Consider the following 57,671-nt stretch of genomic DNA (forward strand, 5'->3'; position numbering starts at 1 on the left):
CAATCAGCTTCGCTTCGCTGTCCCAGAACGGGTTTGCCAGCGCGTACAGCGGGGTGTGCTCCAGCGCGGCCCACTTCACCGTCTGGTTATCTAGCAGTTCCTCAACGGGAACGATGACCCCAACCTGATGACCATCAACAATTGAGGCCACCAGCGGGGGGATAATCCGCATCGGTTCGAGCAGAATGGCATTACGCGCGCTGAGCCCTTTAACGGGTGCCGTGCTCATCAGCAAAATAACGTCATAGTCCTGATTGTCGAGCACTTCGATCACGCCCTGTAGCGCGCGTTCGATTTTCTGGCGCGACACATGCGCCAGTTTACCGTCACTGAGTAACGTTGCCAGGGGATCTTCCCCCTCTCCGACCGCGTAGTCTTCCATGACCTCTTCCCGACTCAGCTTCCCTAACAGACTAAGATGCGTAATTTGTTGTTCAGAGACATGCTCGGTTAAGAGCGGTAATACTTCGCTTACAGGCACCACACCAATCGTGAGGATCGCCAACGTCGCCTTCATTTTGATCGCCTTCCGTTACTACCACAACTGCCACACAGGTACAGGCTCACTACGCTGCACTGTTCATTTTTTCAACAAAACAGCACCAAGGGTAGCAGGGGATCTCTACACCGTAATGTAAAGATCGACTGGCCTTTCCGAATCCACCTGTAATAACTAAATATTAACTGCTGCTTAACATCAGCGATATGTTAAAAGTGTGATTCAGGCACGGTTGTAACGAATTCGGATTCCTGTCAGGACTTCTCAGGATCCTCATAGCGCCGTTTCGCATCCAGCGCTTCCTGTTCGGTTTCATGTTCGCTGATCAGCGAATCAGGTTTAGGGTGATCGGCACGCAGCTGGTACCAGGTTACGGTCTGATCGCCGTTACCTTTTTCAACGGTAACGATGCGGGCTTCACGTGGATAGGGAGGTCTGGTTGGCATGGCTCATCCTTTTTTTATGTCTGAGCTATGAGTATAGACGGCTGTTAGCTGGCGCAAGCCAAACGCAGGGCGGTAATAATCTGAATCGCAACTTTCTCGGGTGACGCCGACGCATCCACAACGTGGTGTGCCGCCTCACGGTACAGTGCATCGCGTTCGGCGAGGACGTCGCTGACCTCTTCACTCAGCGGTTTCGCGGTCAGCGCCGGGCGCTGTCCCTCTTCCGGAAACGCCTCCAGCCGCCCCACCAGCGTAGAGACCGGGGCACAGAGGTAGATCACGACACCCTTTTCGCGCATAAACTGGCGGTTATACGGTGCCAGAATAATGCCCCCACCGGTCGCGATCACGGTTGACGGCGCGGTCACCGCTTCCAGCGTGGCCGTTTCACGCGCACGAAAGCTCTCCCAACCCTCATCTTCAACGATATCGGCGATGGTCTTACCGGCATTCTCCTGGAGCCAGTGGTCAGTATCGACAAACTGACTCTGGCACAGACGCGCCAGCTCCAGACCAACGGTGGTTTTCCCACAGCCGCGAGGGCCAACTAAAAAGATGGGTGGGTTCATAACCAGGTGTTCCCCTTGCTGCCGGATAACTGAAGGCTGTAAAGAAATGATTGCAGTAGATGTTGCGCTAACTTTACTGCAAAGCGGTACGGAATGACAAGCCTGTGGAAGCCACACTGTACCACAAAACCGCCCGGAGGTGGGCTACGCCGGGCGGCGCTTCACTTCCAGCAGCCATTTATCCAGCTCGGCGGCAAACTGCTGGCGATCGCGCTGCGACAGGGTGTCCGGCCCACCGGTTTGCACGCCGCTGGAACGAAGCGTATCCATAAAATCACGCATGGTGAGCTTCTCGCGGATCGTTGCCGGCGAATAGCGTTCTCCGCGCGGGTTCAGCGCCGCCGCCCCTTTCGCCAGTACATCGGCAGCCAGCGGGATATCCGCGGTGATCACCAGATCTCCTGCGTCACACAGGCGTACTATCTCGTTATCCGCCACGTCAAACCCGGCCGGAACGCGCAGAGAACGGATGTATCTGGAGGGCGGCACGCGGATATTCTGGTTCGCCACCAGCGTCAGCGGCATCTGCACGCGCTCGGCAGCGCGAAATAAAATCTCTTTGATGACATTCGGACACGCGTCCGCATCAACCCAAATCGCCATAGTCTCTCCCCATTATGATTCTGGTGACTATTGTCGCCTGCATTTCGTTGTTAAGCTATCAATGAGAGATAACAACGCATAATAACGGAGAGACGTGATGGATAAGAAAATCGGGTTTATCGGCTGCGGAAATATGGGCAAAGCTATCCTCGGCGGACTGATTGCCAGCGGGCAGGTGCTGCCGGGGCAGATTTGGGTCTATACCCCATCCCCGGATAAAGTCGCGGCGCTGCGTGATGAGTATGGTGTCAACGCTGCCGAAAGCGCACAGGACGTGGCTCAGGTGGCGGATATTGTCTTTGGCGCCGTTAAGCCGAATATCATGATTAAAGTCCTGAGCGAGATCACCTCCAGCCTTAACAAAGAGACCCTGGTGGTATCGATTGCCGCAGGCGTGACCCTCGATCAGCTCGCCCGCGCGCTGGGCCACGACCGTAAGATTGTTCGCGCCATGCCAAACACCCCGTCGCTGGTGAATGCCGGTATGACATCCGTTACCCCGAACGCGCTGGTCACATCTGAAGACGTGGCGGATGTACTGAATATTTTCCGCTGCTTCGGCGAAGCGGAAGTGATTGCCGAACCGATGATCCACCCGGTAGTCGGCGTGAGCGGCTCTGCCCCGGCGTATGTCTTTATGTTTATCGAAGCCATGGCCGATGCCGCCGTACTGGGTGGAATGCCGCGCGCGCAGGCCTACAAATTTGCAGCGCAGGCGGTGATGGGTTCGGCCAAAATGGTGCTGGAAACGGGTAAACATCCGGGCGAACTGAAAGATATGGTGTGCTCACCGGGGGGCACAACCATTGAAGCCGTGCGCGTGCTGGAAGATCGCGGGTTCCGCTCCGCCGTGATCGAGGCGATGGAAAAATGCATGGAAAAATCAGAGAAGCTCAGTAAGTCCTGATGCGCTACGCCGGGCGTCAGGCGGCCACTTCGGTGCGGCCCCGTCCGGCATTTTTGGCTTTATAGAGGGCCACGTCCGCCGCCTTTAGCCATTCACGATAGTGGGTGAACTGCGCCCCCCCAGGGAGCAACCCCAACGCTGATACACAACCTCGCCATAGGTGCTCTGTGCAGCGGCATGTTGACCAGCCGTTCGTGGACGCGCGACATCGCTGCAATCGCGCTGTCGGCAGGCGTGCCGGACATGATCACCGCGAACTCATCCCCGCCAAAACGGCCAATATAATCGCCTGAGCGCAGGGTCAGCTGAAGCTGGCGCGTGATGGCGACAATCGCTTCATCCCCCACGTCATGCCCCCAGGTGTCGTTGATCGTCTTGAAGTGATCGATATCGATGAGCAGTATCGTCGCCTGTCGATGGCTTCGACGGCAGGCCTCAAATTCGTTACGCAGCAGCGTTTCCCAGTGACGGCGATTGAATACGCCGGTCATTCCGTCGCGGGTACTCATCAGCTCAAGCCGACGCTTATGCTCTGCCAGACGGATCGCCGTGCGGTGGCTGAGCCAGGCAAACAGTATGGGGTAGACCACCAGCACGGGGAGCGTCAGCCACAACGCCAGCGGTTCAGAGGTCAATACCACAGGAGTACCCGTGGATTGCACGGTCAACAGGGCAGACAGGGCAAGTAGCGCGAGTCCTGTCAGAAATAACCGGCATCCCCCCGATCCCATCATATTCATGCCGATCATCACGATCAGCGCCGCCGTTGGTAGCGCATTGAACCCTGTTAGCCCCATCCAGACACCGGCAATAATGGCATCGATTTTCAGATTAACAATTTCACTGCTGTGGGGTTCAGCCGAACGAAAAGCCAGCTGCCAGGCCAGATGGGGCCAGACAAAGACCCAGCCCACCAGCAATAACCACCAGACGCCGGAAAGAAACTGGCTCACCAGAACGCTGGCAAGCGGAACAAATAGCGCCGCCAGACCAACGATGCGTGCCAGCCGTATTCGCCGGGCAAATCGCAGACCGGAACGGTATGAATCATCCTGAGAAAGCTGCTGGTGCCACGCTTCCCGAATGTTCTCGTGATTGTCATAAAACTCATCATTCATCATTTTTGGGAATATTCTGAAACATTTTCCCAAATTATAGAGAGGGGGATAGCGGGGAAAGTATGAAATTTTGGGTGAGCCACAGCCGTGACTCACCCGTTAGCACTACGCCTGTTTTTTCAGGCACGCGCTCATAAACTTGCTGCGATCGTCGCCTTTCAGCATCTGCTGTGTCGCCTGGGCGTTGCACTCACGCATTTTTTGCTGCTGTGGGGTCAGGCTTTTTTCACCGGGTTTAGCCGCACCATTTTTAAGGCAGTCGCTCATGTACGTTTTACGGGCATCCCCTTTCAGGCTTTGCGATGTCGCCTGTTGGTTACAGGTCGTCATGCGCTGCTGCTGGGGCGTTAACGTTTTCTCTTCCGCGTGTGCTGAGGCGATCAGACACAGGCCAGAGAGCAGGGTAACCAGTATTGTTGTTTTCATTGCACCATCCTTTATGTGAAGTTCCACGTTAAGTCTGGCTCGTTACGGGAAAAAAACCACCCTGCGACTCTGATTTTCGCCGGGCTCTGCGGTTATTTCAGCCCTGTATCGGCACAATATTCATTAACCGGTTTCGCCGGGGGGGAGGCGGTAATTAATAACAGAAATTATGCGGTGAAAGGTGTGCTCTGTCTCAATTTAATTTTCCCTGCATAAATGTGTAAAAATAAAAACAGAGCGACGCCAGGCATCCTGCATGACAATTCTGTGACAGGTCATTTCACCTCAGACAGGTTAGCTGCGAGGATGCCTTAAAAGCTTCTTTACGTATTGCTGAAGCAGCTCCGCATCTTCCGCAGGCACCTGGGAATCAGGACGCGCTTTTTCCAGCGCGCCTTCAACGTTGTCGATCAACGCCTCCTGCTCCGGTTTTGCCATCTGTCGCAGCAGCGCCGTCACAACGATTTCCAGCGCCTCGACCTGGGCAACCAGCTCTTTCGACTCTTCTTCCTTTTGGGCAAGCTTAACCAACAACTCAGCAATGAGATTTTTCATGGTGCTATTTCCTTATGTGATTTCCCCTGAAATTAACACCCTCTCTGAATAATGAAAAGCATGGATTAGCTTTATCTTATGCAAAAGTGACATCGCTGCCAAAAAAGATATTTCAGCGCGAAAGCGAAACGTTTTCCTGAAAGAAAGGCGCCGCATTTCTTTATATAAAAATGCGGCGTTCATAAGAATAAATAATATATTATCGTGTTTACCGGGCCGACTTTGCCTCAGCGATTCGCCTGCGGCGTCGCAAGGCAAAGGCCAGTTGAATAATATTCAGCAGGACCACCACCGCCGTCGCGGCAAATACCCAGCGGAAACCCGCCATCGCCGAGACCGAGGCGCCGATAAGCGGGCCCGCTACGTTGCCTAAATACATGAACGACTGGTTGTAGCCAAAAATGCGGCCGGTTACCTGGTCACTGGAATATTTCACCAGCAGCGTCTGAACAGCGGGCAGCATGGCGCCATCTGCGAAGCCAAGCAGGAAGCGCAGGATGCCGAGCTGAAGAGGTGTGGTGACGAATGACATGGCAAAGAAAAGGATCACCGCAATGATGAGCGTTGCCATCAGAATACGTGCCGTACCGATCCTGTCGCCCAGTTTCCCCAGACGCGGAGCAGACATCAGCGCCGACACGCCCGGCACCGCGGCAATCATCCCGCTCAGAAAAGCAATGTTGCTGCTGTCCGGCGCCATCGACTTGATAAACAGCGCCAGAATCGGCCCTACCGAACCGTTACAGAGCTGGATCACCATCGTCGTCACAAAGAGGCTAATCATCAGGCCAGGATAAGGCAGCGAGGCGAAAACCGCTTTTCCGCTCAGGCGTTCGGATTTACTGACAACAGGCCGCCCGCCCTCTTTAATCAGAAAAAGGGTGACCAGAAAGCTGATCGTTAGCAGGATCGCGGTAATGATAAAGACCGCACGCAGCCCGACATGGTCCGCCAGGAAGCCGCCGAGCAGCGGGCCGCCAATGACCCCGCTGATCTGGGCCGTGGAAAGCGTGCTGAGCGCCCAGCCGCTTCGCTCACGCGGTACCTGTGAGGCCACCAGCGCCATGGCATTCGGAATGTAACCGGAGGTCAGCCCCATTATCGCCCGCAGAATAAACAGCTGCCAGACGTTGGTGGCGAAGGCCTGGAGCAAAATGGCTATCGCCATCCCCAGCGAGGCGCGGAGCAGCATCAACTTGCGCCCCTTGCGATCCGCCAGGCTGCCCCACATCGGCGACACAATGGCGGAGACCAGAAACGTCACGCTGAACGTCAGGCCGGACCACATCGAGAGCGCTTCATGGGAAGTCACTCCCAGCTGCGACACATACAGCGGCAGGAAGGGCAATATTTGGCTGATAGCCAGTCCGGTGAAGAAGCAGCCGAACCAGACTGAAATGAGATTAACTTTCCAGGATTCCATAACAGAAATAGTCTTCATTTTTAGGCGAATTCGCCGACAGATTAGCAAGTTACGCGCAATGACATAGCGCCAGAGATGCGGCCTTGCAGACTTTGGTGTTTTATCTTCCCAGTCATCATATTTGTGAAATAAGTCACAATTTATCCAATTTTTGGCGGAAGATTATGCTTCATCGACATAATCCATAGCCGCGCATCCCCAGATGGAAATGGTTGGCATGGGCGGCATTATAGTCCGGCCCCAGACCGTTACCGTAATAGCCACAGCTTGCCGAGAGCAGGGCCTGTAGCCAGGGCTGCGTCTTTTCCGCTTTCCAGCCGTTCAGGACGGTAACGCGCTGTCCATTTGCCAGCCTGAAAGCGCTGATATCCAGCGCATCCGCCGTGGCATGTTCGCTGCGCCGCGCATCCGGGCGGCTGTAGATATTGCGGCAGGCGAAGCTGCCCAGATGTTCAATACGCGTAAGCTCGCTTCCGGTCCAAGTTTTGGTGAGCGGTCGGGCCTGCTGGCTGACAAACAGCGCAGAACTTAACGCCAGCGGACAACTGGCCAGAAAGCTGCTGTTCAGGCTCACCGGGCCAAAATCGCGCACGCGCACCACGTTACTCAGCGGACACTCACCGGCGCTGTCAGCGACAGACTGGGTACGGATAAGCTGGCGTTGATTCGCCTGCGCTAACAGGCTTTCGCATGCCTGCGGTGTTAAACGTCGAAGTTTAAACTGGGTTATTTTTCCGGGCGGATCGTCAAGCGTAAGCGGCACGAAAGGATTGTAATACGGCGGCAACCAGCGGTAGCCCACCGTGGCGATCCCGGCAATAACAATAAGAATAAGCAGACCTTTTCCTTTCACGCGCCCCCCTTCAGCATCCCCAAAACATTATGGCAGAAGGCCGCGAAACCCGCCGGGCATCGTGGTATGTTATGGGCTTTTCGTCAGACTGGAAGAGAGTGAGATGGCAAAGCAGCGCGTAGGTATTGTCTTTGGGGGAAAATCGGCAGAGCACGAGGTGTCATTGCAATCGGCTAAAAATATCGTTGATGCGATTGATAAAAGCCGTTTTGACGTGGTGCTGCTGGGCATTGATAAACAGGGCCAGTGGCATGTTAACGATGCCAGCCAGTATCTGTTACACGCTGACGATCCGGCGCACATTGCCCTTAATCCTTCTGATGTCAGCGTCGCAACGGTTCCAGGCGTGGAACAGGGACAGCTTATCGATGCCGGGAACGCGCAGGCGCTGGCACAGATTGACGTAGTGTTCCCTATCGTTCACGGCACGCTGGGCGAAGACGGCTCTCTGCAAGGCATGTTGCGGATGGCGAACCTGCCGTTTGTCGGTTCCGATGTGCTGGGCTCTGCCGCCTGCATGGATAAAGACGTCACAAAACGTCTCCTGCGCGACGCCGGTCTGAATATTGCGCCGTTCGTGACGCTCACTCGCGCCAACCGCGATAAACACAGCTTCGCGCAGATCCAGGCGCAACTCGGCCTGCCGCTGTTTGTGAAACCGGCGAATCAGGGCTCGTCCGTCGGCGTCAGCAAAGTCACCAGCGAAGCGCAGTTTAACGATGCCGTTCGTCTGGCCTTTGAATTTGACCATAAGGTGGTGGTTGAGCAGGGAATTAACGGTCGTGAAATTGAGTGCGCCGTACTGGGCAACGACTTCCCGCAGGCGAGTACCTGTGGTGAAGTGGTATTGAACAGTGACTTCTATTCCTACGACACCAAATATATTGACGACAAAGGTGCCCAGGTTGTGGTTCCCGCCGCGCTCGATCCTGACGTTAACGACAAGATCCGGGCGATCGCCGTTGAAGCTTATCAGGCGCTGGGTTGCTGTGGGATGGCGCGCGTCGACGTGTTTCTGACGCCGGATAACGAGGTGGTGATAAACGAAATCAACACTCTGCCGGGCTTTACCAATATCAGCATGTACCCGAAGCTGTGGCAGGCCAGCGGGATAAGCTATCCGGAACTGATCACCCGCCTGATTGAACTGGCACTGGAGCGCCACGCCGCTGACAGCGCCCTGAAAAGTTCCGTTAACTAACGGTTAGTCAGCTTTCTCTGCCGTCGTCGTCTCATCGGGACGACGGCGGATAATAAATCCCGCCAGCCAGAAACTGATTACCCAGGTTACCAGCCCAACCGCATAGGTTTGCCAGCCTTTCGCTTCAAATCCCAGCAGCCCGACAACACCGTTGAGAATAAAGATCAGCCCGATCGCAAAGGCGTAGTAATGCCAGTCACGGCGTAATTTGGAAGTGAGCTTCATGACAACTCCGGCAGAAAAAAAACTATCCTCTCACAGTTTGATAAAGGCGTCTGTGGCGGATACGTAAATTCTGAAATGCAGCGCAGTTTCACTTATGTTATCAATTTGTGACGTGATGCAGAAATCGACAATCCAGGAGAAATCCTGAGCCGAATTTCCCACGATTCTGATATTGACAAATGCTATGACCTGTCACACTCACCCTGTACGACGCGTATTAAAACAGAGTGATATTATCGGGAGGTCTTATGGCAGACTTTACATTGTCGAAACCGATTTTTGGCGGAAAACAACCAAAAACCTCCACGGCGGGGAATATTGCCTATGCCCTGTTTGTTCTGTTTTGTTTCTGGGCAGGAACCCAACTGCTGAATATGCTGGTGCATGCCCCTGGCGTGTATGAGCATCTGATGCAGGTGCAGGATACAGGCCGCCCGCGCGTTGAAATCGGTTTAGGCGTGAGCACCGTATTTGGACTCATTCCCTTCCTCGCGGGCAGCATGGTTCTGGGCGTGATTGCCCTTGTCCTGCGCTGGCGCAACCGCCACTGATTACAGTCCCATACAGCGTGCCCGACGATCGTCAACGCGTTTCGCGAACCAGGCGGTCGTCAGGTTACGCGTGATCTTCGGGCTTTCCAGCTGAATGCCTGGCAGAATGGCTCTGGGTAAAGCCTTTCCACTTTTCTTCTCGGCCAGCGCAAAGACCTGCTTATACAGATCCGTTTTCTCAAACGCCAGGCTGTCGCCCTTCTCCAGCTGTCGGCGAATGTCGCTGTTGCTCATCTCCAGCTTCGTCGAGAGTTTTCGCACCGCACGTTCGGTGGTCCCGGCCTCACTGCTGCCGTAAGCAATGAGATCGCCGTCCAAAGCGAGCTTCACACCGCTGGCGCGGCTTACCGCATTCTGGAAGGCTGCATTTCGGCTGGCATACCAGCCCGCGTTAAAGTCGGCAAAGCGATACAGCGGTTTATCGTAGTTGGCCGGATAATTCAGCAGGTGATACGTCCCAAACCACAGCCCACCGCGCAGGGAGAAGACCTCCTGACGTACCGTACCGTCGATATCCCACGGATAGCCGTCGGTATGCTTTTCCGCAAATGCGATACTGACCTGCATCGGACCGCCGGTATGCACCGGATTTAGCGAGCCAAACAGCTTCTGCCCCATCGGCACCATATTGATGAAATCATCGAAAATGGCGCTAAGCTGTTTCTCGGTTTTCACCGTATCCAGCCGTTCATTGTAGCTTTTACCGTTTGGCGAGGTGATTTTAAGGGCGGTATGCACCAGGAAAACCGGGATATGCATCGATTCGGCCCGGCGGTCGATCTCCTTCCAGGCGATTTTGTTCAGGCCAGGCACTACAGGATCTGACTGATACATCGATTCCTGCTGCGCCACCGCGAGCACCGAGCAGATATTCTCCTCGGTAGGCGCGATCTTCTGGCTTTTGAAGGTCGCTGCCAGCGCATCAGCCCACTCACTGCGATCCTTCACGCTGGCGGGCATCTTTTGCCGCACCACGCTCGCCACATCAACGGGCTTCTCCCCTTCTTTGAGCGGGGCAGCCCCTTTTTCGGCACAGCCCGCCAGCACAAAAGCGGCGAGTAACGTCAGCGGTAATGCACGTGGTACGGCAAATGGCATAGCAATTCCTTTTTAACCTAATGTATGGGTGACTTCCTGCACGTCCTTATCGTCCAGCTCACGCTCGAAACTGCGTAAACGTTTGTAGATGGACATCAGCTCCACCAGCGTAGTCCAGGAGCTGATCAGATACTGGAACGAACCGCGAACCTGACCAAAGACGTTGGTGATTTGGGTCATCAGACCGAGCGTAATCGTACCCGCAACGATGGACGGGAACAGCAGGAACAACCCGAAAACGTTATCAACCTGAAGATAAAGAATGCGCGCGATATTGAAATACATGTAATGGAAATAGAGGCGGAAATAGTTACGACGTACGGCGCCAAACAGCTCACGCACGGTAGGCGGTGACGCACGGTTGGCATCGTCTTCGCCATACACCAGTTCTTTACGGTAGGCCGCTTCCACGCGCTGGTTTTTAAACTCCAGCCCCGGCAGCTTGATCCCCACCACCGCCAGCAGCCCCGTTCCCATCAGCGACCAGACAATCGCAGCAATCACCAGGCCGTATGGCAGATGGCCGACAATCGGCAGCTCCGGAACGTGCGACGAGAGCGTCACCAGCACCGGCAGGAAGGCGATCAGCGTCATGATGGCGTTGATAAAGCTCACGCCCATATCTTCCAGAGTAGAGGCAAAACGCATGGTGTCTTCCTGCACACGCTGTGCGGCACCTTCGATATGCCGCAGGTGCTGCCAGTGCGCCATATAGTGTTCGTTCATCGCGGTACGCCAGCGGAACACATAGTGGCTGACGAAAAAGTTATTCATCACGCCAATCACCACGGCGATAAGGGCGATGCCGAGGAAGATCCCCACCTCATGGTAGAACTGGTTAATGGTCACTTTATGCGGCGAACTCAGCGCCGTCTGGATCAGATCGTAAAACGGCGCATACCAGGCGTTGACCGCTACGCCCACTTCCACCAGGAACCAGGTGACAAAGATGATTAACGACGTGCCGAGAATCGACCAGTATTGCCAGCGGTGAGGAGAATAGACGAACCAGAACATGGCGAAAAGCCCTACGCAGAGCGCGTAGTAAGCGTAGAAAAGCAGGTAGCTCATGGACCAGAAGCGCGCTGCGCTAATGGGAATATCGCCCGTTGCCCCCGTAAGACGGGTCAGCCACGCGCCGCCACCGGCCTGCCAGAAAATGACAGCCAGCAGTGCCCAAATAAATGCCGACAGGAAAAAGGGCCCCGGCTTTGGGAAAAAAGACTTAAACATTGTGCTTCCTTCTTGTTGTTATGGCTGTTGCTGTGTTCAACATATCGCCACACGAAACCTTGCCTGTGCCAGCCTCCCGGCTCAGGCAAAAAAGTGAGACCTGCGGGTGAATTATTAGTTCGCTTCCCAGTTTTCAGGAATTGTTTCGGTGCGTTTCATTCGCAACAGCGATCGTAGCGTCTATCATACGGTCGATGTCACAAAATGGGAGCCACGCCGCAAGTAAATTGTTCAAATTTACCCACGGTTACGTTTTTCTCGCTATCGTTATGCAAATCGGGCCATTGCCCGACGCCGATTAGTAGTATAACTACCCGTAACTTTCCTTATTCACTTGATGGATGCTTTTCGTTGAAACGTTGTCTGCTCTCTATCGCCGCGCTGTGTGCGGTGAGCCTGTCCACCGCCCAGGCAGCACAGCCTCTGACGGCCCCGGTTCTGGCCTCTGACATTGCCGATCGCTACGCGAACCTTATTTATTACGGCAGCGGTGCGACGGGAATGGCGCTGGTCGTGATCGACGGTAACCAGCGGGTGTTTCGCAGTTTCGGTGAAACACGACCGGGAAATAACGTTCGTCCGCAGCTGGATTCCGTTATCCGTATCGCGTCGATAACCAAGCTGATGACCAGCGAAATGCTGGTCAAACTGCTCGATCAGGGCGTGGTGAAACTCGACGATCCGCTCAGCAAATATGCACCGCCCGGCGCTCGCGTTCCGACATATCAGGGAACGCCGATCAGACTGGTGAATCTGGCGACCCATACCAGCGCCCTGCCGCGAGAACAGCCCGGTGGCGCTGCGCATCGCCCTGTCTTTGTCTGGCCAACCCGCGAGCAACGCTGGAACTACCTGAGCACAGCAACCCTGAAATCGGCCCCGGGCTCGCAGGCCGGCTATTCTAACCTGGCGTTTGATCTGCTGGCCGACGCTTTAGCGACGGCGTCGGGTAAGCCTTACCCTCAACTGTTTGAAGAGCAGATCACGCGTCCGCTCGGGATGAAAGATACCACTTACACCCCTTCCCCGGACCAGTGCAAGCGTCTGATGGTGGCGGAAAAAGGGGCCAGCCCGTGCAATAACACGCTGGCCGCCATTGGCAGTGGTGGCGTTTACTCTACGCCTGGCGACATGATGCGCTGGATGCAACAGTTCCTCTCATCGGATTTTTACGCGCGCAGCAATCAGGCCGACCGAATGCAGACGCTCATCTACCAGCGTGCTCAGCTACGTCGCGTCATTGGCATGGATGTTCCAGGTAAAGCCGATGCCCTCGGCATGGGCTGGGTGTATATGGCGCCAAAAGATGGCCGACCGGGGATTATTCAAAAAACCGGTGGAGGTGGCGGATTCATCACCTACATGGCGATGATTCCGCAATCAAACGTAGGCGCTTTTGTGGTGGTCACCCGGTCGCCAAATACACGCTTCGTGAATATGAGTGATGGCGTAAATAATCTGGTGGCCGAGCTGAGCGCCAATAAAGCACAGGTGCTTACGGCCTCTAACTGATCTCAATAGTCCGTGGGCAAACGGTTGATACTGATCAGTTTGCCCCGGCTCATATTGATGTAGTTCCCCTGCCGCAGCGCCGCCAGAACCTCAGCAACGACCGAACGAGAAATACGAGTGCTACGCTGAATATGATTCATAACACCAATTTTTGAACGTAGCGTGTCATCCCACTCGGCCATATTGATCAGCATCGCCCGAATTTGGCTATAGGAATTATTTCCGACCAACTGCATGTCACGTTTTCCCAATAAATGGTTAAGCCATGACAGCCAGCAGAAAGCCTCTTGCCAAAGTTGCGCGTCCTGAATAAGCTGGTACGCGTCAGATGCCGGTAAATAAAACCCGGTACAAGGCGTCTGTGCCATCAGAGAATATTCAAGATAGTTTTCATTTATCCATGCGCTTAAACCGTGGATATACGGTGCCCGCGCAATACCCATAAGTAATTCGTCTGATTTACGGTGGACGGCCGTCAGGCCGGATTGTATGACAACGGTCAATGGTTCATCATCATTATTGCCGGTAGTTATTAATTGTTGTGGTTCGATCTTAAATGGGGTACCGGCGACTTCCAGACACTTTATGAGCCGGCTTAATTCAGAAAGTGGCTTCGCATTAACGTTCATGCATACCTCAAGTCATCTGTATATGTCGGTTCTTTATAATTTTTAAAACACATAAAAAAGCGGGGGAAAAATCCCCCGCGCTTTCTATATTACCAGGTGTATTTCACACCCAGGTTTGCTCCCCAGTTCTGGTCAACGTCGCCGCCGCCCAGATAAGTCGCATCAGTGTAAGCACTGAAGTTTTTCGTGAAGCTGAACTGAGTGCCCAGTCCCACGCGAACCGCAGAGCCTTCCACGCCGTTATCAATGCTGTCATTGTTGATATCAGCATTGTTGTCGGCATCGTCATACACGTAAGCCAGTTTGAAGTAAGGCGTTAATGCCTGCTCGCCGCCGTAGTTGAAGGTATAACCTGCATCCACGCCGAGTTCATAACGCATACTGTCGTAAGACTGACCATCGATACGCATGTCGTTGCTTAGCTGGTAGTCATCACCGGACTGGAACAGGCCAGAGATCGCCGCATAAGGCGTGACGTAGCCAGACAGGTTTGGTTTCCAGTCATAGCCCAGTTTCATCCCGAAACCAACGGCGTCAGTCGTGGTATTACCGTCAACATACTGACCGTTGCTCATGGTAGCAGAGAGGTCGTTGTTGAAGCGGGTGTAGCTCAGGGAGCTGTCGAGGAAGATGTCGTTCATGAACTTCGCCGACGCGTAGATCATCGCAGTCTGGCTGTCCTGATCGACCTGACCAGTACGATCGCTGATATCACCCTTCGCGAAACCAGCCGCACCACCGACAATCCACTTCGCGTTATTACCGTCGATCTGAGTATCCAGACCTACCATAATGCCGCTTACGTCCTGATCGTAGCTAACGGTGCCATTATCCGCGTCAAAGTTGCCGCCGAAATAGCTCACCCATGCGCCGCCGTTATCTGCCAGGCCATGACGGCTGTTGGTCAGACGGGTACCCACGGTATCCTGTTGCAGATTCCAGATGTTGGTATTAGCAGAAGGAATGCTCAGCGCCATGTTGGCGTAGTCAGTCAACTCTTCCTGCTGGAGAACAACGGTGTCGCCCTTCTGCTGCGCCTGATAGGTGTATGCACCTAAATCAGCTTTGTTTGCCGCAGTAAAGCTGGCAGCGGTATCCGCGTTATTGTCATAGACGCGAACGATCTCTTTGTTTTCGTAGTCAGCTACGGAGCCTGCGCCGGTCGCATCGTCGATGCGCACTTTATAGTTACCGGCAACGTCACCGTTCACCGCCAGATGACCGTCAGAGTTCAGCGCGACAACACCATAGTCGTAGTCCGCTTTAGAGCGATCGTTGGTGATATAGCGTGCGTTGTTCAGGTCGCTGTTCAGCACATAATCACGGCTGGCAACGTTAAGCACACCGCCATCGGTCAGCACCATATTGTGCGTATCAACCTGACCCAGACCCAGCGCCAGCTCTGCACCGTTGTCCACGGTAATGGTGTTGGCATACAGCTCAGCTGTCTCTTCAGTGAGTGCAGCACGGCTGTAGCTATCCAGATACAGGCTGTCGGTAGCCACACCACCGCTGTCGCCAATATTCAGGCTAGACGCATTGGTCAGGGTGATGGAATCTGCCAGCAGGCCGGAGTTTTCAACATTGACCTGAGACTGGTTGTTCACCGTCAGCGCGTCGATGTTGGAGATCTTACGGGTATCCCACTCGGAACCGTTATCCAGCGCCACGTTGAACAGGCCGCTCTGATAAACTTCTTCACCTGCAACATGACCGTTGCTGTCAAAGGTAGAATCAGGCCAGATGCTGTTTGGAGAAAGCGTGTGCCAGTCTACATCGCTGTAGCCTTCACCATACATCTGCGCCGTGCCGATGGCTTCAACGCTGGACTGCGCGGCACCCACCCATTTACTGCCGTTGGTCAGCGTGACATCCAGCTTGTCGGTATCATCCCAGCCGTTGGTAGTTGGGTTATAGACGCCGTCATCGGTGGTATCCGTTGCCGGATCGCCATTCTCGTAGAAGTTGTTATCAAAGGTGCTGGCGAAAAGGATGTCGCCGGTAATGGTAGAGTGATCGAAGGTAGCGGTGGTCTGCATAGCGTTATCAGACGCGCCAGCAACAACGATCAGCGCCGCATCATCGGCAGCCGTGGCGTTGGTTTCACCGTAGTCGCTCGGCTTCGCCGTTTGACCGTAGAAGCCACTGGTACCCAGATCGCTGTACGCACCAGAGGTCAGCACAGAATCTTTCACCACCAGCGTATCGGTAAAGATATTGCTGCTGTTAGCAACGCCTTCAACACCGTCGTATGGCGTGTTATCCAGCTCCTGATAACCCTGCGTCAGCGTGATGCCCGCGATATGGGAGTTGTTCTGAATAACGATGTCAGATTCAACGTCCAGCGTGATCGCGTTACCCAGACCATAGGTGTCCAGATAATGCGTTTCAGTGGTTTCACCATTGACGACATCGTAGGCGTAATGCTCGTAGGTATCGTTGATGGTGGAGTTATCAACAGTCAGGCTAAAACGATCATACTGGGTATGAGTGGTACCGTCAGTATCCACGCCATCTGCACACGTCGTGGTCATACACTCTGACGTGATCATGCCGTTAATGGTGCTGTTAGAAATACTCAACGCGTTCGCACGGCCATTGACACCATCATCCAGATAGTATGTCGAAATAACTCCGTTTACGGTTGATTTATTGATGACTGGATAAATGTCACCATCATGTGTGGCATCTGAATAATCCCAGTCAGCATAACCATAATACCAGGGCGTGGACGCGGTATTGTCATAGCCAAAAGTATTATATGTTGTGCCGGATATATCTTTCGCATTGGCCTGAGAAGCGATAGCCAGTGTGCAGGCTAATGCAAGTTGTGATACAACCAGTTTCTTTTTCCATGTTTGCATTGGGTCATCCCTCCTCAGGGACGTAAGCAAGTTTGTCCATCAAATCATTTAGCAACATAAAATTGCGGAAGGAATTATGCAGTTTCAGTTCGAAAAGGTTCAATGAATGATTCCATTAAGTCCGTATTCAGACAAATAAGCTTGTAAACCCAGGGCAATATCAATCATTATGAATAAATATTATAAATTCAACTGATTGCAAACTACTTTAGTTGTTTCGGCACATATAATAAAAAGCAATAAATCATTTATATTTATAATCCCGAACCAATATAGAAACCTCACCAATATTAAACACCACGCTGAACACCAGAATAAGTTTTATAATACAGACAAAATACATGCAGCGTATATTAGTCGATTTCGAAAATCTAAAAGACAACTTTAGTAAAACACCGCTCCCTGCTTTCAGGTACACTATACCTCTTTGTTCCACAAACATCAGGCATACCATGACCGATTTAATTGCACGTCCCCGTCGCCTACGCAAGTCTCCCGCACTGCGCGCCATGTTTGAAGAGACAACACTGACCTTAAACGATCTGGTGTTGCCGATTTTTGTTGAAGAAGAGATCGATGACTACAAAGCCATCGACGCGATGCCGGGCGTGATGCGCATTCCTGAAAAGCATCTGGCCCGCGAGATCGAACGTATTGCGAATGCGGGCATCCGCTCGGTGATGACGTTCGGTATCTCCCACCACACTGACGCGACCGGCAGCGATGCCTGGAAAGAAGACGGCCTCGTCGCCCGCATGTCGCGCATCTGCAAAGAGAGTGTACCGGAGATGATCGTCATGTCCGATACCTGCTTCTGCGAATACACCTCTCATGGCCACTGCGGTGTGCTGTGCGATCACGGCGTGGACAACGATGCGACCCTGCTGAATCTGGGCAAGCAGGCGGTGGTTGCCGCTGCTGCGGGTGCGGATTTCATTGCGCCTTCTGCGGCAATGGATGGGCAGGTACAGGCGATCCGTCAGGCGCTGGACGCTGCGGGCTTCACCGACACCGCCATCATGTCCTATTCCACCAAATTTGCCTCCTCTTTCTACGGCCCGTTCCGTGAAGCAGCCGGCACGGCGCTGAAAGGCGATCGTAAAACCTATCAGATGAACCCGCTGAACCGCCGCGAAGCGATTCGTGAGTCTCTGCTGGATGAAGCCCAGGGCGCTGACTGCCTGATGGTGAAACCGGCTGGCGCATACCTGGATATCCTGCGCGACATTCGCGAACGCACCGAACTGCCGCTGGGCGCCTACCAGGTGAGCGGCGAGTACGCGATGATCAAATTCGCCGCACAGGCGGGTGCCATCGACGAAGAGAAAGTGATCCTCGAAAGCCTGGGGGCGATCAAACGCGCGGGCGCGGATCTGATCTTCAGCTATTTCGCGCTGGATCTGGCTGAGAAGAAAATTCTGCGTTAATCCGCTTTAGCGCCGGGTAACGACTTCGCCTTACCCGGCCTGCTCTCTGCGCTAATCTTCACCAAACTGCAATACAAACGACATCTCCTCCTTCTACTGTCTGGGCAAGACGGCAGGAGGAGTGATCAATGTTTAGTCTCGACAGCGTTCTTGATGACCTTTGGCCTCAGGCGAGGCCCGCACCCTGGCAAAAAAGTCTGTTAAAAAGACTGCTTCACGAAGACGAATTTCAGCAGTTTGCCGCCAGCCACCGTCACCTGAAAGGGCTGGATATGGTGGAGCAGGTTCTGGAACACCTTGATATTCACTGCTCCGTTTCCGCCCGCGACCTCGAACAAATCCCCGAACACGGCCCACTCATTGTGATAGCGAACCACCCGACCGGCACCCTGGATGGGCTGGCGCTGCTGTATGCCGTTTCCCGCGTGCGACGCGACGTGAGGGTTGTTACCAACAGGATGCTGTCCCACCTTGAGCCCCTCAGTTCATTATTTATTCCCGTGGATAATATGGGCGGCAGAACCGCAAAAGCCTCGCTGATACAGATGGAGCAGCACCTGCAAAACGCCGGCGTGCTGATCTTCTTTCCGGCGGGCGAAGTTTCCCGCCCAACGCGCAAAGGCATCCGCGATAAAAAATGGCATCCGGGCTTTATCAAGCTGGCCGGCAAACTACGGGTGCCGCTACTCCCGGTACATATCCAGGCGCACAACAGCCTGCTGTTTTATGCCAGCACGCTGGTCTCGCCAACGGTATCCATGCTGCTGCTGATGCAACAGATGTTTCGCCGCCGTCACAGTCAGCTGCCGATCAAAATCGGCCAGCAGATTGCCTGGAATGAGCGGTTTAGTTCTACCCTTTCATCGCGTGAGATGGCCGAGCAGTGTCGTCAGCACGTGATACGTCTTGGCAAGGGATTGCCTGGCGTCTTTAAAACCCAGTGCGCCATTGCCCGCCCGGAAGACAGGGCGACGCTCAAGCGCGAACTGGCGCAGGCCGAGTGTCTGGGCAAAACCAGCGATGGTAAGGCCATCTATCTTTGGCAGCGCAACGGGCAGGAAGAGGCGCCTCTGCTGCGCGAGCTGGGGCGGCTGCGCGAGATTGCCTTTCGTGCCGTGGAGGAAGGCAGCGGGAAGCGCCGGGATACCGACAGCTACGATGATGACTATCTGCACCTTATTCTGTGGGATGACGATGACCTGGAGATTGTCGGCGCGTACCGCTTTATGCCAACGGCCATGCAGGTGGAAAAGCGCGGCGTCGAGGGGTTGTACAGCTACAGCCTGTTCCACTACGACGAAAAAATGCAGGACATACTTGAGCACGGTATTGAGCTGGGGCGCAGCTTTATACAGCCGCGCTACTGGGGGCGTCGCGGTCTGGACTATCTGTGGTCAGGCATTGGCGCCTATCTGGCACGCTATCCCCATTACCGTTACCTGTTTGGTCCGGTGTCCATCTCCGGCGGCTTACCGCCAGCTGCACGGGATCTGCTGGTGGCGTTTTATCGTCTCTGGTTTCCGGCCAGCCATCCCTTAGCCGCCTCGCGTCAACCCTACCCGGCCTCACTTCCGGACGTGCTGGCACAGTTTGGCGGAGTGGATTACGTGGATGACCTGACAAAGCTGAAATCCCTGCTCGGCAACCTGGGTTGCGGCATCCCGCCGCTCTACAAACAGTATTCCGAGCTATGCGAACCCGGCGGCGTGCAGTTTATCGATTTCGGCAGCGATCCGGCGTTCAATAACTGTATCGACGGGCTGGTGCTGGTGGATCTGTGTTATCTGAAGGCAAACCGCTATCAGCGGTATATAGAAGCACACCTTTAGCTCCGTTGCCCGGTGGCGCTGCGCTTACCGGGCCTACAATTAAACGTAGGCCGGGTAAGGCAACGCCGCCACCCGGCAATCAAGGCGCACGGTAAAACGGCTTATCCCCCAGGATCGTCGCCCGCTGCATAATCCTTCGCTGCGGCAGGTAATCCGCATTAGCGTAATGCTGCGTGACGCGGTTATCCCAGATCGCCAGATCGTTCTCCTGCCAGCGCCAGCGCACCTGGAACTCCGGTTTGGTGATGTGCGCGAACAGGAAGCCGAGCAGCGCCTCACTCTCTTTTTCCGTCACATCCACGATGCGCGTGGTAAACCCTTCATTCACAAACAGCGCCTGCTTTCCGGTCACCGGATGGGTACGCACCACCGGGTGCAGCAGCGGGGGATGTTTCGCCACAGCTTCCTGCCAGCGCTGGTGCTCCTCTTCGCTTTTGCGGTACTTGTACTCCGGGAACGATTTTTTGAAGTCATGCTCCGCCCGCAGGCCGCTCAGCAGAGTCTGGAGCGGCGCGGAGAGCGCCTCAAACGCGGCAATCCCGCTGGCCCACAGCGTATCCCCACCCGTCTCCGGCAGCTGTTTTGCTGCCAGAATCGCCCCGGCTGGCGGTGTGCCGATAAAGGTAACGTCTGTGTGCCAGTTGTCATTATCGGGCGGGTTATCGTTATGGGTGTCCAGCACGATAATTTCCTCCACCCCTTCCGCATGCGGGTAGACCGGGTGGATATGCAGGTCGCCAAAACGCAGGGCCAGCGCGCGCTGCTGCTGTGGGGTAATGGCCTGTTCGCGCAGGAACACCACCTGATGACGCAGCACCGCGTGGTACAGCTGCTCAAACTGGTTATCGCTCAGCGGACGTGTTACGTCCAGGCCCGACACCTGCGCGCCAATATATGGCCCCAGCGGGGTAATGGTCAGTCGTTCACTCATTGTATTTCTCCATGCCAGGGCGTCAGGCGACGCTGTAGCGCGCGCAGTCCCAGTTCTAATCCAAAGGCAATCGCGGCGATCACCGCGATCCCTGCCAGTACCACGTCAGTCGCCAGGAACTCTCCCGCCGACTGCACCATAAACCCAAGGCCGCGCGTGGCGGCTATCAGCTCTGCCGCCACCAGCGTAGACCAGCCCACCCCAAGGCCGATGCGCAGCCCGGTCAGTATCTCCGGCAGCGCGCCTGGTAAAATGACGAACAGCAGTATCTGCGCGCGGCTGGCGCCGAGCGACTGCGCCGCACGTATGCGTACCTGCTGCGCACTTTTTACGCCAGCCAGGGCCGACATGGCTACCGGCGCAAATATCGCCAGGTATATCAGTAAGATCTTTGACGTCTCGCCGATGCCAAACCAGATCACCATCAGGGGCAGGTAAGCCAGCGGCGGGACGGGACGGTAAAGCTCTATCAGCGGGTCGAGAATGCCGCGTACCGTCGGGCTCAGTCCCATCGCGATCCCCACCGGAACGCCAATAATGACCGCCGCCAGCAGCGCCACCAGAATACGCATCAGACTGGCGCCTAAATGCTGCCAGAGCGTGGCATCCATAAAGCCCTGCGGCCCGGCGATGGTAATCAGTTTTTCCAGAACCTGGCCTGGCGGGGGCAGAAACAGCGGGCTGACCCACTGCTGCGCGGCAACCGCCCACCATACCGCCAGCAGCACCACCAGCGTGCTGAGGCTTAAGGTGAGCTGGCGAGAAAACGGCCAGCGTAAGGCAAGGCGCGTCCGCCGCGTTTTTTCACTGAAAACAATGCTCATGAGAACGCCTCCCGTTGCTCAAACACGCGGCTTAAGACGTATTCACGCTGTTCAATAAACAGCGGATCGGATTTGATGCTGCGTACCGGCTCTCCCGCCACATAGCGGCGGGCAAACTCAAGCGGCAGGCGCTCCAGCACGCGTCCCGGCCCCGGTGAGAGCAGCACCAGCTCCGTCGCCATAAACACGGCCTCTTCGATATCGTGGGTGATTAACAGCACCTGCTTGCCGGTTTCGTGCCACAGGCGCAGCAGCAGGGTTTGCATCTGCTCGCGGGTGAAGGCATCCAGCGCCCCGAAAGGTTCGTCCAGCAACAGCAGCTGTGGGTTAGCCGCCAGCGCACGGGCGATCCCGACGCGCTGACGCTGCCCGCCTGAAAGCTGCCAGATAAAGCGTTTTTCAGCTCCCTCCAGCCCGACCTTTTTCAGCATATCGCGCGCCGTATTCAGGCGCTGTTCACGCGCTACACCTGCCAGTTGCAGACCAAACGCAACGTTTTCCTGAACGTTTCGCCACGGGAGTAATCCTTCATTCTGAAAGACCACGCCGCGCTCTGCGCCCGGCCCCGTTACCCGTTTTCCTTCCAGCTGGATCGTGCCGTGCTGATACGGTACAAACCCGGCGATCAGGTTCAGCAGCGTCGTTTTCCCGCAGCCGGACGGCCCCAGCACCACCAGCAGTTCACCGCTGTCCAGCGTCAGGTTGATCTCTTCCAGGGCGGGTTTGCCGCCGTAATCGGCAGACAGGTTTGTAATGTTCAGCATTGCAGCCCCCTTATTTCACAAAGCGATCGGTCACGAACTGGCTGTAATCCGCCGCCACCGCAGGCACTTTGCCCTGCTCTTTCAGGAACGTGGCAGTGTCGACAATCGCTTTGCTCACCGGCCCGTTCAACTGCTGGACCTGCTGCGCAGGCGTCAGATAGGTGTTGCCTTTTACCAGCCCCGGCACGTCAGCTTCCGGCACGCCGCTCAGACGTGAGAGCTTCTCCAGGTTGGCGGGCTGTTTCAGCCATTCATCCGGGTTGCTGATGTATGGCTGCTGTGCGTCAATGGCGCTTTTGGCGAAGGCTTTCACCACTTCAGGGTGTTTCTCGGCAAAGTCCTTCCGTACGACCCAGACGTCAAGGGTTGGCGCACCCCACTGCCCCACTTTTTCGGAGTCGGTCAGCACGGTGCCCTCTTTTTCCAGCTCGTTGACGGCGGGCGCCCAGACGTATGCTCCGTCGATGTCGCCACGCTGCCAGGCGGCAATAATCGCCGGAGGTTGCAGGTTAATGATCTGCACCTGGCCCGGCTTAAGGCCCCAGTGTTTCAGCGCTGCCAGCAGGCTGTAATGCGTGGTGGAGATAAACGGCACCGCGATGCGTTTGCCGATCAAATCTTCGGGTTTCGTGATGCTTTTCTTCACCACCAGCGCTTCGGAATTTCCGAGCTGCGACGCCAGCAGGAAGACTTCAATCGGCACCTGCTGGCTGGCGGCCACCGCCAGCGGGCTGGAGCCCAGGTTGCCAATCTGCACGTCGCCCGAGGCTAACGCCCGCACAATCGCCGCGCCGCTGTCGAACTTGCGCCAGTCGACATTCGCCCCGCTCGCTTTGGCAAAGGTGTTGTCCGCCTGCGCGACTTTCGCCGGCTCAGCGGAAGTCTGATACGCGACGGTGACGTCCACCGCCTGCGCCTGAAATGCCCACAGCGCCAGTGCGCCGAGAAGTGTGATCCGCGATGAAATTGCCATAGTGCCTGCTCCCCTTGTTGTTATAAGGGCAGTATTTCCGGCGCGAGAAATTTGATAAAGGAATAAAAAAGAATCGCTAATGACGATTCGTTTTTAGAAAAAAAGCGGGAAAGGATAGTGAATTTTGTGCGGTTGTTTCGCCGGGTGGCGCTGCGCTTACCCGGCCTACGGTTCGTGCAATTTGTAGGCCGGGTAAGCGCAGCCGCCACCCGGCAAAGACCTCAGCGCTGAACCGTCAGCGCAGCAATATCCTGCGGCGTGGTGCGACAGCAGCCGCCAATCAGCTTCGCACCGGCATCCAGCCACTGCGGTAAATACCCCGCCAGCGTCTCGCAGGCGTCACCATGGTGATGCCAGGTTTTGCTCACCGCATCATAATGCTCGCCGGAATTCGGATAGACCACCAGCGGCAGCGACGTCAGGCTGTGCAGATGCGTCAGCGCCGCGGTGGTGTTTTCCAGCGCGATACAGTTGATCCCCAGAGCGACAACCTGTGGGTAGCTTTCGAGCGCAGAAACGACATCCCGCAGCGGCGTCCCGTCACTCAGATGCTCGCTGTCACGCAGGGTAAATGAGAACCATGCCCGGGCGCGAGGATACGCCGTCAGCAACGCCGCCAGCGCCTTAATCTCCGGGAAAGAAGGCAGCGTTTCACAGGCCAGCAGATCCGCGCCCGCATCCAGCAGCGCCTCCACGCGGGGACGGTGGAACGCGGTGAACTCTTCAGCGCGACGCACATAATCGCCGCGATATTCAGATCCATCGGCAAGGTACGCGCCGTACGGCCCTACCGACCCCGCCACCAGCAGCGTGCCCGCCTGCGCATTCTCTGCCAGGTACGCTTCCCGCGCTTTGCGTGCCAGCTCTACGCTTTTGCCAATCAACGCCCGGGATTGCGCCTCGTCCAGCCCGCGTGCGGCAAAGCCCGCAGGCGTGGCCTGATAGCTGGCGGTGATCGCCACCTGTGCCCCCGCGCGGTAATAGTCGAGGTGCACGTCCCGGATCAGCTCCGGGTTTTCCATCAGCACTTTGGCCGACCAGAGGCTGTCGGCAAGGTTACAACCGCGCGCTTCCAGCTCCGTTGCCATCGCCCCATCCAGCACGACAAACGGCTGGTTTTCAAGGAGGGCGGTAAGCGGATTATTCTGCGACATGTTCAGGCTCCTGCGTGGTCAGGTTTCGGGTCAGGTAGTACGCACCATAACACAGGGCGACAAACGGAAGCCCGCAATAAAGGGCAATACGCTGGCTGGGGTCAAACCACAGGCCGACGCAGGCCACCAGACAGAGGATAAAGCCAAGCACGGGCACCAGCGGATACCATGGCGCGCGATACTGCAACGCCGAAAGTGGCTGCCCGGACTGCACGTGACGGCGACGAAACACGAAGTGTGACGCGCAGATGCTGATCCACACCGCCACCACCGCAAAACCGGAAATGGCTGACAGGGCCACAAACACCGTATCCGGCGCGACCACGCTGGAGAACAGCGCCAGCACGCCACCCAGCATGGAAACGGAGAGCGCCGTCAGCGGCACGCCGTTTTTGTTGACGCGGGCAAAGCAGCGCGGCAGCGTTTTCTCGTTAGACAGAGACCACAGCATACGGCCAGAAGCGTATAGGCCCGAGTTCGCCGCCGAGAGGATCGCCGTCAGGATCACGAAGTTAAAGATATCCGCCGCATACGGAATGCCGACCTTTTCAAACACCAGCACGAACGGGCTTTTCTCCACGCCAGCCTGCTGCATCGGGATCAGCGCCGCCAGCACAAACACGGTGCCAATAAAGAAGATGATGAGCCGGGCGATGGTGGTGCGAATAGCAACCGGAATAACCTTTTGTGGGTTTTCCGTTTCTCCTGCCGCGATGCCGATAAGCTCCGTTCCGGAGAAGGCAAAGTTGACCGCCACCATGGTCATCAGGATCGGCAGACCGCCGTGCGGGAACCAGCCTTCGGCAGTAAGGTTGCTTAAGCCCGGCGCCGGTGAACCGTCCTGCATCGGGATAAAACCGAAGATCGCCGCCCCGCCGAGAATAATGAAGGCGATGATGGTGATGACTTTCACCAGCGAGAACCAGAATTCCCCTTCGGCGAAGAAGCGCGTGGAAATGACGTTAAGAGCAAAAATCACCACGCAAAAGACGACGCACCACGTCCAGACGGGAACCTGCGGGAACCAGTACTGCATACAGAACCCGGCTGCGGTAAAGCTCGATCCCAGCGCCACTGTCCACGTAAGCCAGTAGAGCCACGCCACGGTATACCCTGTCGCCGGGCCGAGATAACGAGCGGCGTAGACGTGGAACGCGCCGGTTTCCGGCATTGCTACGGAAAGCTCGCCCAGACACTGCATAACCAGCCAGACCACCAGCGCACCAATAAGATACGCCAGCAGCGTGCCCGCCGCGCCGGTTGTCGAAATGATGTATCCGGTATTGAAGAATAACCCTGTGCCGATAACGCCCCCCAGCGAGAGCATAATCAGGTGACGGGTTTTCATGGTGCGCTTAAGCTGCCCGTTTTGTTGTTCTGTTTGCATATTACCTTCTAAACGTATGGACATCTAAACATCCAAAGAAGGGTGTTATACCGCGATTGTTAACAAAAAGCCACCCGGCACGACTTCGGCGCAATTATTGGTAAATCTTTAAATCAGTTCTATAGTCGACACAGTTTCTTCTTCACCTGGACTCACTATGCGATTTAACGGACTGACCAAAGGTTTCTTTATTCTCATCCTGGCCCTTGTTACCTGGGCTTTCTTTGACGTGCTGTCACCCTATTTCTCGGCGATTCTGTGGGCCGCGATCCTGACCATCATTTTCAACCCGGTGAAAAACAAATTGCGTACCGCGCTGGGCGATCGCAACGGGCTGGCTTCCCTCCTTACACTCGGCATTATCTGCCTGATCGTGTTTATTCCGTTGATGGTGATCCTTTCCTCGCTCGCGGTGGAACTGAACATGGTTTACACCAAGCTGCAACAGAACAACACGCAGTTCCCGGAAGTCATCGCCGGTATTTTCAACCGACTGCCGGACTGGGCCAGCGGCTTCCTGGCGGATCACAACCTGACCAACGCCGCGCAGATTCAGAAAAAGCTTTCCGATGTCGCGTTACAGGGTGGACAGTATCTGGCGGGAAGCGCGTTCCTGATTGGTAAAGGGACGTTCGGCTTTGCTATTAGCTTCGGCATTATGCTGTACCTGCTGTTTTTCCTGCTCAAAGACGGGCCCTATCTGGTGCGCCAGATCCTCGACTCGCTGCCGCTGTCTGACTTCGCCAAACAGCACCTGTTCGCTAAGTTTGTCGGCGTCTCACGAGCCACGGTAAAAGGTACGGCGGTCGTGGCAGTGGTTCAGGGTACGCTTGGCGGTATCGCCTTTGCCATCGTCGGTATTGACGGTAGCGTACTGTGGGGAGCGCTGATGGCGTTCCTCTCCCTGGTGCCCGCCGTCGGCTCGGCTATTGTCTGGGTTCCCGCCGCGATCTTCCTGTTTGCCACTCACCAGCTGTGGCAGGGTCTGTTCATTGTGGGCTTTTTTGTCATTATCGTCGGGCTGGTGGACAACCTTTTACGTCCGCTGCTGGTGGGCAAAGACACCAAAATGCCGGACTACCTGATACTGATCTCCACGCTCGGCGGTATGGAGCTGTACGGCATTAATGGTTTTGTGATTGGGCCGCTGATTGCCGCCCTGTTTATCGCCTGCTGGAACCTCTTCTCCGGCCGCGACCACGCAGGCAACGCCGAGGAGCTGGACGCAGACTTTATCGAAGAGGGAAAAAACCCTCCGGATCTCTAACGAAACGCGTTTTGTCAGGCGGCCCTGTGCCGCCTTTTTTTTCGCGATAAATCAGGGGTTTTCTATAATCTGAAATGAACGCTCTTCCACATTTGTCGTAGAAGGATCCAACAGGTGCGAATCGCCACGATCACAAACTGGGCCTATGGTGTCACGGTGTGCCTGACCATTGCCTCCGGTATCGTCATGCTGATGGCTTCCCATGCCGACAACGTAGAGCGTCAGGCTGTTAAGCAACGACAAATTTTTGACCAGCTTACGGAAGAGATTGAAGCAGAAACCTGGATGCTCTCCGATTTAGCGCGCCTTTACGCCATCAAAAAAGAGCCCGATGTGCTGAAAGCGTACCAGGCGAAAGAAGGTGAACTGAAGAATATTGAACACAAAGTGGGACAGTTAAAAGATACGGGCGCAACGGGCGAAGAGCTGGCGCTGCTGTATGAAGGGCTGAAGATTGTTGATGGCCTACAGGATGAACAGCAGGCAGCAATTGCCAGCGTCGCCCGGGGTGAGGAACAACAGGCCATTGCGTTACTCTTCGGCAAAATCTACGAACTTGAAACGGAACGCGCCCAGAGCAAGATTGACCATTTTCGTATGCTGCTGGATAAGCGCATTATTGCCGATGTCCAGGCAGCGACCAACACGTCGAAAACGCTGCGTACCGCCTCAGAGGTGATGGTCGGCCTGACCGCCCTGCTCTTCTTATTCGTGATGGGCTTTATTCTCAAGCACCGCGTGCTGCGCCCGGTAGTGCGCCTCAGCGATGTGGTTCACCGCCTGGCCTCACAGGATTACGGCGTCGAAACGCCCCATTTCAACCAGGTCGATGAGATAGGCGATATGGCGCAGGCCATTCGCATTTTCCGCGAGAACGGGCTGGCAAGGCAGCGGCTTGAAAAAGAACGCGACGCAGACTGGGCCATCCGCGAGCTGCTCGCGCGAATGACCCAGCGCTTGCAGGGGTGCGAGAACGTCAGCGACGTGATTGAGGTGGCAGAGCTGTTTGCTCCCAACATTGCGCCGGGTATCGCCGGACGTCTGTATATTCTGGATCGAAACCCGTGGGAGATGCGCTGTGCGGCGGAATGGTTATCTCCACAGGGAGAAAAAAATGCTTTCCACCCCGATCAATGCTGGGCCATACGCCGTGGTCAGAGCCACCCACCGGTCAACGGCGAGCCGGATATCGGTTGCCAGCATCTGCCTGAATCACAAAAAGACAGCTCACTGTGCGTGCCGCTCATTGCGCAGGGGGAAGCCATTGGTTTGCTGTCGTTTCAGAACATCACGCCTGAAACGGCGCCGTCCCGCGCATATCTCGAATTAATGGCGGAAGCCCTGGGTCTGGCGCTGGCCAACCAGCGTCTGCGCGATGCCCTGCTGGAAAAAGCGCTATTCGACCCGCTCACCGGCTTGCGTAACCGCCACCACCTGGAAGATACCCTGCGCACTCAGATAGCTCAGGCAATGCGCAATGATGAGCCGGTGAGCTGCATGATGATCGACATCGATCACTTTAAAAGCATTAACGATCGCTTCGGCCATGAGGCTGGCGATCATGTGATTAAGAGCGTGGCGACAATTGTTCAGCGTGCCGTGCACGATGCCGGCCTGGCCTTCCGCTTTGGTGGCGAAGAGTTTCTGGTGCTGCTAACGGGTGCGGATGAGGAAGCGGCTCACGCCTGCGCAACGGAGATTTATAACGGCGTCCATACGCTGTCGCTGCGCTATGGGCTTGCTGAGATTGGCCCGGTGGATGTGTCGATCGGGATCGCCAGTTACCCGCAGCACGCCCAAAGCGACGACCTGCTGCGCGCAGCAGATGTGGCGCTTTACCGGGCGAAAGAGTTGGGGCGCTCGCGGATCGTCAGTTTCAGTATGCTGGAGACGGGTTAACCGAAAATCCCTGCCAACGACGTCAGAGGTATGCGCACTCTCTTATTCCCTCACATTGAGGGTGCGTTATCATTCTTTGTACAAATAAATTCATCTTAACGATGCCACCATTGATAAAAAATGGGGGTGCGTAAATATATCAATAAATCAAAGCGATCATTTTTTAAACCCGGGTGGCTAATTACACTGAGTTTTTATGTTTTAAAAAACGTAAGCTCCAGCCAGAGGTCTGCAATCACGGGGCAAACAACGATTATCCATTTGATTTTAAAACATTTAATGAAGTATCGTTTGCAAAAAGCCGTGGCGTTCAACAAAATAGACAAACTTATAGGATAATTAACTTATAATTCTTATACTTCTGTTAAAAAGAGGAGGCCAATATGCGAATAATCCTAATGCTGTGCTGCTTTTTGGTACAAAGTTTAAGCTGGGCTGGTGAACTGCCAAAGCCTGTGGGCAAACCCATCTTAACCATTACCGGTAATATAGAAAATACGAACGAAAATGGAAAAGCCGTTTTTGATATTGCCAGCCTGGAAAAACTGGGGATGGTGAGTTTCCAGACGACCTCTCCCTGGTATAATGGCCGCACGAAATTTGAGGGTATCCCTATGCGCAAACTCATGGAGTATGTGGGTGCTAAGGGTTCTGTTCTGAATGTGGTTGCACTCAATGATTATACTACCGTCATCCCTCTCAGAGACTTCCAGAAATACAACGCCATCCTGGCGTTAAAGGTCAATGGCGAATATATGCGCATCCGCGATAAAGGTCCGTCATTCATCGTCTACCCTTATGACAGTCTTCCTGAACTCAATAATCAGATTTATTACTCGCGATCGGCCTGGCAGGTCAGCAAAATGAAGATTGAATAGTAGTTCAGGAGAACATAATGAACAGGATACTGGTTGGTATCATTTTTTCTCTTTTTATCACTACGGGATATATAGCCTTTCTTGTCTACGACCGTCAGCAGGAGTTGCAAAAATTGACTCACTACACTGAGTCCTGGTCTGTAGCCCAACTGGTATCTGAATATTACCGATTTGAATCATGGATTGGACTGTACGCAACCGAGACTGATGACGTTACGGTAGACCAGGTTCGCATGCGCCTGGAAATCATGCTGAGCCAGAATGATTTATTGAAAGAGGGCGGCCTGGGTCGTTATATAAACAGCGCGAAAGCGCATCAGGCGCTCGCCTTACGCCTGGAAAATATACTGAACTATCTGGATGGTCATCTTGAGAAAATGAGCCGTTCAGAGTTAAAGCTCTATCTGAAAAATATGCATTCACTGGATGCCCCGCTAAGCCAGCTTTCATCAACGGCTTTAACAAAAGATGTTAATACAATCAATGAAACTAACCTAAAAATACAGGTTCTGTATTATATTTATTCAGCACTTTCGCTGTTACTGGTTATTTTAAGCTTCATACTGGGCTTTTTGATTATCTATCAAAATAAAAACATTCTCAAAGCACATACACAGGTTAAAACGCTGGCTGAAGAACTTCAGCTGTCCAAAGAAACCCTGCAAATCCAGAATACAAAACTGGAATACGATGTTTATCATGACTCCCTTACCGGCATGAAAAACCGTCTTTTCTTCTGGGATGATCTCAATAAACTTAATCTACAGGCTGAGGAAAAACATATTTCGGTCACGGTGATGTTATTCGATTTAGACCGGTTCAAAGAGGTGAATGATACCTACGGTCATGATGCTGGCGATTTACTGTTACGTGAGGTATCCACGCGCCTTAACGCTTTGAGCCGCTTTTCAGAGACATTTTATCGTTTGGGCGGCGACGAATTTGCGTTTCTCTCCAGTGGCTTAACCGAAGCCGCAGCTGTTTCACGCGCGCGAGAAATCAGTGATAGCATCAGCAAGCCCTATACAATTAATAATCAACTTATAAAAATAGCCACCTGTGTGGGTATTGTTTTATCGGATAACGAACGACGTTCAGATTACCTTTATAAATTTGCCGATCTGGCGCTCTATGAAGCCAAGAAAGAAGGTTCTCAGCAAATCAAAGTCTTCCGCCAGCGAATGCTACAGAAGTTGCAGGAAAGCAGAACCCTTGAAAATGATATGGCAAGAGCAATAGAGAATGATGAGTTTATTGTTTATTACCAGCCTATTGTGAATTCCGTCAGCAAGGAAATTTACGGCTATGAAGCGCTTATTCGCTGGATGCACCCCGTCAAGGGGATGCTCTCCCCGGATAGCTTTATTTTCGCCGCTGAAAAAACAGGCATGATCAACGAGATAGGTAAAACTGTACTTAAACTGGCCTGTAGGGAGGCGGTCTCCTGGGCTGTTCCGGCCAGGATCTCCGTCAACGTCTCACCTGTTCAATTGGGCAGCAAATCATTTATTAATACGGTGCAGTCCGTTCTGGCTGAGACCGGGCTCCCGGCTAACCGTCTTGAGTTAGAGGTCACAGAGTCTTCCCTCTTCAGTGACAGAAATAACCCCATTGCGATCCTCAAAAAACTACGCTCACTGGGCGTAAGAATTTCTATTGATGATTTTGGCACAGGTTATTCGTCGCTCTCCAGACTCAGCGAACTGAATTTTGATAAAATCAAGATCGATAAATCTTTTGTCAATCCGATATCTACGCAGGAAGATGCGCTTAATATTGTGAAGCTGATTACCGGTATGGCTAAAAGCCTTAATATGGGCGTCATTGCCGAGGGCGTTGAGACCGAAGAGCAGCTTGAGCGGCTTCAGGCTCTGGGTTGCGAGCTTGTGCAGGGATATCTTTTCAGCAAACCACAGCCTCAGGTCGACAGCAAAATTAAGAGCGGCCAGGAATGATCCCCTCTCCTCAGCCCGATACCAACCGGGATCACATTTTTCACCCCTGGGTATTCACTGACAATAACCAGGTGTTATCATTCACCCCGTAAATACCTATCAACTCAAACCGAGGCTTTGATGCTGGAGAATGTAATCATCCGATAATCAGCTTCCCGACCTTTCCAGGCCGGACTGATTATCAATGCGCCGAAATCGAATGCGGACACCGCTGTGTGTTTGCACGTTTTGCACATGATGATTAAACAGGTTCTTCAGTATGAATTTATCCCGTCAGGAACAACGTACCTTACACGTTCTCGCCAAAGGTGGCCGTATTGTGCACGTCCGCGATAACTCTGGCCGCGTCACCGCCGTTGAATGCTATAGCCGCGAAGGGCTACTGCTGGCTGACTGCACGCTCGCCGTTTTCAAAAAGCTCAAAACCAAAAAGCTGATCAAATCCGTTAACGGTCAGCCCTACCGCATTAACACTACGGGGCTGAACAATGTTCGCGCTCAGCCTGATAATCGTTGAGGAGAGGATGATGGATATCCCACGTATTTTTACTGTTAGCGAAAGCGAACACCGCATTCATAACCCCTTTACACCAGAGAAGTACGCGACGCTGGGCCGCGTGTTACGCATGAAGCCAGGCACTCGCATTCTCGATCTCGGCAGCGGCTCGGGAGAGATGCTTTGTACCTGGGCACGTGATTACGGTATTACCGGTACCGGCATCGACATGAGCCCGCTCTTCACCGCGCAGGCCACGCGGCGCGCAGAGGAACTCGGCGTCAGCGAACGCGTCCATTTCATTCATAACGACGCGGCCGGCTACGTCGCGAATGAAAAATGTGACGTGGCGGCCTGCGTTGGCGCAACCTGGATTGCGGGGGGCGTAGCCGGGACAATGGATCTGCTGGCAAAAAGCCTCAAGCCCGGGGGAATAATGCTCATCGGCGAACCGTACTGGCGTCAGGTACCTGCGACGGAGGAGACAGCCCAGGCCTGCGGCGTCTCGTCGATCGCAGACTTTCTCACTCTGCCCAGTCTGGTTGCGTCTTTCGATCAACAGGGCTATGACCTGGTTGAAATGGTGCTGGCTGATCAGGAAGGCTGGGACAGGTACGAAGCCGCAAAATGGATGACCATGCGGCGCTGGCTGGAGGAAAACCCAGATGATGACTTCGCGCAGGAGGTTCGGGCGGAGCTGACGATAGCGCCTGAACGTCATGTGACGTACACGCGGGAGTACTTTGGCTGGGGGGTGTTTGCGTTAATGGCGCGATAATATGGCGCTGGCGGTATAGCCTTTTGGGTTATGCCGCCGATCAACTTCTTTGAGGTACAAAACGATGACGCGAAAATGTGCAGCCAATGGCAATATTTGCTGCCATGGTCTGAGAACGAGATTTACTGGAATGTAGGGTAACTATTTGATTTAGATGGGATAATAGGATTAAAACAAACAAGACAACACACTGATAAATAACAACTTATGAGACATCATTTTGAGAAATACCCCCAAAAGTACCCCCATTTTGTTCTCACTGCCTACTGCTTTCTGATCTCTAATCCATACAACACAAATGACATGGGAACAATTCATATTCTTTATTAACTACTGCACAATTTAACTACGAAAAAAAATACAATAAAAATTTTTTATTAAAGGAAAACATTAAAAATCAATAAATTACACCATTTATTATTATCTTATAACAAACACATTTTATTATGCATTTCTTATTTAATAATTTCTAAGCTAGTAAATCTTCTCAAACGGTGAGATTCTCTAGAAAACTCAAAATAAAATATAGGAATTCAGATGACCCAAGATATCGTCGCCGCATCATGTTATGCTGAATGGCTTGAACCAAAAATTGTCATTCCCGCTATAACAGCCGTCATGACTGGTGTTCTAGCATCAGTTATCGTACCTCTCTTCATGCATTATTCAAAATCAAAAAGAGAACAGAAATATAAAATTTTAGATATAAGAACTAAAATATATACCGAATATTTTAAAAAAATATGAGGAAGCAGCTAAAAATATAGATGTGGATTATAAAGTATTTACTAAAGTCACTTTGAAAAGCGCATTTATATATTTGTTGGAATCTGATAGCTCAGCTGTAGCAATAATAAAACTCAGCGATGAAATCAGCCGTTTTACTTTCCAAATCCAGCAGTCTCATCGAAAATCAACTGAAGAAATTTCTTCTTTGAAAATTTTAGGATCTGATGAACTGTTTCGATTAATAAATGACTTTGAAAAGCTGAATCAAGAAATCATTATGTTATCTTCTGAATGGTTGAAAGAATTAAACGAGGCATTAGTCACCCCCGATTTTGAAGCACCTATAGCAAAGAAAATGAAAACTAAGGGAGAGGAAATAAATGAACTCAAGGATAAAATAATTAAACAAATGAGAATTGAACTTAGCATTGATCGATAAGAGTTAATGAGTAGCATAGAATATGCTATTACAATTTCCATAAATCATAAGGGCCCTGTTTAATCGGGCCCTTCAAAATATATACTTTGTCACTCTCTAAAAATTTAAACCATTTTTACCTGAAGCGCTCAAATAATGCGCCCAGTTTATCAGCAGGTATGTCTTTGACCTGTGCGCCTTGACGTTCTACCCACTTTCCATTCCAATGAGATGGTGAGTCTTGACCCTCAACCTCAAAAACAAACACCGTCTTATCATAATAACGTACGCATTTAAGATGGTTATAAATGTACGATCTTAATGGTTCTGAAAGCCCTGAGCGCCCCACTCTTTCGGAGATGTCTTGGAACATTTGGTCTAGATCTTTACCCGTGAAATTAGCTTCATGATCGACCCCAGTTATATGGAAACCATTATATGAGAGTGCTCTGCTTCCAAAAACCTCAAGTACTCTGGCTGCTGTCTTTGCCGTTTCAGCTACACCTACTATGACATAGCCTTTATGCCCTTTGCCTATGTTAGCGATTGCAGCACAAGTCTCCATTATTTTATCAAATGATTTTTCATCGAAAGAAGGTTTAGGATCTAAAGTAAAGAAACCTTGTTTGAAATCGTAGGCTGCTTGTTCTGTAATTGAGTTTGTAAGCAAATTTTGGAGTTTAGTTATCCAATGAACTTTCGCTGGATCCGGATTATGATCGTTCTCAAAAAATCCTTGCACCCAACCAATAATAGAATCGATCATTCTGCTTCGATTATCAGCCCCCCATCGCCCACCATCTTGAACCTGTATATTCTTTCCACAATCCCTTAAGCGCGCAATAAGCCCTGCACTATCAGAAATAACCATACCCTTTTTAATTATCAAATCATGAAGGGCGAGGAAAATTACTTGGAAATAACGAGGCACTGGATTACCACCATTCCCATTAGGGAAAATCAATCCAGCGAAAGTAGCCTGAGCCTGACTGAGAAGTAAAATTAACGCGTCATGAACTCGTTGATAATCAAGATCAACAAGCTCTACACTTCTCTTTTTGACGGCTTGATCGATTGAATCAAATCTTGCCTTGCTAGTTATCGTTTCAGGATATGTTGCGCCAAAATAATCATCCAAAAGTTCAGTACGCGATGCAACCGGTCTGTCAGAAACCATATATGCAACTATGTCCGCCACCAACTCTTCATCACGACTTTAACGTAGCTGTTCTTTCGTCAAAATTCCGTGAGCAATCCAAAAAACAGTGTCTGCATTTATACCATAATGCAATTCCCTGTTAGTGATACTAATTTTTTGCATCTCACTTAATAGTAAGAGATCTGTATTCGATGTATCACCACGAACTCTTGCAGAGATTTTTCGAACACAATCGGCGAAAGCATTAGTTGCTCCCGCTGCTCGCAATTCTTGTCGTGATAATTGACGTCCGCCTGAGTTGATTCGGCGAAATACTTCTTCAACCGACTCTCTTTCAGCAGCTTCATAAATTGAAAGAGGTACAGGATACGATGCAATTGCAAGGCACTTCGCTCGTTCTAGGACTGGTGCCCTTTGCTCTAGTACTCCACGATCTAATAAGTCTTTTGTTGTTGCAAAAGTATTAAGATCAAAATAACAACCATCGAATGAGAAATCGTTCGTGATAAAAGACATAATGGCATTCATACGTTGCATACCATCAATAATCTCTAGAGTACCATCGTTTCGCCCAAGAGGTTCTGCTAACAATATAATAGGTATAGGGAAACCTTTTATAATTGAATCGATAAAACTCTGTTTTTCTTCAATAGTCCAAATCAGCTTACGCTGATACTGACGATTAACTACGTATTTTTTATCCTGATAGTTGATGAAAACTCGCTCAACTTGTTCGCCACGAACTATCAATTCCTGCTGTATTATTGCCATTTCATCGCTGTCCTGAGCTGTTAAAGTGACACTAAAGAATGAAGCTAGCTTGTCATAAGCATTTTTTAGTAACACTTTTTATTCAGTTGCTTAAAAGAATTTATCTTTTACCTTACTACGCACAACTTCACAAGTCTTGCAATGGCCTTGTTTGACCATTTTCATAAAGATACATGCTTTACTTTACAGATCATACAGTTACGAACATGGCTGAACCTATTACTTTTAACCCGAAAATTTTAACCGACCTAATTACGTAAATTAAAAATAAATTTGAAAGTGTCATCTTTCACAAATTTTTGTCTTTCTTATGATGGAAATCTGGTTAGCTATGCGGATTAACAGACGGAAGCAACTGTAACTTAGAGCGCCTACAGCCAAAAATCCCCAGTGGCGCTGCCGGTGGGTGACAACTTTTGACAACTCAATCTGAACGCCAGCGTCCGGGCAAACCAGAACAGCGATCTGAAAGAGGCTCGAGGATGGATGCAAAGGGGGAGTGCTTAACACCTCCCCTTCACGAGTTCGTGTACCTGAAGTTTACTGAAGCGGCAGCGGCTGACACTTTTTTGGTGAGGCATAACAAACCATAACAGGCTGACATCTGCCCTGCTTCGCATCAGGATTAACAAAAGTTAACAGCCAAGGGCTCAACAAATCTCAACGCCAGCCCTTTACACTTCTGCCGTAGCTGCTGTTCGAAGGCGTCAGGAGCCGTTAGGTTGGGTTGACACTTTTCCCAGTTTCTCACGAAAAAGTGTCAAGTTTGAGGGGCTGGGAGGTTTACAGTTTTTCGCCGTCCAGCAGGCAGAGTGGCATTAAACCAGTTTTGTTCCAGTCATCCAGCGTATCGGGGTGCATTGTGGCAACGAAGCCAGCTCAGAACGAAGAAACCGTAAAGCGCCCGCTGCACGGTCTTTGCCATAGAAGCTGTGGGTTTCTTCATCCAGTCGGAAGAGAATCAGCAATTGTTCATCGGGCTCGTGCTGAACATCAAAACCCAGTTCAGCGACTGCGGCCTCTATTCGCTGGCCAGCATCAATATCAGCTGGCAGCGCTTTCCCGCCGTCATGCTTCCATACCCATGCGGCGGCCTGCGCCCACGTCATTTCAGTCTGGTGTTCACTAGCACCAGCAGAATTTTTTTTAGCCTGCGATGCGTCAACATCAACTTTATCGCCTGAAATAACAATTTCACCGCGGGCTATCCAGCCATAAACAGTTTGCCGGCTGACGCCCATATGCCTGGCGTAGGCTGATTTACTTAACAGCATTCTGAAGTTTCCCTCCGGGCAGAAAAAAGCCGCCCTCAGGCGGCCTGCTTCTCTTCTGAATATGTCTGCCGCTGGCTGCCTTTGAGCATCGCACTGGCATGTTCGCTTAACTGATCAAGGCCGGTCCTGCGTAGCTGAACTTCTGATGGATCGTCGTTCTTTCCGTACACGAGATGTTTTGCCTGTCCGCTCAAATCCAGATCGTTTCGGATGACGTCCAGCAAATCCGCCTCAGCTTCGGCCTGCTGTACCGGGGGTCTTTCTCTCCTTGCAGTACTCGTGATTAAACTCCCGCATGGCGCTTTCTATTCCTTCTGAAAATTATTTCGGCGTCAGCGGCTTGTCGAAGCCGTTCGTCTCTAAGAATGCCAGCTAAACAGCAGCGGTCAGAAAAATGCGGACAGATAGTAATAAGGCATGGAAGGGGGCACTAAAGCGGGCAGGAATTAGCAATTTCCGCTTCCATGACCTCAGGCATACATGGGCGAGCAGGCTCGTTCAGTCTGGCGTTTCACTTCTGGCGCTGAAGGAAATGGGGGATGGGAGACACTGGAAATGGTTCAACGATATGCGCATTTATCTGCCGGACACCTGACAGAGCACGCGAGCAAAATTGACGCGATTATTGGTCTCAATGCCACAAATACGGCACAGGAGGAGAACGTGGTTTACTTGAATGTAAGATAAGTAATTGAAATAACTGGTGCCGATAATAGGAGTCGAACCTACGACCTTCGCATTACGAATGCGCTGCTCTACCAACTGAGCTATATCGGCCCTGAAAGGCCGGTTACGAGCGTAACCACGGGGCAAAAGAGTAGATCTAACCGGGTGATGCGTCAATGCCCTTTTGAATCAAACGGCTATTTTTGCATCACCCGCGATTATTTACCCACGAATCGTATCATCACCGTAGCCGATCCACTTGTAGGTGGTCAGCGCTTCCAGCCCCATCGGACCGCGGGCATGCAGCTTCTGAGTGCTCACAGCCACCTCCGCGCCCAGACCAAACTGGCCGCCATCGGTGAAGCGCGTCGAGGCATTCACGTAAACCGCAGACGAATCCACTTCATTCACAAACCGATCGGCATTGCGCAGGGTGCGCGTCAGGATCGCGTCAGAATGCTGGGTTCCGTGTTCACGAATGTGCGCAATAGCGTCATCGAGATCCGCAACTACCTTCACGTTCAGATCCAGCGACAAATACTCATCGTCGTACTGCTCCGCGTTAACCGGAACGACCTTCGCCGGACCGTCTTTCAGCAGGGCGAGAGCGCTCTCGTCCGCATGCAGCGTGACGCCACTTTCCGCCATCTGCTTGCTCAGCGCTGGCAGGAAGGTACTGGCGATGCCCTGATGCACCAGCAGCGTTTCCACCGTATTACAGGTGCTTGGACGCTGCGTTTTAGCGTTGACGATAATCTTCAGCGCAGGTTCTACCTCCGCGGTGTCATCCACTACGATATGGCATACGCCAATACCACCGGTGATCACCGGAATGGTAGATTGCTCACGGCACAGCTTGTGCAAGCCCGCGCCGCCGCGTGGGATCAGCATGTCGATGTATTTGTCCATGCGCAGCATCTCGTTGACCAGCGCACGGTCGGGGCTTTCAATCGCCTGCACGGCACCCGCCGGTAAACCACACTCTTCCAGCGCCTGCTGAATGACGTTTACCGTCGCGGCGTTGGTACGCCAGGTCTCTTTCCCGCCACGCAGGATCGCGGCGTTACCGGTCTTCAGGCACAGGGAGGCGACATCCACCGTCACGTTTGGACGCGCTTCGTAAATCACCCCAATGACGCCGAGCGGTACGCGGCGACGCTCAAGGCGTAACCCGCTGTCGAGCACCCCACCGTCAATCACCTGCCCTACCGGGTCGGGAAGGTTGCACACCTGACGGACGTCGTCGGCGATACCTTTCAGACGCGCCGGGGTCAGCGCCAGACGGTCGAGCATCGCTTCACTCAAGCCGTTGCGACGCGCTTCCAGCAGATCCTGCTCGTTGGCGAGCAAAATTTCCTGCGACTGAGATTCCAGATAATCAGCGATTTTTTCCAGCACGCGATTTTTCTCGCGGCTGGAAAGGAGCGCCAGTTTATAAGAGGCGGCTTTCGCGGCTGCGCCCATTTGTTCCAGCATGTTCTGGCTCCTTAACGAATAATCATGTCGTCACGATGCACGGCAACCGGGCCATATTCATAGCCCAGGATGGCGTCGATCTGCTGGGAATGGTGACCAGCAATCCGACGCAACGCGTCGCTGTTATAACGACTTACGCCATGAGCGATGTCGCGACCTTCAAGGTTACGGATTCGGATCACTTCACCACGCGAGAAGTTGCCTGTCACGCTTTTAATTCCTTTTGGAAGTAACGAGCTTCCTCTTTCCAGAATAGCGGCGGTCGCGCCTTCATCCACGGTCAGTTCGCCAGCCGGGGGCGCACCAAAGATCCAGCGTTTTCGGTTTTCCAGCGGGGACGCCTGGGCGTGGAAGCGAGTGCCCACAGAGATGCCTTCCATCACATCACCGATCACACCCGGACGGCTGCCCGCGGCGATGATGGTGTCGATACCGGCCCGGCACGCCACGTCCGCGGCCTGGAGCTTGGTGCCCATGCCGCCTGTCCCCAGACCAGAAACGCTGTCACCCGCAATGGCACGCAGCGCATCGTCAATGCCGTGAACGTCTTTGATCAGTTCAGCCTGTGGATTAGAGCGCGGGTCAGCGGTAAACAGCCCCTGCTGATCGGTCAGAAGCAGCAGCTTATCGGCCCCTGCCAGGATCGCCGCCAGCGCAGAGAGGTTATCGTTGTCGCCTACTTTGATTTCAGCGGTGGCAACAGCGTCGTTTTCGTTAATGACCGGAACGATATGGTTATCCAGCAGCGCACGCAGCGTATCGCGGGCGTTCAGGAAACGTTCTCTGTCTTCCATATCCGCACGCGTCAGCAGCATCTGCCCGACGTGAATGCCGTAGATGGAGAACAGTTGTTCCCAGAGCTGTATGAGTCGGCTTTGTCCCACGGCGGCCAGCAGCTGTTTGGAGGCGATCGTCGCGGGGAGTTCGGGGTAGCCCAGGTGTTCACGCCCGGCGGCAATCGCCCCGGAAGTCACAATCACAATACGATGCCCTGCGGCATGCAACTGAGCGCACTGACGTACAAGCTCAACGATATGGGCACGATTCAGGCGGCGCGATCCGCCTGTTAACACACTGGTACCGAGTTTTACCACCAGCGTCTGGCTGTCACTCATGATTCTCTGCCGTTCAACAATAAGGGAAAATGATGTCAGTCAGACGTTTTAACAGGTGTCAGCTCCGTTGCCAACTGCCTTAACGCATGACCCGTCACTTTGTTGCGCGGGATCAGGAAGCGTAGCGGCAGATTTTGGCAATTTTATTACCGAAAAATTAAAACATACTTTTTTAGACATATTCTTACTTTGTCATAAAACTTTCACCCACGAACGATAAAACCCTTCCTGTTTTTCACGGGGTAATAAGTCGAATCTTATTACTCAGCGAATATTAGCGCGTTTTTATAAAATCAGGATTGAAAATGAAAAAGAGCACTCTGGCATTAGTGGTAATGGGCGTAGTTGCTTCCGCATCTGTTCAGGCAGCAGAAGTTTATAATAAAAACGGGAATAAACTGGACGTGTACGGCAAAGTAAAAGCAATGCACTACATCAGTGATGATGACGCTAAGGATGGTGACCAGACTTACGTTCGTTTCGGCTTTAAGGGTGAAACGCAGATTAACGATCAGCTGACGGGCTACGGACGTTGGGAAGCTGAGTTCGCAGGTAACAAAGCTGAGAGCGACTCTTCTCAAAAAACACGTCTGGCATTTGCCGGCCTGAAACTGAAAGACTTCGGCTCACTGGATTACGGCCGTAACCTGGGCGCGCTGTATGACGTCGCCGCATACACCGATATGTTCCCGGAGTTCGGCGGTGACGGCCTGGCGCAGACCGATAACTTCATGACGAAACGCGCCTCCGGTCTGGCCACATACCGTAATACCGATTTCTTTGGCCTGGTTGACGGCCTGAACATGACCCTGCAATACCAGGGCAAAAATGAAAACCGCGACGTGAAGAAGCAAAACGGTGACGGCTTCGGTACCTCCCTGAGCTATGACTTCGGCGGCAGCGATTTTTCTGTGATTGGTGCGTATGCCAGCTCCGATCGCACTAACGATCAAAACCTTCAGGCACGCGGCGAAGGTAAAAAAGCAGAAGGCTGGGCAACCGGTTTGAAATATGATGCCAACGATATTTACCTGGCCACTATCTATTCCGAAACCCGCAATATGGCCCCTATTTCCGGTGGCTTTGCAAATAAAGCGCAAAACTTCGAAGTGGTTGCGCAATATCAATTTGACTTTGGTCTGCGTCCATCTCTGGGTTACGTGCAGTCTAAAGGCAAAGATATCGAAGGTATCGGCGATGAAGATATCGTGAAATACATCGACGTAGGTGCGACATATTATTTCAACAAAAATATGTCTGCGTTTGTTGATTATAAGATCAACCAGATCGATGACGATAATAAACTGGGCGTAAGCAGCGATGATATCGTTGCGCTGGGCATGACCTACCAGTTCTGATGTTGTGGTAATAAAAAACCGGCGCTGAGCCGGTTTTTTTGTGCCCGGTGACGCTGTGCTTACCGGATCTACGGGTTAGTACATTTTTCAGGCCGGGTAAGGCGTAGCCGCCACCCGGCGCTGTGACATCATCAGGCTCTCAGTTTCACCGCTTCGCTGGAAAAATCGTCCGCAGGCTCCAGCTTCAGATCCAGCGTTGCCAGCAGGTCGCGAGCTTTGCCGTGAAATTCTTTTAGCGTATGCTCCAGGCGATCGATCACTTCCTGATCTTTGATGCTCGTCGCCTGCCAGTGCCCGTCTTTATTAAACAGGCCAAACTGATAGCTATAGGTAAAACGGTTTTCCTGTGCTTCCATTTCCATCCACCAGCCCCAGAACTCACGTTTTTCGGGTGCAGGCTTCACGTTGACGCAAACAGCCAGGCAGTCGAAAAAAAAGCGATTCTCTTCACACTGCTCTTCTCGAATATACGGGCCAAGAGCCATGAACTTCTTAATCAGTCTACTTTTCGGGTGTCCACTCGGTAACGTCATTGCGATCTCCTTTTGTGAAGCACTGTTTTACCAAACCAACGAAATTTAGCAAACTATTAACACAATCTCTGCGTGATCCAGCGTGTGATCTCTTTCAGCGCTTTGTCAAAATTCTGGTACACCGGGCTGAAGGGTACCTCCAGCAATTTACCATCAGAAGATGACGACGTGATTAAGCGTGACTCCTCTTCCGGGCTAAACGGATCGTTCTTCCAGAAACCGGACATCATTGGGGTTGGGCAGCGGCGGCCGAGTAAGCCCTGCGTTTTTAATGAATAACGATTAAGTTCAATGCGCAACGCTTCGTCTGAAGCATCATGCATGCCAAGTCGGCTCGCCAGCACGTCCAGATACATCTCAGGAACGCTACCCTGACGCGCAGGATCGCTTAACAGAGCATGCACCACCGGGCCAAGACAGGCGACGGCCTTCAGGCGTGAAGATTCAAGGTAGGCAAGCCGTACCGCGACGTTAGCGCCAAAGCGGAAGCCAAACGCGCCAACCCGGGTGTGGTCAACCCAAGGGATATTCTCCAGCGCTTTTAAAGCATGCTGGTGCAGCAGGCTGGAGTCTTGCGTAAGTTTCCATTTGGATGAAAAACCAATGGAAGGCATATCAAGCGTCAGCATGGCGATTCCGTTTGGGGCAAAGTAGCGCTCATACAGGCTGTAATAGTCAATTTGTAACGAGTCCAGTCCACCGCACATCAGAACCGTCGGGAACGGCCCTTCCCCCTCCGGCATATGCAGGAATCCGGTCACCGGGCTGCCACCGGGAATGGCGAACTCAATTTCACGCATCCGGCCAGGCAACCGCTGCGCGGCCTCTTCATAAGCCCGGTTTGCCAGCGCCTGGGCCTGCTCTGCCAGTTCGTCGCCTTTAAGATGCGGATATGCAGCGATGCTGTACAGATTTGCCGCATGCAGCCAGTGCTTTCCGCTGAGAGTGGCATCTTCTTCCTGGCTCGCTTTTTGCTGCCAGAGCATGGCCTGCTTTGACCATTCGTAGATCCAGTTTCCACCACGGTAGCCCACCACCGTATCGTAGAGATCGCCGTCGGTACGCTCGGACTCACTCATCACGATACGCGCCTGCACGTCGAGGATTTCACGCGGATCGATGCCGCGCCAGATCCACATCAGGCGGTTAATCATTCGATACCAGTGGGGCACGTTCTTACCGTCTAACGCTGACTGAACGGCAGGCATTGTCCCCGGATTAAACCGACGCACCAGCGTCGACGTTTCAGGGTGCTTGAAACGGGGTTTGAAGAGAGTTTCGGTAAGATTCGCCTGCGTCATTGCGTTGCCTCCATGGATACGTCATATGAAGACCATTGTAACGCGTGGCAGGCTAAAAAGAACAACGCCCGGCATAACCGGGCGTGTAAAGTTACGTACTGAAATTAACGGCCAGAGATAGGCGGTACGAAGACCACGCCCATATCCCATGGCTGTTCAATCCAGGTATCCTGCGGGATATCAATGACGTAATCATCAACCAGTGGGCGACCCGCTGGTTTCGCGAAGATCGTGACGAAGTGCGCTTTTGGATACATTTCGCGGATAGCCACCGCGGTACCGCCGGTGTCCACCAAATCGTCGATAACGATAAAGCCTTCACCGTCGCCTTCCGCGCGTTTCAGCACTTTCAGTTCGCGCTGGTTGTCGTGATCGTAGCTGGAGATACATACGGTATCGACATGACGAATACCCAGCTCACGAGCCAGCAGCGCCCCGGTACCAGACCGCCACGGCTGACGGCAATAATGCCTTTCCACTGTTCGGAAGGCATCAGACGCGCAGCCAGTTTGCGTGCGTGAATCTGCAACATGTCCCAGGTGACGACGTATTTTTCGCTCATGTGAAGTGTCCCAGCCTGTTTATATACGGCTTAAAAAAATGAGGGTGAACCAGGTTGCGCGAGATTATAGAGATCTGACGCACTAAAAACCAGTGTTACGCGCCATGAGCCTGAGTTTTTACATGCTTAATGCTACCAGCCACGGGAGAAAGTGGTATTCTCAGTTGCATCTCGCAAGCCTGACTTGTGGTAACGATTAACCTGCTAACCCTGTGACCTGCAACATTGTTTTGCAGCGCAACGACAAGGAGACCTATCGTGTCTGAACTGTCTCAATTATCTCCACAACCACTGTGGGATATTTTTGCCAAAATCTGCTCCATTCCGCACCCTTCCTATCACGAAGAACAGCTTGCCGAACATATTATGGGTTGGGCAAAGGAAAAAGGTCTGCACGCTGAGCGCGACCAGGTTGGCAATATTCTTATCCGCAAACCTGCCACCGCAGGTATGGAAAACCGTAAGCCAGTGGTATTGCAGGCGCACCTGGATATGGTTCCGCAGAAAAACAACGACACCGTTCACGACTTCACAAAAGACCCGATCCAGCCGTACATCGACGGTGAGTGGGTGAAGGCGCGCGGCACGACTCTGGGCGCAGATAACGGCATTGGTATGGCTTCCGCGCTGGCCGTGCTGGCTGACGACAGCGTTGAACACGGTCCGCTGGAAGTGCTGCTGACCATGACTGAAGAAGCGGGCATGGATGGCGCGTTCGGTCTCCAGGCAAACTGGCTGCAAGCGGACATTCTGATCAACACCGACTCCGAAGAAGAGGGTGAGATCTACATGGGCTGCGCGGGCGGGATCGATTTTATCTCTACCCTGCCGCTGTCCCGCGAAGCGATCCCTGCCGGATTCGAGACCTTTAAGCTGACGCTGAAAGGGCTGAAAGGCGGTCACTCCGGCGGTGATATTCACCTGGGCCTGGGCAACGCCAACAAACTGCTAGCGCGTTTCCTGGCGGGCCATGTCGCTGAACTGGATCTGCGTCTGGTGGACTTCAACGGCGGTACTCTGCGTAACGCGATCCCTCGCGAAGCCTTCGCCACCGTGGCGGTATCTGCGTCGAAAGCGGACGAACTGAAAAAACTCTCCAGCGTGTATCTGGAGATCCTGAAAAACGAACTGTCTGCGAAAGAGAAAAACCTGACGGTGGTGCTGGAGTCCGTTACGACGGATAAAGCCGCGCTGACCGCACAGTCTCGTGACACGTTCGTCCAGCTGCTGAACGCAACGCCAAACGGCGTTATTCGCAACTCTGACGTGGCGAAAGGCGTGGTGGAAACCTCCCTGAACGTGGGCGTGGTGACCATGGGTGACGACAGCGCAGAGATCATCTGCCTGATCCGTTCCCTGATCGACAGCGGTAAAGAGTACGTTGTGAGCATGCTGGAATCTCTGGGTACCCTGGCGGGCGCGAAAACGTCTGCAAAAGGCAGCTACCCGGGCTGGCAGCCGGATGCAAGTTCTCCGGTCATGGCACTGGTGCGTGAAACTTATCAGCGACTGTTCAACAGCACCCCGAACATTCAGGTTATTCATGCGGGTCTGGAGTGTGGTCTGTTCAAGAAACCGTATCCGGATATGGACATGGTCTCCATCGGGCCAACCATCACCGGGCCACACTCCCCGGATGAGCAGGTTCACATTGAAAGCGTCGGTCACTACTGGACGCTGCTGACTGAGCTGCTGAAAGCAATTCCTGTTAAGTAATTAGCCGTTTGATGCCCGGTGGCGCTACGCTTGCCGGGCCTACGATTAGCGTAATCTACAGTCCCAACACCAGTTGACGCTCCAGCTGCGGATCCAGCAAGGTGACGTGCAGCCCCACCAGCCTCACCCCTCGTCCGCCCCGCCGTTCTTCCCACGCCTTTTTCGCCGTCGCGATAAGATCCTCTTTGTTGAGGCGTGGCCAGACGTGCTCCTGCGTCGTCTGCTGAAAATCGTTAAATTTCAGTTTGATGCCCTGTCGGGCAATAAGCAGATCCGGTTTGACCTTCAGTAAGCGTCGTTCAAGCTCAGGATAAAGCTGTTCCGTAATAATGGTTTCACACTCGGTCCAGTCATGGATATCTTCGCTCAGTGTGCGTTCAACGCCGACCGATTTACGCAGCCGTTCGTTGTTCACATCCCGGTCATCAATGCCCTGACTGCGTTCCCACAGTACGCGGCCAAACTTGCCAAAACGCTTAAGCAGCAGCGCCAGATCGCTGCGCTGAACGTCTTCGCAGGTGCGTAGCCCCATACTTTCCAGCTTCGCGGCGGAGACTTTGCCCACGCCGGGGATTTTGCTGAGCGGCAGCGTCTTTAAAAACGCCGGAACCTCTTCCGGAGTGATGACGTACTGGCCGTTGGGCTTATTTAAATCGGAGGCGATTTTGGCGAGAAATTTGACCGGCGCGACGCCTGCCGATGCCGTCAGGTTCAGCTCGTTAAAAATAGTCTGGCGGATCTCCTGCGCCATGAGGGTGGCGGAGCCGTGGCAGTGCACGCTGTGGGTGACATCCAGATAGGCTTCATCCAGCGATAACGGTTCAATCAGTGAGGTGTAGCGGGAGAAGATCTCCCGAATGTGGCTCGATGCTTCTTTATAGGCATCAAAACGTCCGGGCAAAAGAGTGAGATGCGGGCACAGTTTCAGCGCCATCGCTGTCGGCATGGCGCTGCGTACACCGTATTTGCGAGCAGGATAGTTGGCGGTGCTGATGACACCGCGCTGAACCCGGCTGCCGCCAATGGCGATCGGAATATCCCGCAGCGCCGGGTTGTCACGCATCTCCACTGCGGCAAAAAAGCAGTCCATATCGACATGGATTATTTTGCGCATAGTAAGCCCTCACTTATTACTGGATAAGTATACAGTAAACAAATGAGGGTTGAGAAGTGCGCGCAGGAATTGTCGGGTGGCGGCGTTGCCTTACCCGACCTGGAAGACTAAATAATGCGTTGCTGCTCGCGAGCCATCCGCTTTTTCCGCGCATCGCACGGTTCCGGACAATCGCACACTTTTTCCATTCCGATGGAAGAGATGCCTCCGCAACTGCCCTGAATGCTTTTACGCTTGATGATCCAGCCTAAGGACATGCCGAAGATCACCAGCACAAACACCGCAAAGGTCGCCAGAAAAGTCAGCATAATCAGCCTCCGAAATCATCAAGCATGATGTTCTCATCTTCCACGCCAAGATCTTTTAGCATCTTAATCACGGCGGCGTTCATCATTGGTGGACCACACATATAGAACTCGCAGTCTTCCGGTGCCGGGTGCTGTTTGAGGTAATTTTCATACAGCACGTTGTGGATGAAGCCCGTATAGCCTGTCCAGTTATCTTCCGGCTGCGGATCGGATAGCGCCACATGGAAGGTAAAGTTAGGGTTATCACGCGCCAGTTGTTCAAACTCATCGTCATAGAACATTTCGCGCAGTGAACGCGCCCCGTACCAGAAGCTGATCTTACGCTTGCTGCCAAGTCGTTTGAGCTGGTCAAAAATATGCGAACGCATCGGCGCCATACCCGCACCGCCGCCGATAAAGACCATCTCCGCGTCAGTATCTTTGGCAAAGAATTCGCCGAACGGGCCGGAAATCGTCACTTTGTCGCCAGGCTTGAGGGACCAGATATACGACGACATGACGCCAGGAGGGGCATCAGGCACATTCGGTGGCGGCGTGGCGATACGCACGTTGAGCATAATAATGCCCTTCTCTTCCGGATAGTTAGCCATGGAATAGGCGCGAAGCGCGGGCTCTTTTACCTCGGAAACAAAGCGGAAGAGGTTAAATTTATCCCAGTCTGCCCGGTACTCCTCAGGCACATCGAAGTCAGCATACGCGACGGTGTGTGCCGGACAATCAATCTGGATATACCCACCCGCACGGAACGGGACGCTCTCCCCTTCAGGGACACGCAGCTTGAGCTCTTTGATGAACGTGGCTTTGTTATCGTTAGAGATAACTTCGCATTCCCATTTTTTCACGCCGAAGATCTCCTCCGGCAGCTCAATCTTCATGTTCTGGCGCACAGCGACCTGGCACGCCAGACGGCATCCCTCTTTCGCTTCACGCTTCGTGATATGCGACAGTTCCGTTGGCAGAATATCACCGCCGCCCTCTTTGACCGTCACACGGCACTGGCCACAGGAGCCACCGCCGCCACAGGCAGACGAGACAAAAATCCCGTTGCCGGAGAGCGTGTTAAGCAGCTTATCCCCTGCCGGGGTACGGATCTGATTCTGCGGATCGTCATTGATATCAATGATCACATCTCCGGAATTGACCAGCTTCGCACGCGCCGCCAGGATCAGCCCTGACAGCACCAGTACTATCAGCGTGAACATCACCACGCCAAGAATAATTTCCATCTGTTAGCCCTTATAGCTGCACACCGGAGAAGGACATAAAGCCCAACGCCATCAGGCCGGTGGTGATAAAGGTGATCCCTAAGCCACGAAGCCCCGCAGGTACGTTGGCATATTTCATTTTTTCACGGATCCCCGCCATGGTGACAATCGCCAGCATCCAGCCGATACCGGAACCGAAGCCATACACAACCGATTCACTGAAGTTGTAATCGCGCTGAACCATAAACGAAACGCCACCGAAGATGGCGCAGTTCACGGCGATCAGCGGCAGGAAGATCCCCAGCGCGTTGTACAGCGACGGGAAGTATTTATCGAGGATCATCTCCAGGATCTGAACAAGCGCCGCAATCACTCCGATAAAGGTGATGAAGTTCAGGAAGCTAAGATCAACCCCCTCCACCAGCGCGCCATCGCGCAGCACGAAGTTGAATACCAGGTTGTTAATCGGAACGGAAAGCCCCAGCACAACGGTAACTGCCACGCCCAGACCAAATGCCGTCGATACCTTTTTAGAAACGGCAAGGAACGTACACATGCCCAGGAAGAAAGCGAGCGCCATGTTTTCAACAAACACCGCGCGCACAAATAAACTCAGGTAATGAGCCATTGTCGGTTACTCCTTTTCCTGCTGTTCAGGCTTCAACGTACGAATCAGCCAGATCAGCAAACCGATAATGAAAAATGCGCTTGGGGCCAGCAGGAACAGGCCGTTCGGCAGATACCAGCCGCCGTTCTGTACCGTATCCAGCACCGGAATGCCAAACAGCTTGCCGCTGCCAATAAGTTCGCGCAGGAAACCAACCGTCAACAGGATCACGCCGTAACCCAGGCCGTTGCCAATACCGTCCATAAAGCTCGCCAGCGGTGGCATTTTCATCGCATAGGCTTCAGCACGCCCCATCACGATGCAGTTGGTGATTATCAGGCCGACAAACACCGAAAGCTGCTTTGAGGTTTCATAGGCGAAGGCGCGCAGGAGCTGATCGACCACGATCACCAGCGAGGCGATAATCGCCATCTGCACGATGATCCTCACGCTGTTGGGTATGTGGTGGCGGATCATTGAGATAAACATGCTGGAAAACGCTGTCACCAGCGTTACCGCCAGCGTCATGACCACCGCCGTTTCCAGCTTGGTGGTCACCGCCAGCGCCGAGCACACCCCCAGCACCTGTAGCGTTATCGGGTTATTGGCTAACAGCGGGCCAATCAGCACCTTTTTAACTTCTTTCAGTTCACCCGTATCAGCCATTATTCAGCGCTCCTTCACGTACATTCTTCAGGAAGGGACCAAAGCCCAGTTCACCCATCCAGAAATCAAAGCTGTGCTGCACACCGTTAGAGGTGAGCGTGGCACCGGAAAGGCCATCAACGGCAAATTCATCGCCGGGACGCGCGCCCCCTTTCACCACCTTCAGCACAGGCTGGCCGTTGTCGTCGAGCACTTTTTTACCAACAAACTGTGCCCGCCAGTTAGGGTTCTCAACTTCGCCCCCCAGCCCTGGTGTTTCGCCCTGATCGTAATAAGTAATGCCTTTCACCGTACGACCATCGGTATCCAACGCCACAAAGGCGTACATCATTGACCATAAACCGTTGCCATAGATGGGCAACACGATTTCCTGGATGCGCTTTTGCTCGTCACGGACGAGGTAAATCTCCGCGACATTGCTGCGGCGCTTAATGCCTGCCGGATCCTGCGAGGCGTCAAGCGTGGTGCTCATCTGCGGATCTTTTAGCGCCAGCGCCTGGTTGTATTTCGCCGGGTCTTTATCCATTAACTCCCCGGTTTTTAAATCCACCAGCCGTGCGGTAATACGTTCGGCAAACACCGCTGCGACGTCATCCTTCGTCATGCCTTCCTGCATCAGCCCGGCCACGGCCAGGATGTTACGCTGTTTATCCAGCGCTCGTTGCTCCTGCTGTAGCGGTTTTAACCCTACGGCAGAACCGGCCACGACAATGGAACAGACCAGACACAGTACCAGCACCACCAGCAGCGTTTTGCTGATGCTGTCGTTATTTTTGATCTCAGCCACGCGCCTTCCTCCGCTTAATGTTGGCGCGCACGACCAGGTAGTCGAACAGCGGCGCAAACAGATTGGCAAACAGAATGGCCAACATCATCCCTTCCGGATAAGCCGGGTTGACCACGCGAATCAGTACACACATCACCCCAATGAGCGCGCCGTAACACCATTTACCTCTGTCGGTAAACGAAGCCGAGACCGGATCGGTGGCCATGAACATCATGCCAAACGCAAAGCCTCCCAGCACAAGGTGCCAGTACCACGGCATGGAGAACATCGGGTTTGTGTCTGAACCAATGAAGTTGAAAAGCGTGGCGGTGAGTACCATCCCGAGCATGACGCCTGCGACAATGCGCCAGGACGCCACGCGGCCAAAGAGGATGATGGCCCCGCCGATCAAAATCATCAGGGTAGACACTTCACCGATGGAGCCTGGAATATTGCCGATAAACGCATCAAACCAGGTGACAGGCTGTCCGGTTGCATTATTGACCAGCGTTTCGCCGCCGCCAGCCGCCCACTGTGAAAGTGGCGTCGCGCCGGAGAATCCGTCTGCTGCCGTCCACACCAGGTCGCCCGAGATTTGCGCCGGATAAGCAAAGAACAGGAACGCGCGCCCTGCCAGCGCCGGATTGAGGAAGTTGCGTCCGGTCCCGCCGAAGATCTCCTTGGCAATCACCACGCCAAAGCTGATCCCCATCGCCGCCTGCCAGAGCGGCAGCGTTGGCGGAACAATCAGCGCAAACAGAATAGAAGTAACAAAGAAGCCCTCGTTGATCTCATGTTTGCGAATAATAGCGAACAGCACCTCCCAGAAACCGCCCACGATAAAGACAGTCATATAGATAGGGAGGAAGAAGACAGCGCCCAGCGTCATCATGCTGACCCAGCCGGCATCTGCCGCAAAGCTCACCCCCAGCGACTGCGCCAGACGATAGTGCCAGTCAGACTGAATCACCTGCGCCAGCTGCTCTGCATCGTACATATGGTGCAGCGCCGGAATAGTTTGCAACCCAACGTTATACATCCCCCAGAACATGGCCGGGAAGACCGCAAACCAGACCAGAATCATCATTCGCTTGAGGTCGATGGCGTCGCGAACGTGCGCCGCGCCTTTCGTCACCAGACCCGGCGTGTAGAAAATGGTCGTTGTCGCTTCATACAGCGGGTAGTACTTTTTGAGCTTCCCTTCGGTAAAGTGCGGCTCAATTTTTTCAAAGAGGTGTTTTAAGCCCATGATTATCCTTCCTGCTCAATGCGGGTTAACACCTCGCGCAATACGGGTCCATATTCGTATTTACCTGGACACACGTAGGTACACAGCGCCAGATCTTCTTCGTCCAGCTCCAGACAGCCCAACGCCTGGGCACCGTCGGTATCGCCGGCCAGGAGATCGCGCAGCAGCACGGTGGGCAGAATATCCAGCGGCATCACGCGTTCGTAGTTGCCAATCGGAACCATGGCGCGCTCACCGCCGTTGGTACTGGTGGAGAAGTTAAACAGCTTACGACGCAGGAAGTGGCCGAGCGTGGTGCGCGTTACCGAGTATTTTTCTGCACCAGGCAGTACCCAGCCGAACAGCTCTTTCTCGCGTCCTTCAAGCACCACGCTCACCTGAAGATGGAAACGACCCAGCCAGGCCATCGGGCCTGTCGCGTGCCTTCCGCTCAGCACCGAACCGGAAATAATACGGTTTTCACCCTCTTTCGTTTCGCCAGCCAACAGCGCCGTCAGGTCCGCCCCAAGCAGCGTGCGAACCAGACGCGGTTGGGTTGCCTGAGGGCCGCCGATGGCAATAATGCGTTCTGCGCACAGCTCACCCGTGGTGAACAGCTTACCGATAGCGATCACGTCCTGATAATTAAGATGCCAGACCTGTTTCGTCAGGCTTACCGGCTCCAGGAAATGAATATGCGTTCCCACCAGCCCGGCCGGATGCGGGCCGGCAAATTCATTAAAGGCTACCTGCCCTTGCGGATGCCCGCCCAGCTTACCGCCGCTGGCCTGACAGACATGCACTTTGCCCGGCGTCAGGCGCGTTAACACGGTGAGGCCGGCATCGAAAGCTTTGCGTTCAGCCAGGATAAGAGGCTGCGGATCTGCGCTGAGCGGGTTGGTGTCGATGGCCGTGACGAAGATAGCGGCCGGCACAGTGCCAGGCACGGGCGTTTTGCTATAGGGGCGCGTGCGAAGCGCCGTCCACAGTCCCGACTCCAGCAGTTGCGTCTGCACCGCGTCGTGGCTGAGGGTGGCAAGATCGGCGGCGTCAAAACGCGCAAATTCGCGTTTCTCATCGCCTTCAATTTGAATAACAACCGATTGCAGGACGCGACGCTCACCACGATGGATGGCGACAACGGTGCCGCTGGCTGGGGCTGTAAACATAACGCCAGGATTTTTTTTATCCTCGAAGAGCGCCTGGCCTTTTATTACGCGATCGCCTTCCTGTACCAGCATCGCGGGACGCATGCCCACGTAATCATCACCTACAATAGCGACATGATGAATACTGGCGCCGGTGGTAACGTGCTGTTCAGGCACGCCAGAGATTGGCAGATCGAGTCCTTTTCTGATTCTAAACATGTGGTTAGCAGGTATCCATGAACAACAATCCAGAGAGGCCGGAGTGTACCATTTTCGGCCCTGCCAGGGGCAGTAAATCCGCCGTCTGGCGCGCCGAAATGCGAGCTATTGCGCAAAGTTCCTGGAGTCAGGACATTATGAATGGGTTATAAAGTAAAACTAATTTGTAAACGCAAAGGTTGGCTCTTGCGAAAATCTCCATCGGTGCTAATGTGAGCGCTCCTGTCCAGATTAGTCTGATTTCGGGTGTCTTTTGCCGTTCTGGCAAGTTGGTCATTGTTTTATCAAGGAACCAGTAGTATGCGTAAAATCGCATTGTTCATTGCGATGCTTCTGATACCGTGCATGTCGTTTGCCGGGCTGCTTGGCAGTAATAGTTCAACGACGCCGGTCAGCAAAGAGTATAAACAGCAGTTGATGGGATCCCCGGTTTATATTCAAATCTTCAAGGAAGAGCGCACACTCGATCTGTTTGTCAAAATGGGCGAGACGTATCAGCTGCTCGATAGCTACAAAATCTGTAACTATTCTGGCGGGCTGGGGCCGAAACAGCGCCAGGGTGACTTCAAAAGTCCGGAAGGGTTTTACAACGTTCAGCGTAACCAGCTAAAACCGGACAGCCGGTTCTATAAAGCGATTAACATCGGTTTCCCCAATGCCTTCGACCGTGCACACGGTTACGAAGGGAAATACCTGATGATTCACGGTGCCTGCGTGTCAGTCGGTTGTTATGCGATGACGGATTCCGGCATTGATGAAATCTTCCAGTTTGTCACGGGCGCACTGGTCTTCGGCCAGCCGAATGTTCAGGTCAGCATCTACCCGTTCCGTATGACGGATGCGAACATGGCGCGCCATAAGTACTCTGTTTACACAGATTTCTGGAAACAGCTAAAACCGGGCTATGACTACTTCGAGCAGACCCATAAGCCGCCGGTGGTGTCCATCGTCAATGGCCGTTACGTGGTGAGCAAACCGCTCAGCCATGAAGTGGTTCAGCCGCAGCTGGCGTCAAATTACGCGGTCCCCGAGACAAAATAGCGCCCACTCGCCTGGCATGATCTTTTGCCAGGTTTCGTTGCCGGTCAGCGGCTGCGTTGCAATGACAGTGACCACATCGTTCGGTGTGGTCTCCTTCTGAAAATCAATTTCCACATCCTGATCGAGCAGCGTGGCGACGCCAAACGGCGCACGTCGGGTGATCCAGAAAAGATTCGTCGAGCAGAACGCCATCACGTAGCGCCCGTCAGACAGCAGCATATTAAAGACGCCCTTCTCGCGTAACTCAGACGCCAGTGACGCTATGTACTTAAAAACGGCGGTCATGTTGCCGGGCGTACGGGGGTAGCGCTCAGTCAGCTTGTGCAGCAGCCAGCAAAATGCTTTTTCGCTGTCCGTTTCACCGACAGGACGAAAATTGCCGGTTTCCAGTGATTTATAGCCCGAGAGCTGCCCGTTGTGCGCATAGGTCCAGTTACGGCCCCACAGTTCACGGGTAAACGGATGGGTATTTTCCAGCGCCACTTCGCCGCGATTTGCCTGGCGGATATGGGCGATCACCGAACAGGATTTAATAGGATAGTCCTGCACCAGTCTGGCAATGGGTGAGTTAAAGCTGGGTTGTGGATCTTTAAACGTGCGACATCCTTTGCCTTCGTAGAAGGTAATACCCCAGCCGTCTTTATGCGGCCCGGTTCCTCCACCGCGCTGAACCAGTCCGGTAAAACTAAAGCAGATATCGGTTGGCACATTGGCGCTCATCCCGAGCAGTTCGCACATAGATCACCTCCACAACAGCGGGGGGCACCGGCGCCCCCCAGCGAAGTCTTACTTAACCATCTCTTTTTCGATCAGTTGGATCAGGATGTGGATCACTTTGATGTGAATTTCCTGAACGCGATCCGCATAACCGAAGTGTGGTACACGGATTTCAATGTCCGCTGTACCGTCCATCTTACCGCCATCTTTCCCGGTCAGGGTGATCACTTTCATGCCCTTCTCACGCGCGGCGGCGATCGCTTTGATCACGTTAGCAGAGTTACCGGACGTGGAGATACCCAGCAGCACGTCGCCTTCACGGCCTACGGCTTCAACGTAGCGGGAAAAGATATGGTCGTAACCGAAGTCGTTGCCTACACAGGAGATGTGGCTCACGTCGGAAATCGCAATCGCCGGGTAGCCCGGACGGTTTTCACGATAGCGTCCGGTCAGCTCTTCGGCGAAGTGCATGGCGTCACAGTGGGAACCGCCGTTACCGCAGGAGAGCACTTTACCGCCGGCTTTGAAGCTGTCGGCAAGCAGGACCGCCGCGCGCTGAATAGCGTGAATATTGGCATCATCTTTCAGAAAATTCGCCAGCGTTTCCGCCGCTTCGTTCAGTTCGTTACGAATAAGATCCTGGTACATGAGGATAATCCTTCAGTATTGATGAAATAACACAGTGGAGTGTACCGGATAGCAGTAAAAGCGAGAAGCTAAAGCCATGCGAATCGTCCGGCGTTTTGATTTTTTGTGCCGGCTAAAACGCGAACAATGTGAACCAGGTTGTAATTATTTTGTAAACACATTGCTAAAGGAAATGACATCAACTACAACCATATCATCACAAGTGGTCAGACCTCCTACAAGCAAGGGAGCTTTTCTTTATGATGATTTTGAGCATTTTCGCAACCGTTGTGCTGCTCGGTGTGTTGTTCTATCACCGTGTCAGTTTATTCCTGAGTAGCCTGATTCTTCTGGCCTGGACGGCTGCACTTGGCGTCGCTGGTCTGTGGAATATCTGGGTCCTTGTTCCCCTGGCCATCATTTTGCTGCCGTTCAACCTGACGCCGATGCGTAAGTCGATGATCTCTGCGCCGGTGTTCAGGGGATTCCGTAAAGTGATGCCGCCGATGTCGCGTACAGAGAAAGAAGCGATTGACGCCGGTACAACCTGGTGGGAAGGCGATCTGTTCCAGGGCAACCCCGACTGGAAAAAGCTTCACAACTATCCGCAGCCGCGTCTGACCGCCGAAGAACAAGCCTTTATTGATGGTCCGGTAGAAGAAGCGTGCCGCATGGCAAACGACTTTGCCATCACTCACGAAATGGCCGACCTGCCGCCTGAGCTGTGGGCATACCTGAAAGAGCATCGCTTCTTCGCGATGATCATTAAGAAAGAGTACGGCGGTCTGGAATTCTCCGCTTACGCTCAGGCTCGCGTACTGCAAAAACTGGCGGGTGTCTCCGGGATCCTGGCGATCACCGTTGGCGTGCCAAACTCCTTAGGCCCGGGCGAGCTGTTACAGCATTACGGTACAGAAGAGCAGAAAGATCACTACCTGCCGCGTCTGGCGCGTGGTCAGGAAATTCCGTGCTTCGCGCTGACCAGCCCGGAGGCAGGCTCCGATGCCGGCGCAATTCCTGATACCGGCGTGGTTTGCATGGGCGAATGGCAGGGCCAGCAGGTGCTGGGCATGCGCCTGACCTGGAACAAACGTTATATCACCCTCGCACCTATCGCCACGGTGCTGGGCCTGGCGTTCAAACTCTCTGACCCGGAAAAACTGCTGGGCGGTGAAGAAGAGCTGGGTATTACCTGTGCGCTGATCCCAACCTCAACCCCGGGCGTTGAAATTGGTCGCCGTCACTTCCCGCTGAACGTACCCTTCCAGAACGGTCCTACCCGCGGTCAGGATATCTTTGTCCCGATTGACTACATCATCGGTGGCCCGAAAATGGCCGGGCAGGGCTGGCGTATGCTGGTGGAATGTCTGTCTGTGGGCCGCGGCATTACCCTGCCGTCGAACTCAACAGGCGGTCTGAAATCGGTGGCGATGGGGATTGGGGCTTACGCGCATATCCGCCGTCAGTTCAAAATCTCCATCGGCAAGATGGAAGGTATCGAAGAGCCGCTGGCGCGTATTGCGGGCAATGCCTACGTGATGGACGCCGCAGCCTCGCTGATTACCTACGGCATTATGCTGGGCGAAAAACCCGCCGTGCTGTCGGCGATTGTGAAGTATCACTGTACCCACCGCGCACAGCAGTCAATTATTGATGCAATGGATATCGCAGGC

Annotated in this window: 55 protein-coding genes, 1 tRNA gene and 3 pseudogenes (2 of these 59 cut by a window edge); 19 read left to right on the forward strand and 40 right to left on the reverse strand. The window is 53.4% G+C overall.

Features of this window, described 5'->3' with window-relative positions:
• From SK62_RS16385 to SK62_RS16400, 4 genes are all read right to left on the reverse strand, one after another.
• Positions 1–517: the 5' portion of an AroM family protein gene (locus tag SK62_RS16385; protein WP_003859133.1), read on the reverse strand. Its footprint begins 161 nt before the window's first position; the window shows 517 of its 678 coding nt (coding positions 1–517); it begins with the start codon at positions 515–517; its stop codon lies off the left edge, out of view.
• A gap of 236 nt (positions 518–753) precedes the next feature.
• Positions 754–945, reverse strand: a complete 192-nt coding sequence (yaiA, locus tag SK62_RS16390; protein ID WP_003859135.1) for a protein YaiA — start codon at positions 943–945, stop codon at positions 754–756.
• Between the two features lie 44 nt (positions 946–989).
• Positions 990–1,514, reverse strand: coding sequence for a shikimate kinase AroL (gene aroL / locus SK62_RS16395; RefSeq protein WP_017383154.1), 525 nt, complete (start codon positions 1,512–1,514; stop codon positions 990–992).
• 144 nt (positions 1,515–1,658) lie between these two features.
• Positions 1,659–2,117 (reverse strand): YaiI/YqxD family protein, encoded by a 459-nt coding sequence (locus tag SK62_RS16400; RefSeq protein WP_015571313.1) that lies wholly within the window; start codon positions 2,115–2,117, stop codon positions 1,659–1,661.
• Positions 2,118–2,214: 97 nt separating this feature from the next.
• Between SK62_RS16400 and proC the strand changes: the two genes are divergently transcribed.
• The gene (gene proC, locus SK62_RS16405; RefSeq protein ID WP_015571314.1) at positions 2,215–3,024 is read left to right on the forward strand and encodes a pyrroline-5-carboxylate reductase; all 810 of its coding nucleotides are present in this window, start codon (positions 2,215–2,217) and stop codon (positions 3,022–3,024) included.
• A gap of 16 nt (positions 3,025–3,040) precedes the next feature.
• On the opposite strand, the pseudogene adrA reads toward proC, so the two are convergent.
• The 5 genes and pseudogenes from adrA to SK62_RS16430 form a co-directional block, all read right to left on the reverse strand.
• Positions 3,041–4,145: pseudogene (gene adrA, locus SK62_RS16410) on the reverse strand (diguanylate cyclase AdrA).
• 102 nt (positions 4,146–4,247) lie between these two features.
• Positions 4,248–4,568: a phosphate starvation-inducible protein PsiF gene (gene psiF, locus SK62_RS16415; protein WP_015571316.1), complete on the reverse strand. Its 321-nt coding sequence runs from the start codon at positions 4,566–4,568 to the stop codon at positions 4,248–4,250.
• Between the two features lie 294 nt (positions 4,569–4,862).
• On the reverse strand, positions 4,863–5,123 hold the full coding sequence (iraP, locus tag SK62_RS16420) for an anti-adapter protein IraP (protein WP_003859148.1): 261 nt from the start codon (positions 5,121–5,123) through the stop codon (positions 4,863–4,865).
• Between the two features lie 208 nt (positions 5,124–5,331).
• Complete coding sequence (locus tag SK62_RS16425; protein ID WP_015571317.1) at positions 5,332–6,546, reverse strand: multidrug efflux MFS transporter; 1,215 nt, start codon at positions 6,544–6,546, stop codon at positions 5,332–5,334.
• Between the two features lie 169 nt (positions 6,547–6,715).
• A complete protein-coding gene (locus tag SK62_RS16430) occupies positions 6,716–7,399 on the reverse strand; it encodes an extensin-like domain-containing protein (protein WP_032647385.1) in 684 nt (227 codons plus the stop codon).
• Between the two features lie 103 nt (positions 7,400–7,502).
• On the opposite strand from SK62_RS16430, the gene ddlA reads away from it, so the two are divergent.
• On the forward strand, positions 7,503–8,600 hold the full coding sequence (gene ddlA, locus SK62_RS16435) for a D-alanine--D-alanine ligase (protein WP_017383150.1): 1,098 nt from the start codon (positions 7,503–7,505) through the stop codon (positions 8,598–8,600).
• Between the two features lie 3 nt (positions 8,601–8,603).
• Here ddlA and SK62_RS16440 read toward each other — a convergent pair whose 3' ends face one another.
• Positions 8,604–8,825, reverse strand: coding sequence for a DUF2754 domain-containing protein (locus tag SK62_RS16440; RefSeq protein WP_015571318.1), 222 nt, complete (start codon positions 8,823–8,825; stop codon positions 8,604–8,606).
• A 248-nt stretch (positions 8,826–9,073) separates the two neighbouring features.
• Here SK62_RS16440 and SK62_RS16445 point away from each other — a divergent pair, with 248 nt between their 5' ends.
• Positions 9,074–9,376: a DUF2755 family protein gene (locus SK62_RS16445; RefSeq protein ID WP_003859159.1), complete on the forward strand. Its 303-nt coding sequence runs from the start codon at positions 9,074–9,076 to the stop codon at positions 9,374–9,376.
• Here the strand turns inward: SK62_RS16445 and SK62_RS16450 are convergent, their stop codons facing one another.
• Together SK62_RS16450 and sbmA are read right to left on the reverse strand one after the other, a co-directional pair.
• Positions 9,377–10,474, reverse strand: a complete 1,098-nt coding sequence (locus SK62_RS16450; RefSeq protein ID WP_047718581.1) for a DUF1615 domain-containing protein — start codon at positions 10,472–10,474, stop codon at positions 9,377–9,379.
• 12 nt (positions 10,475–10,486) lie between these two features.
• Positions 10,487–11,707 carry a peptide antibiotic transporter SbmA gene (gene sbmA, locus SK62_RS16455; protein WP_045341115.1) on the reverse strand — a complete coding sequence of 407 codons (1,221 nt, stop codon included), beginning with the start codon at positions 11,705–11,707 and terminating at the stop codon, positions 10,487–10,489.
• 351 nt (positions 11,708–12,058) lie between these two features.
• Here sbmA and ampH point away from each other — a divergent pair, with 351 nt between their 5' ends.
• Positions 12,059–13,219 (forward strand): D-alanyl-D-alanine-carboxypeptidase/endopeptidase AmpH, encoded by a 1,161-nt coding sequence (gene ampH, locus SK62_RS16460; protein ID WP_032652680.1) that lies wholly within the window; start codon positions 12,059–12,061, stop codon positions 13,217–13,219.
• A 2-nt stretch (positions 13,220–13,221) separates the two neighbouring features.
• Here ampH and SK62_RS16465 read toward each other — a convergent pair whose 3' ends face one another.
• Positions 13,222–13,848, reverse strand: a complete 627-nt coding sequence (locus SK62_RS16465; RefSeq protein WP_015571320.1) for a helix-turn-helix domain-containing protein — start codon at positions 13,846–13,848, stop codon at positions 13,222–13,224.
• Positions 13,849–13,937: 89 nt separating this feature from the next.
• Positions 13,938–16,712 carry an autotransporter outer membrane beta-barrel domain-containing protein gene (locus SK62_RS16470; RefSeq protein WP_032652677.1) on the reverse strand — a complete coding sequence of 925 codons (2,775 nt, stop codon included), beginning with the start codon at positions 16,710–16,712 and terminating at the stop codon, positions 13,938–13,940.
• Positions 16,713–17,164: 452 nt separating this feature from the next.
• Here SK62_RS16470 and hemB point away from each other — a divergent pair, with 452 nt between their 5' ends.
• Together hemB and SK62_RS16480 are read left to right on the forward strand one after the other, a co-directional pair.
• Positions 17,165–18,139, forward strand: coding sequence for a porphobilinogen synthase (gene hemB / locus SK62_RS16475; RefSeq protein WP_015571323.1), 975 nt, complete (start codon positions 17,165–17,167; stop codon positions 18,137–18,139).
• A 128-nt stretch (positions 18,140–18,267) separates the two neighbouring features.
• Positions 18,268–19,968 carry a bifunctional ornithine lipid synthase OlsF gene (locus tag SK62_RS16480; protein WP_047637572.1) on the forward strand — a complete coding sequence of 567 codons (1,701 nt, stop codon included), beginning with the start codon at positions 18,268–18,270 and terminating at the stop codon, positions 19,966–19,968.
• A 79-nt stretch (positions 19,969–20,047) separates the two neighbouring features.
• Here the strand turns inward: SK62_RS16480 and tauD are convergent, their stop codons facing one another.
• The 6 genes from tauD to mmuP all read right to left on the reverse strand — a co-directional run bounded on the left by tauD (position 20,048) and on the right by mmuP (position 26,001).
• Positions 20,048–20,899 carry a taurine dioxygenase gene (gene tauD / locus SK62_RS16485; protein WP_047718577.1) on the reverse strand — a complete coding sequence of 284 codons (852 nt, stop codon included), beginning with the start codon at positions 20,897–20,899 and terminating at the stop codon, positions 20,048–20,050.
• Complete coding sequence (tauC, locus tag SK62_RS16490; protein WP_017383144.1) at positions 20,896–21,723, reverse strand: taurine ABC transporter permease TauC; 828 nt, start codon at positions 21,721–21,723, stop codon at positions 20,896–20,898. The genes tauD and tauC overlap by 4 nt, the downstream gene beginning before the upstream one ends.
• Complete coding sequence (gene tauB / locus SK62_RS16495; protein ID WP_015571326.1) at positions 21,720–22,487, reverse strand: taurine ABC transporter ATP-binding subunit; 768 nt, start codon at positions 22,485–22,487, stop codon at positions 21,720–21,722. The genes tauC and tauB overlap by 4 nt, the downstream gene beginning before the upstream one ends.
• A 10-nt stretch (positions 22,488–22,497) precedes the next feature.
• A complete protein-coding gene (gene tauA / locus SK62_RS16500; RefSeq protein ID WP_047718575.1) occupies positions 22,498–23,460 on the reverse strand; it encodes a taurine ABC transporter substrate-binding protein in 963 nt (320 codons plus the stop codon).
• A gap of 221 nt (positions 23,461–23,681) precedes the next feature.
• Positions 23,682–24,614 carry a homocysteine S-methyltransferase gene (mmuM, locus tag SK62_RS16505; protein ID WP_040117252.1) on the reverse strand — a complete coding sequence of 311 codons (933 nt, stop codon included), beginning with the start codon at positions 24,612–24,614 and terminating at the stop codon, positions 23,682–23,684.
• The gene (mmuP, locus tag SK62_RS16510) at positions 24,601–26,001 is read right to left on the reverse strand and encodes an S-methylmethionine permease (RefSeq protein WP_045334512.1); all 1,401 of its coding nucleotides are present in this window, start codon (positions 25,999–26,001) and stop codon (positions 24,601–24,603) included. The genes mmuM and mmuP overlap by 14 nt, the downstream gene beginning before the upstream one ends.
• 157 nt (positions 26,002–26,158) lie before the next feature.
• Here mmuP and SK62_RS16515 point away from each other — a divergent pair, with 157 nt between their 5' ends.
• The 8 genes from SK62_RS16515 (at position 26,159) to SK62_RS16545 (ending at position 34,442) form a co-directional block, all read left to right on the forward strand.
• A complete protein-coding gene (locus tag SK62_RS16515; protein ID WP_047718574.1) occupies positions 26,159–27,268 on the forward strand; it encodes an AI-2E family transporter in 1,110 nt (369 codons plus the stop codon).
• Between the two features lie 114 nt (positions 27,269–27,382).
• Positions 27,383–29,167, forward strand: a complete 1,785-nt coding sequence (locus tag SK62_RS16520) for a diguanylate cyclase (protein ID WP_047718573.1) — start codon at positions 27,383–27,385, stop codon at positions 29,165–29,167.
• Between the two features lie 383 nt (positions 29,168–29,550).
• Positions 29,551–30,045, forward strand: a complete 495-nt coding sequence (locus SK62_RS16525; protein WP_047718572.1) for a putative pterin-binding protein — start codon at positions 29,551–29,553, stop codon at positions 30,043–30,045.
• 17 nt (positions 30,046–30,062) lie between these two features.
• Positions 30,063–32,000 carry a putative bifunctional diguanylate cyclase/phosphodiesterase gene (locus SK62_RS16530; protein ID WP_045347498.1) on the forward strand — a complete coding sequence of 646 codons (1,938 nt, stop codon included), beginning with the start codon at positions 30,063–30,065 and terminating at the stop codon, positions 31,998–32,000.
• 259 nt (positions 32,001–32,259) lie between these two features.
• Positions 32,260–32,517 carry a YjhX family toxin gene (locus SK62_RS16535; RefSeq protein WP_017694448.1) on the forward strand — a complete coding sequence of 86 codons (258 nt, stop codon included), beginning with the start codon at positions 32,260–32,262 and terminating at the stop codon, positions 32,515–32,517.
• Between the two features lie 10 nt (positions 32,518–32,527).
• A complete protein-coding gene (locus SK62_RS16540) occupies positions 32,528–33,274 on the forward strand; it encodes an SAM-dependent methyltransferase (protein ID WP_023295994.1) in 747 nt (248 codons plus the stop codon).
• Positions 33,275–33,811: 537 nt separating this feature from the next.
• Positions 33,812–34,021: a hypothetical protein gene (locus SK62_RS22965; RefSeq protein ID WP_139152741.1), complete on the forward strand. Its 210-nt coding sequence runs from the start codon at positions 33,812–33,814 to the stop codon at positions 34,019–34,021.
• A 22-nt stretch (positions 34,022–34,043) separates the two neighbouring features.
• Entirely contained in the window at positions 34,044–34,442 is a 399-nt protein-coding gene (locus SK62_RS16545) for a hypothetical protein (protein WP_047718571.1), read from the forward strand.
• 115 nt (positions 34,443–34,557) lie between these two features.
• Here SK62_RS16545 and SK62_RS23210 read toward each other — a convergent pair whose 3' ends face one another.
• From SK62_RS23210 to SK62_RS16560, 4 genes are all read right to left on the reverse strand, one after another.
• Entirely contained in the window at positions 34,558–35,619 is a 1,062-nt protein-coding gene (locus SK62_RS23210; RefSeq protein WP_255360379.1) for a hypothetical protein, read from the reverse strand.
• An 18-nt stretch (positions 35,620–35,637) separates the two neighbouring features.
• On the reverse strand, positions 35,638–36,426 hold the full coding sequence (locus tag SK62_RS23215) for a GmrSD restriction endonuclease domain-containing protein (RefSeq protein WP_255360380.1): 789 nt from the start codon (positions 36,424–36,426) through the stop codon (positions 35,638–35,640).
• Between the two features lie 743 nt (positions 36,427–37,169).
• Positions 37,170–37,625, reverse strand: coding sequence for a DNA-binding protein (locus tag SK62_RS16555; RefSeq protein WP_229690657.1), 456 nt, complete (start codon positions 37,623–37,625; stop codon positions 37,170–37,172).
• Between the two features lie 35 nt (positions 37,626–37,660).
• Positions 37,661–37,849: a hypothetical protein gene (locus SK62_RS16560; RefSeq protein WP_047718569.1), complete on the reverse strand. Its 189-nt coding sequence runs from the start codon at positions 37,847–37,849 to the stop codon at positions 37,661–37,663.
• Positions 37,850–38,001: 152 nt separating this feature from the next.
• Between SK62_RS16560 and SK62_RS21830 the strand changes: the two are divergent.
• Positions 38,002–38,312: pseudogene (locus tag SK62_RS21830) on the forward strand (tyrosine-type recombinase/integrase); the annotation flags it as partial.
• A 14-nt stretch (positions 38,313–38,326) separates the two neighbouring features.
• Here the strand turns inward: SK62_RS21830 and SK62_RS16570 are convergent.
• The 3 genes from SK62_RS16570 to proB form a co-directional block, all read right to left on the reverse strand.
• A tRNA-Thr gene (locus SK62_RS16570) sits at positions 38,327–38,402 on the reverse strand.
• A 111-nt stretch (positions 38,403–38,513) separates the two neighbouring features.
• Complete coding sequence (gene proA / locus SK62_RS16575) at positions 38,514–39,767, reverse strand: glutamate-5-semialdehyde dehydrogenase (protein WP_015571368.1); 1,254 nt, start codon at positions 39,765–39,767, stop codon at positions 38,514–38,516.
• An 11-nt stretch (positions 39,768–39,778) separates the two neighbouring features.
• The gene (gene proB / locus SK62_RS16580) at positions 39,779–40,882 is read right to left on the reverse strand and encodes a glutamate 5-kinase (RefSeq protein ID WP_015571369.1); all 1,104 of its coding nucleotides are present in this window, start codon (positions 40,880–40,882) and stop codon (positions 39,779–39,781) included.
• Positions 40,883–41,187: 305 nt separating this feature from the next.
• Here proB and phoE point away from each other — a divergent pair, with 305 nt between their 5' ends.
• Positions 41,188–42,240 (forward strand): phosphoporin PhoE, encoded by a 1,053-nt coding sequence (phoE, locus tag SK62_RS16585; protein WP_017383128.1) that lies wholly within the window; start codon positions 41,188–41,190, stop codon positions 42,238–42,240.
• A gap of 131 nt (positions 42,241–42,371) precedes the next feature.
• On the opposite strand, the gene crl is transcribed toward phoE, so the two are convergent.
• The 3 genes and pseudogenes from crl to gpt all read right to left on the reverse strand — a co-directional run bounded on the left by crl (position 42,372) and on the right by gpt (position 44,636).
• Complete coding sequence (crl, locus tag SK62_RS16590) at positions 42,372–42,773, reverse strand: sigma factor-binding protein Crl (RefSeq protein ID WP_006809999.1); 402 nt, start codon at positions 42,771–42,773, stop codon at positions 42,372–42,374.
• Positions 42,774–42,829: 56 nt separating this feature from the next.
• Positions 42,830–44,074, reverse strand: coding sequence for an esterase FrsA (gene frsA, locus SK62_RS16595; RefSeq protein ID WP_017694464.1), 1,245 nt, complete (start codon positions 44,072–44,074; stop codon positions 42,830–42,832).
• 104 nt (positions 44,075–44,178) lie between these two features.
• A pseudogene (gene gpt, locus SK62_RS16600) lies at positions 44,179–44,636 on the reverse strand (xanthine phosphoribosyltransferase).
• Positions 44,637–44,894: 258 nt separating this feature from the next.
• Between gpt and pepD the strand changes: the two are divergent.
• Positions 44,895–46,352 (forward strand): cytosol nonspecific dipeptidase, encoded by a 1,458-nt coding sequence (pepD, locus tag SK62_RS16605; protein WP_047718568.1) that lies wholly within the window; start codon positions 44,895–44,897, stop codon positions 46,350–46,352.
• 55 nt (positions 46,353–46,407) lie between these two features.
• Here pepD and dinB read toward each other — a convergent pair whose 3' ends face one another.
• From dinB to SK62_RS16645, 8 genes are all read right to left on the reverse strand, one after another.
• A complete protein-coding gene (dinB, locus tag SK62_RS16610) occupies positions 46,408–47,466 on the reverse strand; it encodes a DNA polymerase IV (protein WP_023295965.1) in 1,059 nt (352 codons plus the stop codon).
• Positions 47,467–47,573: 107 nt separating this feature from the next.
• Positions 47,574–47,774, reverse strand: coding sequence for a (Na+)-NQR maturation NqrM (gene nqrM / locus SK62_RS16615; RefSeq protein WP_003863212.1), 201 nt, complete (start codon positions 47,772–47,774; stop codon positions 47,574–47,576).
• Positions 47,775–47,776: 2 nt separating this feature from the next.
• Positions 47,777–49,000, reverse strand: a complete 1,224-nt coding sequence (gene nqrF / locus SK62_RS16620) for an NADH:ubiquinone reductase (Na(+)-transporting) subunit F (protein WP_015571374.1) — start codon at positions 48,998–49,000, stop codon at positions 47,777–47,779.
• Between the two features lie 10 nt (positions 49,001–49,010).
• On the reverse strand, positions 49,011–49,607 hold the full coding sequence (gene nqrE, locus SK62_RS16625; protein ID WP_003863217.1) for an NADH:ubiquinone reductase (Na(+)-transporting) subunit E: 597 nt from the start codon (positions 49,605–49,607) through the stop codon (positions 49,011–49,013).
• 6 nt (positions 49,608–49,613) lie between these two features.
• Positions 49,614–50,252, reverse strand: a complete 639-nt coding sequence (locus SK62_RS16630) for an NADH:ubiquinone reductase (Na(+)-transporting) subunit D (protein WP_003863219.1) — start codon at positions 50,250–50,252, stop codon at positions 49,614–49,616.
• A complete protein-coding gene (locus tag SK62_RS16635; RefSeq protein ID WP_047718567.1) occupies positions 50,245–51,039 on the reverse strand; it encodes a Na(+)-translocating NADH-quinone reductase subunit C in 795 nt (264 codons plus the stop codon). The genes SK62_RS16630 and SK62_RS16635 overlap by 8 nt, the downstream gene beginning before the upstream one ends.
• Entirely contained in the window at positions 51,032–52,267 is a 1,236-nt protein-coding gene (locus tag SK62_RS16640; protein ID WP_015571375.1) for an NADH:ubiquinone reductase (Na(+)-transporting) subunit B, read from the reverse strand. Before SK62_RS16640 ends, SK62_RS16635 begins: the two co-directional genes overlap by 8 nt.
• 2 nt (positions 52,268–52,269) lie before the next feature.
• Positions 52,270–53,613: a Na(+)-translocating NADH-quinone reductase subunit A gene (locus tag SK62_RS16645; RefSeq protein ID WP_023295963.1), complete on the reverse strand. Its 1,344-nt coding sequence runs from the start codon at positions 53,611–53,613 to the stop codon at positions 52,270–52,272.
• Between the two features lie 300 nt (positions 53,614–53,913).
• On the opposite strand from SK62_RS16645, the gene dpaA reads away from it, so the two are divergent.
• Positions 53,914–54,654, forward strand: coding sequence for a peptidoglycan meso-diaminopimelic acid protein amidase (gene dpaA / locus SK62_RS16650; protein ID WP_006810008.1), 741 nt, complete (start codon positions 53,914–53,916; stop codon positions 54,652–54,654).
• Here dpaA and SK62_RS16655 read toward each other — a convergent pair.
• Positions 54,625–55,392, reverse strand: a complete 768-nt coding sequence (locus SK62_RS16655) for a class II glutamine amidotransferase (protein ID WP_017383120.1) — start codon at positions 55,390–55,392, stop codon at positions 54,625–54,627. The two genes, dpaA and SK62_RS16655, sit on opposite strands and share 30 nt — an antisense overlap.
• Positions 55,393–55,440: 48 nt before the next feature.
• Positions 55,441–56,019, reverse strand: coding sequence for a D-sedoheptulose 7-phosphate isomerase (gene lpcA / locus SK62_RS16660; RefSeq protein WP_003863232.1), 579 nt, complete (start codon positions 56,017–56,019; stop codon positions 55,441–55,443).
• A 239-nt stretch (positions 56,020–56,258) separates the two neighbouring features.
• Between lpcA and fadE the strand changes: the two genes are divergently transcribed.
• Positions 56,259–57,671, forward strand: partial view of an acyl-CoA dehydrogenase FadE gene (gene fadE / locus SK62_RS16665; protein ID WP_039271628.1) — the 5' portion only. It continues 1,032 nt past the right edge of the window; only the first 1,413 of its 2,445 coding nucleotides appear in the window; the start codon lies at positions 56,259–56,261; its stop codon lies off the right edge, out of view.

Source organism: Enterobacter sp. BIDMC109, from assembly GCF_001037885.1.
GTDB lineage: Bacteria > Pseudomonadota > Gammaproteobacteria > Enterobacterales > Enterobacteriaceae > Enterobacter > Enterobacter hormaechei_C.

Bases quoted from the DNA above. Each gene is read 5' to 3' on its own strand.
- SK62_RS22965 (WP_139152741.1), top strand. From the start codon at position 33,812: ATGACCCAAGATATCGTCGCCGCATCATGTTATGCTGAATGGCTTGAA.
- proA (WP_015571368.1), bottom strand. From the start codon at position 39,767: ATGCTGGAACAAATGGGCGCAGCCGCGAAAGCCGCCTCTTATAAACTG.
- psiF (WP_015571316.1), bottom strand. From the start codon at position 4,568: ATGAAAACAACAATACTGGTTACCCTGCTCTCTGGCCTGTGTCTGATC.
- crl (WP_006809999.1), bottom strand. From the start codon at position 42,773: ATGACGTTACCGAGTGGACACCCGAAAAGTAGACTGATTAAGAAGTTC.
- dpaA (WP_006810008.1), top strand. From the start codon at position 53,914: ATGCGTAAAATCGCATTGTTCATTGCGATGCTTCTGATACCGTGCATG.
- SK62_RS16425 (WP_015571317.1), bottom strand. From the start codon at position 6,546: ATGGAATCCTGGAAAGTTAATCTCATTTCAGTCTGGTTCGGCTGCTTC.
- yaiA (WP_003859135.1), bottom strand. From the start codon at position 945: ATGCCAACCAGACCTCCCTATCCACGTGAAGCCCGCATCGTTACCGTT.
- frsA (WP_017694464.1), bottom strand. From the start codon at position 44,074: ATGACGCAGGCGAATCTTACCGAAACTCTCTTCAAACCCCGTTTCAAG.
- tauC (WP_017383144.1), bottom strand. From the start codon at position 21,723: ATGAGCATTGTTTTCAGTGAAAAAACGCGGCGGACGCGCCTTGCCTTA.
- dinB (WP_023295965.1), bottom strand. From the start codon at position 47,466: ATGCGCAAAATAATCCATGTCGATATGGACTGCTTTTTTGCCGCAGTG.
- phoE (WP_017383128.1), top strand. From the start codon at position 41,188: ATGAAAAAGAGCACTCTGGCATTAGTGGTAATGGGCGTAGTTGCTTCC.
- SK62_RS16645 (WP_023295963.1), bottom strand. From the start codon at position 53,613: ATGTTTAGAATCAGAAAAGGACTCGATCTGCCAATCTCTGGCGTGCCT.
- SK62_RS16440 (WP_015571318.1), bottom strand. From the start codon at position 8,825: ATGAAGCTCACTTCCAAATTACGCCGTGACTGGCATTACTACGCCTTT.
- mmuP (WP_045334512.1), bottom strand. From the start codon at position 26,001: ATGCAAACAGAACAACAAAACGGGCAGCTTAAGCGCACCATGAAAACC.
- sbmA (WP_045341115.1), bottom strand. From the start codon at position 11,707: ATGTTTAAGTCTTTTTTCCCAAAGCCGGGGCCCTTTTTCCTGTCGGCA.
- SK62_RS16445 (WP_003859159.1), top strand. From the start codon at position 9,074: ATGGCAGACTTTACATTGTCGAAACCGATTTTTGGCGGAAAACAACCA.
- nqrM (WP_003863212.1), bottom strand. From the start codon at position 47,774: ATGCTGACTTTTCTGGCGACCTTTGCGGTGTTTGTGCTGGTGATCTTC.
- SK62_RS16655 (WP_017383120.1), bottom strand. From the start codon at position 55,392: ATGTGCGAACTGCTCGGGATGAGCGCCAATGTGCCAACCGATATCTGC.
- ddlA (WP_017383150.1), top strand. From the start codon at position 7,503: ATGGCAAAGCAGCGCGTAGGTATTGTCTTTGGGGGAAAATCGGCAGAG.
- SK62_RS16525 (WP_047718572.1), top strand. From the start codon at position 29,551: ATGCGAATAATCCTAATGCTGTGCTGCTTTTTGGTACAAAGTTTAAGC.
- SK62_RS16535 (WP_017694448.1), top strand. From the start codon at position 32,260: ATGAATTTATCCCGTCAGGAACAACGTACCTTACACGTTCTCGCCAAA.
- nqrE (WP_003863217.1), bottom strand. From the start codon at position 49,607: ATGGCTCATTACCTGAGTTTATTTGTGCGCGCGGTGTTTGTTGAAAAC.
- SK62_RS16530 (WP_045347498.1), top strand. From the start codon at position 30,063: ATGAACAGGATACTGGTTGGTATCATTTTTTCTCTTTTTATCACTACG.
- SK62_RS16450 (WP_047718581.1), bottom strand. From the start codon at position 10,474: ATGCCATTTGCCGTACCACGTGCATTACCGCTGACGTTACTCGCCGCT.
- SK62_RS16465 (WP_015571320.1), bottom strand. From the start codon at position 13,848: ATGAACGTTAATGCGAAGCCACTTTCTGAATTAAGCCGGCTCATAAAG.
- SK62_RS16630 (WP_003863219.1), bottom strand. From the start codon at position 50,252: ATGGCTGATACGGGTGAACTGAAAGAAGTTAAAAAGGTGCTGATTGGC.
- aroL (WP_017383154.1), bottom strand. From the start codon at position 1,514: ATGAACCCACCCATCTTTTTAGTTGGCCCTCGCGGCTGTGGGAAAACC.
- mmuM (WP_040117252.1), bottom strand. From the start codon at position 24,614: ATGTCGCAGAATAATCCGCTTACCGCCCTCCTTGAAAACCAGCCGTTT.
- hemB (WP_015571323.1), top strand. From the start codon at position 17,165: ATGACCGATTTAATTGCACGTCCCCGTCGCCTACGCAAGTCTCCCGCA.
- SK62_RS16540 (WP_023295994.1), top strand. From the start codon at position 32,528: ATGGATATCCCACGTATTTTTACTGTTAGCGAAAGCGAACACCGCATT.
- lpcA (WP_003863232.1), bottom strand. From the start codon at position 56,019: ATGTACCAGGATCTTATTCGTAACGAACTGAACGAAGCGGCGGAAACG.
- SK62_RS16470 (WP_032652677.1), bottom strand. From the start codon at position 16,712: ATGCAAACATGGAAAAAGAAACTGGTTGTATCACAACTTGCATTAGCC.
- SK62_RS16400 (WP_015571313.1), bottom strand. From the start codon at position 2,117: ATGGCGATTTGGGTTGATGCGGACGCGTGTCCGAATGTCATCAAAGAG.
- iraP (WP_003859148.1), bottom strand. From the start codon at position 5,123: ATGAAAAATCTCATTGCTGAGTTGTTGGTTAAGCTTGCCCAAAAGGAA.
- tauA (WP_047718575.1), bottom strand. From the start codon at position 23,460: ATGGCAATTTCATCGCGGATCACACTTCTCGGCGCACTGGCGCTGTGG.
- tauD (WP_047718577.1), bottom strand. From the start codon at position 20,899: ATGAGTGAACGACTGACCATTACCCCGCTGGGGCCATATATTGGCGCG.
- tauB (WP_015571326.1), bottom strand. From the start codon at position 22,487: ATGCTGAACATTACAAACCTGTCTGCCGATTACGGCGGCAAACCCGCC.
- SK62_RS16640 (WP_015571375.1), bottom strand. From the start codon at position 52,267: ATGGGCTTAAAACACCTCTTTGAAAAAATTGAGCCGCACTTTACCGAA.
- SK62_RS16515 (WP_047718574.1), top strand. From the start codon at position 26,159: ATGCGATTTAACGGACTGACCAAAGGTTTCTTTATTCTCATCCTGGCC.
- SK62_RS16555 (WP_229690657.1), bottom strand. From the start codon at position 37,625: ATGCTGTTAAGTAAATCAGCCTACGCCAGGCATATGGGCGTCAGCCGG.
- SK62_RS16480 (WP_047637572.1), top strand. From the start codon at position 18,268: ATGTTTAGTCTCGACAGCGTTCTTGATGACCTTTGGCCTCAGGCGAGG.
- proB (WP_015571369.1), bottom strand. From the start codon at position 40,882: ATGAGTGACAGCCAGACGCTGGTGGTAAAACTCGGTACCAGTGTGTTA.
- nqrF (WP_015571374.1), bottom strand. From the start codon at position 49,000: ATGGAAATTATTCTTGGCGTGGTGATGTTCACGCTGATAGTACTGGTG.
- proC (WP_015571314.1), top strand. From the start codon at position 2,215: ATGGATAAGAAAATCGGGTTTATCGGCTGCGGAAATATGGGCAAAGCT.